Below are 57,671 nucleotides of genomic sequence, written 5' to 3' on the forward strand. Positions count from 1 at the left end.
GGACCTGCCCACTTGAAGAGGGGGTCTCTTTCTTTAGTACGTGTGGTTGAGAATAAGACATGGTTAGGTTCTTCAAGGGTAGCTCGGTAGCCTCTAGCCCAAGGATATACCTTTATTTGACTTCGTTTTATTGGTGAGCCTGTTTTGTTTGATGCTGCAACAAGTAAGTCTACAGCGATACCTTTCAATAAACCTGATGTTTCAAAGTTATAAGGTGGGTATGACTCAGTAATAAACGTTAGTTTATTCAGCTCATTACCATAAGACAATGAGCTTAAGGATAGAGAGAATACTAAAGAAGTAATGGCACTTTTAAAATGGAACATAACGTTATTCTCCGAGGCTGTATTTGTATATACCTTAGATGATTTGTTAGCAAAAACATCAAAATGGCAGGAGTTGCTACCCGTTCCCTCTTATATTCCCTGTTACTGAAGATTCTTTATGAGTAGTGTAGTTTAATTTAAGCTTTTGCTAGAGCAATATAATGATAAAAAGTCAAATTGAATATAAAATCCAGTCGACGAATATATATAAACTTGAGTGCCAATTAATTAAACTGTTAAGTGCGTCTTCTTCAAGGACTTACAAAAACAGTAAGTTATACCCTCAGCAAAGGATATATACCTACGCGTAGAAATTAAAGAGAGCATGTCATTAGGGTAAACGTTGTTGCTTGAGGGCCGGTTAGGTGGTTAGTCACGCACAAATCTTTAGAGAACGTTTTTTATACAGTGTTGAGTGTTGAAATGATAAAAAAAATTATTCTGGTGCTGGCTTTGCTGTTTGTTGGGTTTGGATACGGTATTACTACAATGAAGTATCATTTTTTCCCCTATGTCCTATTAAAAAAGGTACAGCAATGGATTGATGTTGATAACAATGTTTCATCCAATGACAGTCAACATATATACCATAAACGCAGAGTGTCTTTTTTTAAGCACCATGGAGGATCGGCAAGATATATTATGTTGGGTGATTCCATTACAGATGATGCTGAGTGGCAAGAACTTTTTCCAGGTTACTCCATCGTAAACAGAGGAATTGCGGGTGATACTACAGCGGATACCCTGAGCCGACTTTCTTTACTTTCTAATGATGCTGAAGTTGTTTTTATTCTACTGGGTACTAACGATATTATGCAGGGTATAAAGCCGGATAGTATATTGAAAAATTATCATCGTATAATTGATGAACTATTAAATAAGGGGGTTACGCCTATTATCCAATCTACCCTGCTTTTGGGCTCGCAGTTTAAGCATTTGAATGGCCAAGTAGAGATGTTAAATCATTCCTTACAGAAAATTGCGAAGGGAAAAAACATCAAATATATTGACCTTAATAAGGTGTTAGCTACAGGCGGTGTTCTTCAGAATCAATATTCGATAGATGGTATCCATCTAAATGGCGAAGGGTATGCTTTATGGAAAAAACAAATCGCTGAATTTATGCAACTGTAACGTTTTACTTGAAATTTACCCATGACAAGTCATTTTAGGGGGGCGTTTTTTTAATGGATATTTTTGTAGGAACAACAGAGGCAACCCTCCTGCTACAAATGACTGAATAGTAGGTATAATAAATTATTTGTAAATATTGAGGTATTCTCTTGTCTAGCCGTCTTGAAGAACTTGATGTATTTAGAGGATTAGCGGCATTTTTTGTTGTGCTGTTTCATTTGACGACCCGATTTGATGAACTTTATGGGCATTCATTAGCCTTTAGTTTCGAAATTGGCAAATACGGCGTGCAATGGTTTTTTTTGATTAGTGGGTTTGTAATTTTCTTAACATTAAATAGGACTAAAAGTGCCTTAGGATTTATTACTGCACGCTTTTCTCGATTATTTCCAGTCTATTGGCTGGCTGTTATAGTGACCACGACCGTTGTTAATTTAATAGGTTTACCAGGAAAGGATTTCTCGCTGACAACAGCAAGCTTAAATCTAACAATGGTGCCAGCTTTTTTCGAGACGCCTGCCGTTGATGGTGTTTATTGGACACTAGAGTATGAGTTGATATTTTACTGTTTAATGCTTGTTGTGTGGCAAATGAAAGGTTTGCAAAAAATTGAGTTTATCTGTATGGGTTGGTTGATTCTTCAACTAAGTTGGTTGTTGAGTGAATATTATACAGGTTATTTTCCTTGGAAAATAAGACTGATCTTTATGTTGGATTATGCTCATTTGTTTATGGCTGGCATCTTATTTTATCGACTTAAAGCAAGCGCTGAGGGCGATCGTTATAATCTAGTGCGGCATTGCTTAGTTATTCTTTGCTTAGGAATGCAATGCTGGATTGATAATGATCTAGTGTCTTGTGGCGTTGTGCTAGGTTTATTTTTATCATTTTATTTATTTGTTTATAATAAATTAAGCGTAATTTGCTTAAAACCTTTAATGTATTTGGGAACTATTTCTTATTCGCTTTATTTATTTCACCATAATATTGGTTTTACTTTATTGCATAAACTTTACATTCTTGGTATACCTTCTTATGTAGCTGTACCTCTGGTGATGTTGTTTTGTATATTTATTGCGTCATTGGCAACACGTTATGTTGAAAAGCCGGCTTTACGGTTTCTCAGAAGTCAGTTTACCCTACGTAATCATACTACGGCTAAGGCAGTTTAACCCTTTTTCTTAGGCCGTTGTACATTGAAGCTTACCGTTTATTGTATTAGAGTTACACGTCAACCAAGCCTATACTGAAAGTATTGTATAAATTTAAACCAAGGAAGGTTTAACGAAAAATAGGTGTCTAATATAAATATCTACTGAGAAGACACTTATATTCCTAAATGATAATTTTTAGTGGTGTATGTATAATATCCTTCACTGTGGGTATAAATACTTGCAATTATTCCAGGGGCATCAATGGGTTCAGGAATAAAAGATGCTTGGCATGGAGGCTAGGAACTGTCTATATTAAGAGCATTTCACTATACATGCTGTTACGCGAGGGTGGGCGTTATGTATTGTGCGTACAATAATGATTTATGAAGGATATATTATTAAAAAGTAACACAAAACCATTTCCTTTTCATGTTATGCCCTTAGTAAGGGGTATAGAGTATCACTAGGATACCACAATGCATTGGTTAAAAGACTGGCTTAGTTCAAAAGAACAACCTGAGCATGAACGTAATGAACAACAGCATTATAAGGATTTACGAGAACAAAATAATAAAACACTGGTAAATTATTTGTATCATAAGGTAATCATTCCTCAATTATATGATTTTAAAAATAAGCTAGTATTTCGTGCAGAAATAAAAGTGGTTGACATTCGTTGTTATCAACATTGTTGTGAGTTACATATTATCCAGAAACAGGACGAAACAAGACACTTTGTACTTTCTTTTACGACTGATATGGTAGATAACCTAGTTGTTGTAAATGCTATGGAGAATGAATTACCCCTACCTGACTGGAATAACAGGCAACTTTTCATGATGTCTATCCAGTCGAGTGATATTAAGGTATTGCTAACTCAGTTTGCTGATAGTTTAAATTACGAAGATGAGTTTCAAAAAAATGATGGTTAAGCATTAAATATTTCTGACACCTTCTGGTGTTTTATTTTTAATAAAACTGCAATAATTGTCGTATTATTTTACATTTGTAGTGGGAGTGAGATTAATCAGTTTAAATGTGGGTTTTTTAGCCCTTGATGATTCATAACTTAATTACTCAATTTAGATAAAAGGCATTATGTTTGCTTATTCTCCTGTAAGAAAAACTACGTCAAAAAAATAGAGACGTAAGTTATCATTCTTCAGGACTGAAATAATAATGCCACTAGCGTTAAAAAAAGCCCTTACGTATCGTAAAATAGTGATTAACAATCAGTTTTATTCCGTGTATACGGATTTATGTAGTATTGTGAAAATAGGTTTGCTGGTTTTCATCACTTGCTTTACACAAGCACTCATAGCATCAACAAGTTGGCAAAAGATTGTGGATGCTTCACTAGAAACGTCTACAGTATTTGAAACGGCATCACTACCCTTAGCTTATCAACAAACAAGCCTCATCAGCTTGGCGAAAAGAGTCAATTACACATTTTTAATCAATATACCTCAAACAGGACGATATGCTGTTTTTGGTTGGTGGCCACACGCTGATCAGCTCACGCAAGCGGCAACATATCGTATCGTCGATGACCTTCAGGGAGTCACGCTTGTTACTCGTTCCCAACAGCATTTAGCTGGTCAATGGGTCGAGCTTGGAGAGTATTACTGGCGTGCAGGAAAGCATTCTATTGTATTAAGTAATAGTGAGCACAGTGTACTAGCTATAGACGCTGTGCGGGTGGTTTTACTACCTGATAAAAAAACCAGACTTGCATGGCGAACGGATAAATTGCCCCTGGCAAAGACTAATACCCCCTATCAATTTCAATTTATTGTTGATGATTCGTATGGCGAAGTCAGTTATCAACTGTTGTCTCCCCTTCCTCAAGGATTATCTCTGAGCTTTTCCGGTGTATTGTCAGGTACACCTGTGCAATCTGGTCATTGGTCCATCACCATTAGGGTTTTAGATAGTGTGGGTCAACAGTTGGAAAAAACTTGGTCGCTGTATGTTTTTTCCAATACGAATGCTTTTCTCTTACCTTCCACCCTTTTTTCATACCAAGACAAACACTAAATGGCCATGTTGATGATGGACGTAATGATTTTGGCGGCAAAAAAGTTGGTTAAAGGACTAGTTTGTTGTGTAGTCATATTATGCAGTGTTGAAACTGTATTGAGTGATGAGACACCTCCTGATTTATCTGCCCTGTTGGCGGAAATATCAGTTATGCCTGAAGGCAGTTGGCTTCAGGTGAGTCTTAACCGCTTTGATGAGGTATGGGTTCCAGCTGATTTAAGACCACTCTTTGGCCTGTCAAACCCTCAGCCTGATCGTATTATTGCAGCCTGGAGTTCATTTGCCTGGGATAGTCGACGTGGTGATTTAGTACTCTATGGTGGGGGCCATGCTAATTACAGTGGCAACGAAGTATATCGTTGGCGAGGCACAACACAAAAGTGGGAAAGAGCTTCGTTACCCAGTGAAATTATCCAAGATGACTTTGGTAACTGGCGAGCCATTGATGATGTTGATGCGGCACCGAGTTCAGCACATACCTATGATAATACGCTTTACTTGCCCTTTCATGATCGCGTGCTGACGTTTGGTGGGGCGGCTTACAACAATGGTGGAATGTTCATTCGTCAGGTTGATGGTGCAACAACACGCCCTACTGGCCCTTATCTCTGGGATCCAAAAAAAGCTGATAAGGACAAAGTGGGTGGCACGACAGGTTCTCATGTACAGCGCACAGGTCCTCATCCAGAAATTGTGGGTGGGAACATGTGGCAAAACCGTGATATTCATACTCACCTCATGGGCTTGGCACCTCTTCCCAAAAGCCATGTGGAAGGTACTACCGCATTGCGTAGTGGTGAAGGAAAAGATGTGGTGTTGGTGAATGCACGGCCTGGTGGGACTCATGAATATCTGTATCAGTATTCGATTAATGATATTAACGACCCCGCTAAAGATTCCTGGGAGCTTGTAGGTACATATTGGAATGGGGTGAATAATCAGGGGGCTGGTTTATTTGATCCTGTATTAAATCTTTATGTACGAAGTGGTCGGAAGGTTATCGGTTTTTGGAATTTATCCACGCCAGGCTCTGAAAATAAAGATCAGCTATTTTATCCTCAGTCCACAGGCGATGAGTTCAAAGTTACCCGAGATATGGGGATGGATTATGATGCAAATCGCCATCAGTATTTACTGTGGAGTGGTTTTAATGAGGTTTGGGCTATTATTCCACCGACCACAGTCAGTACCGAGGGGTGGCGTGCAATTAAGCAACCCCTATGGATTGGTGATGCGCCTCATTTAGGGCCTGGCACAGGCATTTTAGGGCGTTGGAAATACATTAAACAATTGGATGTTTTTATTGGCTTACAGGACATCAATGGAGGCCAGGTTTGGGTCTATAAGCCCATAGGTTGGGAGTCACCAACACTTACCGAGCGAACATTAGCACCACAGATAGCCCCTGTTGCGGGCACTTATACAAGCCCTCAGACGGTAACACTGACTGCGACTGAATCAGGTTCAATCTTGCTTTATACCATGGATGGTCGTGACCCAGCACAGTATGGTATTCCGTGTGAAGGACCTATTTCATTAACCTCATCAACAACAGTAAAAGCAGTCGCCATCGTTGCTGATAAGCGACCAAGTCGTGTCATGACTGCTGAATACCACTTCAATGTACCACCTGATATCTCATCACTGACGGTTTCATCGAGGCGTATTACGGATGAATCATTTGCTCAGTTAACTGTTATTGCCAGTGACCCTGATAATCAGCCACAGCCTCTTCAATACCAGTGGGATATTATTGTTGGTGAGGGCACTATCGAGCAGGTGTCTACAACCGAGATTCGTTATTACCCTGCTGATACGGATACGACAGCACTACATTTACTTCAGGTTTCTGTGACAGATGGTGAGCAGTCTGCCGTTGAGACGGTTTATCTTACGGTGGCTGATGCGGAAGGTCCTCCATTGTTACTCTATACCGCGTTCACTGAAGGTGATGATGGTCTACCACCACCTGAATGGTTGGTAGTGGATGAGGGTAATATTCAGGCACCGTCATCCTGGGTCAAAATGGGTCAGCAGTTGATTCAACAAAGTAACATTTATGCCAAGCCCATTATTGCCAGTGATTTAGCTAAGTTAGGCACGGTACTGTACTACCCTAACAGCATGTCCTGGCAAGACTATCAGTTAACAACAACGTTTTACTCAGAAGATGATGATGCCATTGGTGTCGTTTTTCGTGTGCAGGATGCAACCCACTATTACCGATTTACCTGGAATAAAGCGTTAGGCTATCGTCGATTAGAACGTCGTGATGGTGAAGTATTTTTTGTTCTTGCGGAAGATACAATGCCCTATGAGAAAAATCAGTTATATCAACTGATGATAAAAGCTCAGGGTGATAGTATCGAGGTGTTTATAGACCAAAATTTGGTGTTTAACATTAACGATAGTGTTTTTTCTCAGGGAGGCTTTGGTTTTTATAGCTGGGCAAATGAAGGCTATCACATTCACTCGTTAGAAGTGTTGGACATCAAGAGCAGTGAAGAACCTGGTGCAGCACCTGCTATTGATAGTTTAACGGCTACACCAACATCTGTTTTTGCTTCTGAACCTGCATTATTACAGGTTGTGGCAAGTGACAGTGATACCCCCGAAACACGTTTGATTTATACGTGGCAAGTGCTGTCTGGTAATGGCGTTTTGTCTACCGCAAATCAGCAAACTACTTATTACACGCCTAATGTTGTTGTTGATACAGAAATCCATACCTTGCAGGTGACTGTCAGTGATGGCTATCAATCGACTACAGCAACATTAAATATTACCGTATTACCTATTAGTACAACGGTTGATCTTGATGAGTCATTTAGTTCAGGGGTAAGTCAAGACTGGTTTATAGCCACAACAGGTACTCTACAAGGGCCTGCAGATTGGGCTGTGATCGATGGCGTATTACGCCAGTCCAGTAATGTGTATGCTCTGCCCTCCTCTGCTACCGCAACTGTTAAGCCTGGTACGATATTATTTTACCAGTCTGGTTATAGCTGGCAGGACTATTTATTAAGCCTCAAAGTCAAGTCTGAAGATGATGATGTCATGGGGGTGTTATTTCGTGTTCAAGATGAACAGCACTATTACCGGTTTAGTTGGTCAAAAGTGTTTGCTTTTCGGCGGCTTGAAAAAATAGTGGATAATGAGGTCACGGTGTTAGCAGAAGATCATGTGCCCTTTAATCTTGGTCAGTGGTACTCACTCAAGATTAATTTACAGGGTAATACCATTGAAGTTTCTATTGATGATAATTTAATACTTTCCGCCAGTGATGATACATACGCTCAGGGTTCAATTGGTTTATATACTTGGGCTAATCAAGGCACATGGTTTGATGATATTAAAATACAGCGCAAAACCTTAATTGATAGGCCTCCAGTAATATCATCAATACAAAATTTACCAGCCTATTTATTATCTGGTAGTACTTTACCGTTATCGATAGTGGCGAGTGATCCAGAAAAAAAACCACTCTCTTGGCGTTGGTTTGTCACTGGACCTGCTACCATGATGGGTGAGTTTACATCAAACCCTATATTATCAACTCAAACTGTTACTGAACCGACAACGTTGACCATAACTGCCATTGTTTCTGATGGTAAATGGTGGAGTAAAGATATACAGCAGATAACGTTAATGCCTTTGAAAGAGCCTACTTTATTAGTACCGGCTAACTATGAGACGCAACATTTAATCAGTAATTGGTGGTCTGTGAGTGAAGGTACCACATTAGCGCCCGCAAAATGGCAATCCAGTGCAGGTATTTTATACGACAACTCAAATATTTATGGTTTACCCATTGATTTTACGGATTTACGTAAAGCCGGTAGCGTTATTTATTATCCTGCGGGAAAACTCTGGGATAACTATGAAATACATCTGCAACTGAGGTCTGGGGATGATGATGCTCTGGGTGTTGTATTTCGAATGCAAGACCCGCAGCACTACTATCGTTTTGAATGGAATAAAGCTGGAAATTATCGGCGGCTGGTTCGTCGAATGGGTGAGGCGTATACACTGCTTGCGGAGACTAATGAACCTTATATTCAAGGACACTGGTATAATGTCATTATTAACGTTAATGGCAACCAAATAGAGATTTTCTTGGATGATCAGCTAGTGTTTCAAGAAGTGGACTCGACTTTCAGCAAAGGAACCATTGGCTTTTATACCTGGGCTAATTATGGTAGCCAGTTTAAGGATGTGACTGTTTATCCTATTCTTGAGTAGTGCTTTTATATTATTGACATTTTTTATACAACTTACAGCGAGTATATTCGTTATTTATCTTATTTATAATCATTATTCTAAAAATAATGATTCATGTGAATTGACATTCTTACTAGAGAGCAACAGTATTGTACGAACGACAGCACTTTGATTATTCTCCTATTTATATTATAGCCGGTTATAGCCTGAAATACGGTTGGAGCGTGGTGAAAAATAATTATTTATAAGGTGATCGTCGTTAAATAAGACGCTAAGTTTTTAATAAAATAAATAAGCAGTCAGTTGTCTTACAGAATAAATGTAAAAGTAATTAGACAAATAATGAGGTTTAAAATGACTGAGCCAGCCCAAATTGGAGACATGACATTTCTGGGTAAACTATCTCCTGCCTATCAGGAAATATTGACCCCTGAGGCAGTCGCCTTCCTTACTGAGTTGGTCAGGGAGTTTCAGCCTCGATTAGAGCAGCTGCTCGCTGAACGGGTAAAGCGTCAAACTGCGTTTGATGAAGGACAGTTACCAGGTTTTTTACCAGAAACCAAAGAAATACGAGAGAGTGACTGGAAGGTATCCCCAATTCCTCAGGATTTGCAGGATCGTCGTATTGAGATAACGGGTCCTGTTGATCGAAAAATGATAATTAATGCGTTAAATGCCAATGTGAAAGTCTTTATGGCAGACTTTGAGGACTCTCAATCTCCGACATGGGAAGGTGTCATTGAAGGACAAATAAATTTGCGTGATGCGAATTTGCGGACAATCGAATACACTCATCCAACATTGGGTAAAAAATATACCCTAAAAGATGATCCGGCTTTATTGATTGCCAGAGTAAGAGGCTTACATTTATTAGAAAAACATGTGCAACATCAGCAGCAAAGTATTCCTGCCAGCCTCTTTGATTTTGCGCTGTATTTTTTCCATAACTGGCAAGTAAGAAAACAGCAAGGAACAGGCGTATACTACTACATCCCCAAGTTGCAAAGTCATCATGAAGCAGCATGGTGGTCAGACGTATTTAAGTATACAGAAAGCCGTTTCCAGCTTCCAGAAGGTACCATTCGAGTCACAGCCTTGATTGAAACTTTACCTGCCGTATTTGAAATGAATGAAATTTTATTTGCGTTACGAGAACACATTGTTGGTCTCAATTGTGGACGTTGGGATTATATTTTCAGTTATATTAAAACGTTGCGTAACCATGCTGATCGGGTTTTACCTGATCGACAAAAAGTGACTATGGACCAACCTTTTTTAAGCGCTTATTCTCGGTTGCTCATTAAAACGTGTCATCGTCGTGGTGCGCTCGCTATGGGTGGAATGGCTGCGTTGATCCCAGCTAAAAATGAGATGGCGAATGCCCGGGTATTACAGAAAGTGCGAGAGGATAAAGATCTTGAAGCGCGTAATGGGCATGATGGTACGTGGATTGCCCACCCAGGTTTAGCCGATACAGCACTGGATGTATTTAACCAGTTTATACCAGAAGATAAACCAAACCAGCTACATGTGCTGCGAGATGATGACCCTGAAATAACTGAAGGTGATTTGCTCGTTCCTTGTCCTGGTGAGTGTTCTGAAAGAGGTATGCGTAATAATATCCGTGTAGCAATCCAATATATTGAAGCCTGGATTAATGGCAACGGGTGTGTGCCAATTTATGGTTTAATGGAGGATGCTGCCACAGCAGAAATTGCGAGAACTTCAATTTGGCAATGGATTCGTCATGGTCGAAAATTGGATTCTGGTAAGACGGTGACCGTGGCCCTGTTTCGGGAGATGCTTCAGGAAGAGTCTTTAGTTGTACGACAAGAGGTGGGTGAAGTCCATTGGGAAACTGGAAAATTCGAACTGGCAATGAAGATTCTTGATGAAATAACGACCTCAGAATCGTTGGTTGATTTTCTGACATTACCTGCTTATAACCACTTAAATTAAGATGCAAAACAGGGGTTCGCTTAAGCGAGCCCCTGTTTGTAATTGTGCTTTCGTTTTAAGTGGTGTTAGTGGATTTATCTTCTTACGTATTATGGACTGGGAACTAATTCTAACTCAGTTTTAGCCACCTCTCCTACCAGTCGCCTTAACCACTGGTGCCCAGGATTATGTTGTAATAATGGACTCCAAGCCATTTTTAACTCAAAGTCTGCAATAGCAAATGGAGGCTTGTGAATGACAAGGTGTGGGTTGTTTTGAGCAAGCAGTGCAGCACGTGTTGGTAATGTAGCAATAAGGTCTGGTTGTTGTGCAAGCAGCATCGCTACTTGATAATGCCGCGTAAAAACACTAATACGACGCTTTTTCTCTAATTTGGCTAATGCTTCATCAACCCACCCCAAGCGTTGTACATCTTGCGGTGTCATACCAACGCCCACGCCCATACCGGTTTTACTTACCCAAATATGTTGGGCTTGCAAGTAAGTGTCCAGATTAAAGTCATCTAAAATAGGATTATTTGCGCTGATTAAACATGAAAAGCTATCTTGCCAGACGGTTGTTTGATGAAAAGACTGAGGCATTTCATCAAAGCGGTTTATGGCCATATCGACACGGCCTTGCTCTACATCTAAAAAACTAACGTCACTTGGCGTTAAAATATCTAAAGTGACATGAGGGGCGAGTTGTCTTAATTGTGTTAATAAAGGAGGAATCAGGGTTGACTCAGCATAGTCACTGGCCATGATTCTGAATACGCGGTCGCTGCTATAGGCATCAAAATCTTTTTGGGGTTGTAGCGCTTTTTCTATGTTAGACAATACATCTCTAACCATAGGTTGTAATGATAGTGCTCTCTCTGTTGCAGTCATTCCCTCACTGGTTCTGACTAAGAGTGGATCATCAAAAAGCTCTCGTAAACGGCGTAAGCCATTACTCATTGCGGGTTGTGTTATCCCCAAGTGGCTGGCGGCTTTGGTGACATTTTTTTCACGTAATAAAACATCTAAATAAACCAATAAATTAAGATCAACCCGTGAAATATTCATTTTGTTGATACCGAGAATAAAAACTATAAATTTCCTAAATCATGGCATAATTTCTAGACTTTGTCGTGCCTTGTTCATAATTCATAATAAATACAGCTAACCACAGGAGCCAACGATGGCTATTTATAACCGCAATGAAGAAATCGCTCGTATTGAAAAGGATTGGGCAGAAAATCCTCGCTGGAAGCATGTCAAACGTACTTATACGGCAAGTGATGTTATTCGTTTACGTGGCTCAATTCATGTTGCCAATACACTGGCAGAACAAGGTGCCACCAAACTTTGGTCATTGATTAATGGTGGTGTGGATAAAGGATATGTTAACTGCTTGGGCGCGTTAACGGGAGGCCAAGCTGTACAACAGGTTAAGGCTGGTATTAAAGCTATTTATTTATCAGGATGGCAAGTTGCTGCGGATAACAATAGCTCTATGAGCATGTACCCTGATCAATCGTTATATCCAGTTAACTCTGTACCTGCAGTGGTTAAGCGGATTAATAATTCATTTCGCCGAGCAGATCAAATTCAATGGCAGCGAAGCGTCAAACCTTCTGATGAGCACTATATTGATTACTTTGCGCCGATAGTGGCTGATGCAGAAGCGGGTTTTGGTGGTGTATTGAATGCCTATGAACTAATGATTGCAATGATCGAAGCTGGAGCAGCAGGTGTACACTTTGAAGATCAACTTGCATCAGTGAAAAAATGTGGTCATATGGGCGGCAAAGTACTCGTACCGACCCAAGAGGCTGTTCAAAAATTAATTTCTGCTCGTTTAGCGGCAGACGTAATGGGTACTAGCACGATTGTGTTGGCACGAACAGATGCCAATGCGGCTGATTTAATAACCTCGAATATTGATGAATACGATGCGCCCTTTATTACGGGTGAACGTACGACCGAAGGATTTTATCAAACACGTGCAGGAATTGAACAGGCAATCGCCCGTGGTTTAGCCTATGCGCCTTATGCTGATTTATTATGGTGTGAAACGGCAAAACCTGATTTAGATGAAGCAAGAAAGTTTGCTGAAGCTATTCGTCATAAATATCCAGACCAACTTCTTGCATACAACTGCTCTCCTAGTTTTAACTGGAAGAAAAATCTTGATGATGCCACTATTGCCAAGTTTCAGCGTGAATTGAGTGCGATGGGCTATAAATTTCAATTCATCACCTTAGCGGGTATTCATGCTATGTGGAATAGTATGTTTGATTTAGCCTATGACTATGCTCGTAATGACATGTCTGCGTACGTTAAGTTACAGGAAAAAGAGTTTAAAGATGCAGAGCGTGGTTATACATTTGTGGCACACCAACAAGAAGTAGGGACAGGCTATTTTGATGATGTGACTAATGTGATTCAAGGAGGTTCATCTTCTGTTACTGCATTAAAAGGCTCGACAGAAGAAGATCAGTTTTAATTGCTCAGGATTAAAAATGTAGTAGCGATTGTAGTAATTACTTTATCTGCAATGTATGATATTTATTAAGCATAGTTCGTGTTACCATTATTCATATATTTTAAGGATCACACCCGTGGTCCTTTTTTTATTTGTCAGATGTTTTGGGGAATAAATATAATGAATATTTTTCATTATTAAAGTTAATTACTACTTTATTAAACGCACACTTGTTTTGGGGTATACACGGCGAATAAAGACTGTTAACGTTGCACGCCGGACTTAAAAGTCTAGTATTTTATGAGTTAATATTGCTCTAAGACAAGTTTCATTTTTTTTAGTCATCTAAGATTAACCCACATTAATGTTTTTAGGTTAAAAATGCACTTATCCAAAGTACAAAGAGTGTGTTCTAAATCATCTATTTTTTATAGTTTATAATATCGGCAGACGGATCCTGTCGTATAAGTAGACTTCCAAACTGGAGGGATTTTAATGAACGTTAAGCAATATATGGTCTCAGCCGTAGTAGTGTCTGCCCTCACCTTTACCCAAGGTACATTGCTTTATGCTGGCAATACAACAGAAGCGACTCCTCCTCCTGCTAATAGCATATCCACTGTTGAGTCCGCACAAACAACTAACCGGTTAATCATGCGTTTTAACAAAGCGCACATATCACTTCCTGTAAAAGAGGTTTTAGCACAACTTAGCAATAGAATTTCAATACAGATGACTTATGTTCGTACCATGGGAACAGGGGATATTGTTTTTAAACTGCCCTCTTTTCAAAATACACAACAGATTCAACAGTTAGTTGATCAACTGCAACAGCAGCCAGAAGTTGAATATGTAGAACCTGACTGGATGATGCAACCTAAAGTACCTATGTCAATCACACCGACTGACCCACTTTTTAATCAACAATGGAGTTTATTATCTGATCAGTATTTTGGTAGTATCAATGTGCAACAAGCATGGCAACAGAATCAAGGACAAGGCGTAGTCGTTGCTGTTTTAGACAGTGGCTATCTTCCTCATCAAGATTTAAAAGAAAATCTATTATCAGGATATGACATGGTCAGTGATCCTGTTATGGCTAATGATGGTGATGGTCGTGACAATAATCCACTTGATCCGGGGGATGCGCATTTAGCGGGTGAGTGTAGTCAATTTGGTACTCAGCCCATAGCGCAAGACACTTTAAGTAGTTGGCATGGAACACAAATTGCTGGAGTCATTGCTGCCGCTGCGAATAATATTGGGATCAGTGGTATTGCGCATCAAGCAAAAATTCTACCTGTTCGAACTGTTGGTAAATGTGGAGGGTATACTTCAGATTTAGTCGATGGCATTCGGTGGGCTGCGGGACTTACTGTCGCTAATGTGCCTTTGAATGAGCACCCTGCTCAAATTATCACCATCTCCAGTAGCGAGCCTGGGAAATGTAAAGCCTCACTTCAGCAGGCAATTGATAAAGCCAATCAGAAAGGCATTACCATCATTGTTGCTGCAGGTAATAATGGTGATCAAGCTAATCACTATAGTCCAGGAAACTGCCAAAATGTCATTGCAGTGACTGCCAGTGATTTTGATGGCAAGCTCACAGACTACAGTAACCGTGGTGAAGGGGTAACTGTTGCCGCGCCTGGTGGTGTCAAAGAACCCTTACATGCGGGTATTTTATCTACCTCAAATACAGGGTATCGAAACGCCGCTAGTGATAGTTACCAATATGCGGCTGGAACTGGACTTGCGGCAGCTCATGTTGCGGGGGTTGCGGCTATTCTTTATAGCTTACAACCTACTATTACCCCAATAGAAATTAAGCAATTAATTACCAGTACTGCCCAAAAACAACCAAAGTGTAGTGAGTGTGGACATGGTGTTATTGATGCAGGTGCAGCCGTCAATAAAGCTATGAAATATAAATACCGTTTTTTTTCTTATTGATATATTTTGATACAGTTATTGATGGCTTTTAAATCTTTAATGCAATCTTTAAAATAATGTAAGTTTTTTTATTAATATATCGAATAACTTTGCTGCGCCTTTGTTTATAGTTAAAACAAAGGTGCACTATATTTGTGGTTAATACGTATTCAACCGTTTGTCTGTTCTCAATGAGAATGTACTGCAGATCATAAAAAACCTGTTCTGTAGTACTAATTTGAGTTGTAATAAAATAAAAGGTTGAATCATGAAAAAAACTGCTTTGGTTATCGCGATTTCTTCAGTCGTTTCCACACCGCTTTTTGCACAAGATAGTATTAATCCATTCGCAGATGAAAAAACGGGTTTTTATCTAGGGTTAGGTGTTGGTGCGGCTAGTTATGATGATGTTTACTCAGTTGAAGAGGAAGCTGCTGAAAGCATAGGTTTTTCTGGAACTAAAACTAAACGTGATGGTGTAGCAAAGGTATTTGGTGGCTATCGCATTAATAAGTTCTTTGCACTTGAAGCGAATTATACTAAGTTTGCTGATACTGATTTTGAAGCTAGTGGTGTTGGCTTTAATCGCTATATAACTAGGGATATTGAGAATGAAATTAGTGGCTATGGGGTAAAAGCAGTTGGTATTTATCCAGTTACTAAAGATATTGAACTAAATGCTAGTGCTGGACTGATGAAATGGAAGATTGAAGAAGAACGTAGTAGTTCTGTTAGCGGCGTTAATGTTTATAAGTCAAGTGAAACTGTAAAAGGCACTAGTAAAGTCTTTGGTTTGGGTGCAAGTTATAACCTGACTAATAATGTGGCTTTCGGTCTCGATTGGGAACGTATTAACGATTTAGGTGATAAGGATAAGTTACGTTTTGGCGAAACTGATGTAGATACCTTTACACTGTCTGCTAAGTATACTTTCTAAACTGCTTCAATTTTATATATGCTTTGCTGCCAAAGGATGGTGGCAGTAATTGTTCTGCAATACCTACTCTTTTTACCACTTGTGCCATCTATAAAAAAAGCACCATATGCTGTGCGTTATAAGATCTTTGTCCCAGGCGGAGTGCATCTTGCTCAAAAGCAAACGTTTCAAAGCCATATTTTTGATAGAGTTTAATGGCTGAGATGTTTTCGGAAATAACAACAAGCTGCAACTGGGTTAAATCTTTAAACTGTTTTGCCTCATCTATGATTTTTTCAAGTAGGTGCTTACCGAGACCATTTTTTTGAAAGGATTTATCAACATAAAATCCCCAAATCATACCTTTATGCGACCGTTTTAAACGGTCTTGCCGGCTAACACCTGCAGTACCTACTAGCTGGTTTTTATTAAATACGCCAACAACAAAAGATTGATTACTTTGAGTAATTTTATCTGCAAAATAGTTAAGGGGTTGAGTTTGTTCAAAGTCAAAGCTTTGAGCAAATGATTCAGGACATGACAGCAAAGCATTAAGTCGAATTTTTTTATACTGCTCAGCATCACTACTATTCAAGACCCTAATATCCATATTACTTTTCCATTTCAAGCATTTATCTTTGACTGTGATAAATTACAACATTTGTTGTGTTTACAAAAGGTTGCATGGGCGAATAAAGGCTGGCTATTGTCACCGAACCGTTTGCCGCAAGGATGCGGCAGCCAAGCGTCCATGGATGGATTCACAGCGTGTTCGATGACAATTGGCCAGGCTGTTATACCCTTTCCTATAAAAGCCCTTCATTTTAGGTTAAAGTTTTTCAGTATGGGTATATAGCATAAAAAAAGCCGAAGTCTAAGACTTCGGCTTTTTCTGGAGAATACCCTATTAATCAAGGGTAACTATTTAAAGTGCTTTCAGGATGGCTTCAACACTCTCTTTCGCATCCCCAAACAGCATACGTGTATTCTGCTTGAAGAAAAGAGGGTTCTGCACACCCGCATAACCTGTTGCCATTGAACGTTTAAATACAATGACTTGGTGAGCATTCCAAACTTCTAACACTGGCATACCTGCGATGGGACTTGCAGGGTCTTCGGCTGCTGACGGGTTAACTGTATCGTTTGCGCCTATGACCAATACGGTATCTGTTTCTGGAAAGTCTTCATTAATTTCATCCATTTCCAAAACGATGTCGTAAGGCACTTTAGCTTCGGCTAACAGGACGTTCATATGACCAGGTAAGCGCCCTGCAACAGGGTGAATACCAAACCGGACATTAACGCCTCGTTCACGCAGCTTTTGGGTGATTTCGTATACGGGGTATTGTGCTTGCGCAACAGCCATACCATAGCCAGGGGTGATAATGACAGACGTAGAGTCTTTGAGCATTTCAGCCACTTCTTCAGCAGATGTTGCAACATACTCACCCTGCTCTTCACCTTCGCCCAATACAGTACCGCTTTCAGTACCAAAGCCACCCGCAATCACACTGATAAATGAGCGGTTCATCCCTTTACACATAATATATGACAGGATGGCACCTGAGGAGCCGACCAGTGCACCTGTAACAATCAGCAGATCATTGGCGAGCATAAAGCCTGCTGCTGCTGCAGCCCACCCTGAATAAGAGTTCAGCATGGATACAACGACAGGCATATCTGCACCACCAATAGAGGCGACTAAATGCCAGCCAAAAGCCAAGGCAATAATTGTCATAAGTACTAGGGGGAAGGTAGCGCTATCATTGTTGATGAAGTTAAGCATCAGTAAGAAGGATACAACGACTGCAGCAAGATTAAGCTTATGCTTATGCGGTAATGACAAAGGACGTCCACTCATTATTCCGCGTAACTTAGCAAACGCAACGATTGATCCGGTAAAGGTAATCGCCCCGATAAAAACACCGATGAAAATTTCACTCAGGTGAATCGTCAGCATGGCCCCTGCCATTGGTGGGTGGTCCATATAACTACTGAATCCAACCAGAACAGCAGCCAAACCAACAAAGCTGTGCAGCATGGCGACCAACTCTGGCATTTCAGTCATTTGTACTTTTTTGGCCAAGTTCAAGCCAATCACCGCACCAATGACCATGGTGACGATAATTGTACCCATGCCAGATACTTCAGGGTTACCAATGGTGGCCAGTAAGGCAATGGCCATACCGACCATACCATAGATATTTCCTTGCTTTGCTGTTTCCTGTTTGCTCAGGCCCGCTAAGCTAAAGATAAATAAGATGGCAGCGACTATATAGGCTGCACTAATAAAACCTTGTGACATGATTGGGCCCCTTACTTACGAAACATTTTCAGCATGCGTTGCGTGACAAAAAAGCCACCTGCGATGTTTATTGTGGCGATTAAAACGGCAATGGCAGAGAAAAACCAAACCAGCCCATTATCGCTGGAGACTTGTAGGAGTGCTCCAACCACAATAATGCCACTGATCGCATTGGTTACGCTCATAAGTGGGGTGTGTAACGCATGTGTTACATTCCAAATCACGTGATAGCCAACAATACACGCCAACACAAACACAGTGAAATGGGATAAAAAGGCAGCAGGTGCTGCACTGGCTATCCAGCCAAATGCCAAAGCAGCAATGGTAAATGCAATATGTTTCCGCTTTGAGGACTTGGGTTTTGGCTCTTTTTCTACAGGCGTAACAGGCGCTTGTACCTTAGCTTGAGGCTGAGCACTGACTTTGACAGCAGGTGGTGGCCAAGAGATATTGCCTTCTTTTACCACAGTAACCGAGCGAATAACCTGGTCATCAAAGTTAATCGAAATATTGCCATCTTGATGAGGACAAAGCAGCTTTGTCAGGTTTACCAGGTTGGTACTGTAGAGCTGTGAAGACTGATTAGGTAAACGGCCTGGCAGGTCTGTATAGCCAATAATGCGTACATCATTGTCTGTAGTGACCAGTTGATCTGCCTGGGTTAACTCACAGTTACCACCCGTTGCAGCAGCCAGGTCAACAACCACACTGCCTGGCTTCATTAATTTAACCATGTCAGTGGTGATTAGTTTTGGGGCCGGTCTACCAGGAATTAGTGCAGTGGTGATGATAATATCCACTTCTGCAGCTTGCTGGCTAAAGAGTTCCATTTCCGCCTTAATAAAGGCTTCACTCATTTCTTTTGCGTAGCCATCCGTTGAAGAGCCATCTTCCTCAACATGAAGCTCAAGAAACTCGCCGCCCATACTTTCAACTTGCTCTTTTACCTCTGGGCGCGTATCAAATGCGCGAACAATGGCACCTAGGCTGCTTGCGGTACCAATGGCTGCAAGCCCAGCAACACCCGCACCAATCACTAACACTTTAGCGGCGGGTACTTTACCTGCTGCAGTAATCTGCCCAGTAAAAAAACGACCAAATTGGTGAGATGCTTCGACAACGGCACGATAACCTGCAATATTAGCCATTGAACTAAGGGCATCGAGGGCTTGCGCTCTAGAAATCCGAGGCACAGCATCCATCGCTAATACGTTAATGCCCTTCGCAGATAATTTTTCCAGTAGTGCTTCATTTTGTGCCGGCCAGATAAAGCTGACCAGGGTTTGTCCTGCTTTAAAATAACTAATTTCATCTTCAGGGGTTTCTTGAGGCGCATTGACTTTAAAAATAATGTCAGCTTGCCAAGCTTCTTTTTGGCTGACAATACTGGCACCTGCGTCTTTATAAGCGTTGTCCGTAAAGCTGGCTAATTTGCCTGCACCTTCAGCCACACAGACTGAAAAGCCAAGTTTAATTAACTGCTGAACGGTTTTGGGGGTAGCGGCTACCCGTGTTTCGTTGGCAAATATTTCTTTAGGAATTCCGATAAGCATGGTCTATTCAATTATCTCATTAACCGGTTAATTTACCTCTGTCCGCCAACGCATTGCGATAGCGACACGCATTAGGTCAAAAAATCAACCACTATCAACGGCTGATGTGACTGTCGTTCGATACGTACGGCATGTTAGCCTATGGCATTATTTGTCTTAGGTATACATACACTGCTTATTATACCTGTCTTGCTTTGTTATTACTCAACACTAAAAAATAATGCTAAGTCATTTACATTCCTGGTAAGGAATGGCATTTAGGCGACACAGATTGTCAGTTTACAGCATGGTAGACTTGAATAGTAAAATAACGGCTCATGTCGTTAGTATGACAATGATGCCAAAAAACAAAATTTATGACTATTATAAACTGCCAGCTGGTTACACCTATTTACAAATCTAATTGCCGCTGTTGTGGTAGTGTGCCGAATAACCTTGTTGAAACATAGTGTTTATTCTGACTCCTACTGATATAGCATGAAATGCTTGGTAGATTTTGATGTAAGTCATCGTTGGTGGCAGTTAAAGGCTATTTCGGCATATAGAAATAGCCATAGTAACGTTGTTTTAAGTGATTTTGGCAATGACGAGTGTAAGTCAGATAACGCACATCTGAATATCAAACCTCCTCTGACTTTCCCTGTAATTTCTTACATAGTTTATCTGTACTTAAGCCTGTTCTGTTATTCCTTAAACAGCGCATACTTAGCGGCTGAACAAGGAAGATTCATCAGGATGAGAGTTGATGATTAAAATCATAAGACATAAGCAAGGTAAGGACTTATTTCATCCACTATGTTTAGTGGTATTGTGTAGTTTATTATTCTGCTGGGGAGGTCAAGGCTGGGCTAAATCCTGGCAATTAGTTTCTGTCTATTTGGGGGATGCTCGTCACCAAAACCTGCTTACTGAATTTGTCCATGGGGTTGAGTCGTTACCCAATGCTAACCTCAAAGTGGATATTTATAACAAATGCAGCTTGATTCCCAATAAAAATTTATTAACCAGTGTTGTGAAAAATGATATTCAACTGGCTGAGCTATTAATGGCTGAGTTGGAGCATGAGGATGCACTGTTTGGTTTAGATAATATTCCTTTTATCGCAACCGATTTATCAGAAGCGCAGCAGCTATGGGAAATTTCGAGAGAGCAAGTACAGCAGCGACTAGATAACCTTGGTCTGCATTTACTGCTGGTCGCTCCCTGGCCTCCACAAGGTATTTTTACGGTTCAACCCTTAGCCTCTCTTGTTGATCTACGCGGCGGCAAGTTAAGAACATACTCAACAGAAACCGCATTATTGGCGCGTTACTTAGGCGCTGAAGCTATTCATGTGCCTCATGAACACTTACGTGAGTCCTGGTTGACTGGACAGCTAGATGCAATGATCACATCACCTGTAACAGCGGTAACGCAACAGGCCTGGCAATACATAAAATACTATTATGATATTCAGGCATGGATACCCAAAAATATGTTAGTGATTAATCGTTCAACGTGGCAGAGTTTAAGTATTCAGGAACGTCAGACATTAACTAAGTTGGCCAGTAAACTAGAAGCACAAGCTTGGCGAAACACACGACAGCATATGCAGCAAGCATTGCTCACCATGCAAAAACATGGCATTCAGGTGGTATCACCCAACCCCAAGCTGGTTGCTCAATTGAGGCATATTGGTCATTTGATGACAGCCCGCTGGGCAAGGAATGCTGGGCAGGTGGGACGAGAAATACTAGGCTCCTATCGGAAATACCATAAGCACTAGCAGTCAGTCATTTATTAATATCTAGTCATCATTATGCAGGGCTAGCACCACTTGGAAAGTCGATAAGCACCTTTTTACTGCCTCTTTGCAGTGCATGTTGAAATGCTCGTTGAAACTGTTGAAATGGGTAACGAGCCTCAATGAGTAGCTCGGTATCCAAGCTATGGTTTTCCATAAATTGAAGTGCTTCGTTCATTTGGCCACAGCGGGAGCCAATAAGCTTAATTTCATTCACCACAAGTTGGGATAAGTTTACTTCGCTTAATTGGTGACTTGTTGTTTTCAGCACAATTGTACCTCGAGGTGCAACAAGCGCGAGTGCCATATCTAGCCCATTTGGTCGACCAGTTGCTTCCACAATAACAGAAAAGTGCTGCTGATATTGCTGAAGTAGCTGGCTGGTGTTTTTGAATTCAAGTAGTTCTGTTGTTATTCCATGGCGTGCGGCAATGGCCAGTTTATTGGGATGTTTGCCAATCAGTACCAGGTTTGGAAATTTTTCCTTAAGGGCAAGACTAATGAGTAGGCCAAGTTTGCCGTCGCCCAGTACAGCAATCGTTGTATTATCAGGTACAGGTAATTGAGTTTGAATGGCTAAAGCTGCCGCCAGTGGTTCTGTGAATACGGCAACATGATCAGGGATATTGTCTGGAACCAAGCAAAGATTTGCTAATGGAGCAGTAAACATCTCTGCAAAAACCCCATCTTTATGCTTGATGCCTAGAACTTGTCGATGGTGGCAGTGGTGAGGGTCATTTTGCTGACAAGCGGGGCAATCTCCGCAACCAATATTGATATCAACTACAACACGTTTTCCTACATAGTCTGGCTTTGCTGGGCAACCAATCACTTCTGCCACACATTCGTGGCCAGGAATACCTTGAAAGTTATAGTACCCATTGAATAGTTCGATGTCCGTTTGGCAAATACCAGCCACCAGTGGGCGTAATAATGCTTCATTTGGGGCGGGTTCAGGGTCTGAGGGAGAAACCAGCATAATTTGTTGATCATTAAATAAGACCGCCTTCATTCACGACACCCTCATAGTTGGCTTCAGTGGTTGATACTGAGCTGTTTTCTTCATAGCTTAACGATTATAGATGAAATTTTAGAAAGTAAGTGGTTCCAAGAAATTGAAAAATGCAAGTTGTTCTGATGAATAACACCATTCGGGAAGGACTCGTGAAATTTTTAGTATCAAGATAATTTATCACCATTTTATTGCACATCCGTGTTTAGCCTTTAGGTATTTATATTACATTATATGTCATAAAACTGTCAGTTAATTATGCGACAAGTTGAGTATACTTTGCTACTCATTGACTAAATAACAAAAGCATAACTACTTTCATCGCAACATGTATGTTTTTTGACAGTAAATTATAGCGTTTTCCTTTTAGTGTATAATCATGACATATTCCGTTCGCTATAATCTTGAAGGTTTAAAGGAGAAGGTCGTTGACTGTACAGCTAAGTGCGTTACAAGGTGACATCACTCAGCTTGCTGTTGATGCAATTGTTAATGCTGCCAACAGCAGCTTATTAGGGGGTGGTGGTGTTGATGGGGCCATCCATCGAGCCGCAGGACCTGAATTGGTTGCAGCATGCAGATTGCTTAATGGTTGTAAAGCTGGACAGGCTAAGATAACACCTGGTTTTCACCTGCCTGCCCACTATGTTATTCATACGGTGGGTCCCGTATGGAATGGTGGTCAGTTAAATGAACAGGAATTACTCGCCAGTTGCTACAGAGAAAGTTTACAGCGTGCTTGTGAGCATGACCTTAAATCAATTGCTTTTCCAGCAATAAGTACAGGAATCTATGGTTTTCCAAAACAGCCTGCAGCCGAAATTGCAGTGCAAACGGTACAGCAGTACTTTGAAGAAAAACCTTATTCATTAGAAAAAGTGATTTTTTGTTGCTTTAGTGGCGAGGACTTGGCTATTTATCAAGCGCTGTTGTGATATACCTTTCACGATAAAGTGCTCAGTGAGCAGTGTCGCCCACTGATTTAAATAAAGCTATGATAATACTACTACTGCTGTATTGTTGGTTTATGAGTTAGTAAGCGATAAAGGTTCAGGTGAGATAATTACACCGTTCTCATCCGCATACAAATAATTACCTGATTGTAGATTGACTCCAGCCAGGCTTATTTCAAGTTGCTTTTGCCCTTCCCCTCGCCTAATGGATTTTCGAGGGTGTGCCGTTAAACCCATAATGCCAATAGATAATGTTTTTAAGATGGTAACGTCGCGAACACAGCCATAGATCACAATCCCTGCCCACTGATTTTCAACGGCTCGAGTTGCTATTTGATCACCCAATAAGGCACAGCGTAACGAACCGCCGCCATCCACCACTAACACTTTGCCTTCACCTGGCTCTGCTAGGATTGATTTGACAACGCTGTTATCTTCGAAGCATTTAGCGGTGACTACCTCTCCACAGAAATGAGTTTGACCACCAAAATGCTTAAAAACAGGAGACATCACTTGAAGTAATGCGTCGTATTGATCACACAAGTCCGGTGTTGAAAAAAACACGATAATTTCCTTTTAAAACACAAGTCGTACTGAGCTCTTGAAAAAAGGTGATTTTCTTTAGAGCCGATATTTACTTTTGCTAACCTCTTCCCTGGAGACTTGGTTGCCACTTCCTTGTGGCAAACAGTTCGTTGAGCGTTATCCCACCTTTTTCAGCCAATGTTCCACATCGATAATCATGCATTGCATTGGCACAATCTTTATTCATCACAAACTATTTTTATATGCAATTGCCCTGGGTGTTATTAAGCTGGTGTTGCTACTTTCTCGGCTAGATAAAACCATGTGTTCAGCACCGAGTCTGGATTGAGCGAAATAGTTTCAATTTGCTGATCCATAAGCCATTTGGCTAAATCCGGGTGGTCTGAAGGACCTTGCCCACAAATGCCAATATATTTATTTTGACGGCGACAAGCTTCGATAGCCAACTGCAGTAAATGTTTAACTGCAGGGTTACGCTCATCAAATAAATGCGCAATCAAGCCTGAGTCTCGATCCAGCCCTAAGGTCAGCTGGGTCATGTCATTAGAGCCAATAGAAAAGCCATCAAAGTACTGTAAGAAATCATCAGCCTGTAGAGCATTACTGGGTAACTCACACATCATAATAACTTTTAATTGATGCTCTCCTCTACGTAATCCATTCGCAGCCAGTAATTCGGTGACACGTCGGGCTTCACCCACTGTCCGCACAAAGGGCACCATGACCGCTACGTTGGTTAATCCCCGCTGTTCTCGAACGCGTTTTAAGGCCGCACATTCGAGTTCAAAACAGTCGCGGAAACTGTCGGCGATATAGCGTGAAGCGCCACGAAAACCTAACATAGGATTTTCTTCTTTGGGTTCAAACAACTCCCCACCAATTAAATTTGCATATTCATTGGATTTAAAGTCGGATAAACGCACAATGACAGGTTTTGGATAAAAAGCCGCGGCAATTGTGGCAATACCTTCTGTTAATTTTTCAATGTAAAAACCAACTGGGCTATCATAGCCAGCAATACGTTCGTGAATGGCTTCGCGGATATCACCTGGGAGGTCTTGCATATTTAACAGGGCTTTGGGGTGAATCCCTATCATACGATTTATAATAAATTCAAGCCGTGCAAGACCGACCCCTGTATTAGGAATTGCCTGAAAATCAAATGCACGGTCAGGATTACCTACGTTCATCATTAATTTAAACGGCAGTTGTGGCATGGCATCAACGGTACTTTTTTGCACTTCATAAGCTAATTTACCTTGGTAAACGAAGCCTGTATCCCCTTCTGCACAGGAAACAGTAACATCTTGCCCAGATTTCAAAAGCTCTGTGGCATTTCCACAGCCAACCACTGCAGGGATGCCGAGTTCTCTAGCAATAATAGCGGCATGACAGGTCCGCCCTCCCCGGTCGGTGATAATCGCTGCTGCCCTTTTCATGATGGGTTCCCAGTCAGGGTCTGTCATGTCGGCAACGAGTACATCGCCAGGTTTTACTTCATGCATTTGATCAAGGCTTGTAATAACGCTGACGGAACCTGAACCAATACGCTGGCCAATACTACGGCCTTCCATTAGTACATGACCTTGTTCTTGTAAAAGATAACGTTCAATAACAGCCGCTTCAGATTGACTTTTGACCGTTTCTGGACGGGCTTGAACAATAAACAGCTCTCCAGTAATACCATCTTTTGCCCATTCAATATCCATAGGACACCCATAGTGGGCCTCAATAATGAGCGCTTGCTGTGCTAGCTCTAAAACATCCTCATCGGTTATGCAAAACTGGTGACGACGCGGGGCGTCGACGGGTTGTGTAATGAGTGAGTCATGGACAGCACCACTACCGTTGTACACCATTTCAATGGCTTTTTGACCTAAATTGCGACGCAAAATAGCATGATGCCCAGAACGAAGGGTTGGTTTGTGAATATAAAATTCATCAGGGTTGACCGCTCCTTGGACAATGGTTTCGCCCAGCCCATAGCTGGCAGTTAAGAAAATTACATCGCGAAAACCAGACTCGGTATCTAATGTAAACATAACACCTGAAGCATCGGTTTCACTATGCACCATTTGTTGTATGCCAACGGACAACGCAACTTGGCTATGATCAAACCCTTTATGCACACGATAAGCGATAGCACGGTCATTGTAGAGTGATGCAAAAACCTCTTTTACAGCAAGTAGGATATTACTGGTGCCCCGAATATTTAAAAAGGTTTCTTGCTGGCCTGCAAATGAGGCATCGGGTAAGTCTTCGGCTGTTGCTGAAGAGCGGACTGCAACAGATAAATCTTCGTGATTTTGTTGAAGTGTGGTAATTGCTTCTTCCAGAGTGGCCTGAAACTCTGTAGGAAAAGGCATATCTATTATCCACTGCCTGATGCTTCGTCCTGCTTTTGCCAGTGCTTGAACATCATCCACATCAAGTTGATTAAGTTCAGCTTTGATACGCTGGTCCAGCCCTTGCTGGCTTAGGAATTCCCGATAAGCATCTGCTGTGGTTGCAAAACCATCAGGAACTTTTACCCCAGCATCGCTTAAAGCGGAGATCATCTCACCAAGAGAGGCATTTTTGCCACCTACCAGTGGTATATCATTGACACCCAGTTGGGTAAAGGGAATAACGTATTTATTCACTCAGTCAGTCTCCAGTGTCGATACCTTATGGTTTATTTGTTAATGAAACGCTAGGGTTATTTTAGGATATTGATGTGTACTGTTCGTTTTAGATACGCATTAAACACGAGAGGTATATCCTCCACGTTAAAATATTTTTCGAACAATACCTATACATGGCTGTTTTCTGAGTTATTGGCATAGCCTGCTTGTTTTATCGCTTTCGTCATATAATTGCCATAAAAGAAATCAGGTTTTTTATCTATAAAACCAATAACTCACCCACATTGACTAAACACTATCATGAAAGTGAGTGTTTTTAAAACAAAGAAAAGTACTGAAATTGTTAGTGAAAAATGTTTATTTTCGAATTGAGACTTAACGGCATAATAACGTTTAATAATGCAGGAGTTAGTAAACTACGCTCTATAAGTCCCCACTATTAAAAGAAGAAAATTCATGATTCTGCTTGTTCTACAAAAAAAAATTATTGCAAAATATTAGTGAACAATTTTACTTAAGGGCTCTAAGGTGACGCAGATTGATTTCGTCAAAATAATATAAGGCATGACTTGTCATTTTTAAGGATCGTCACGTATACTCGTTGCGACTCATCCCCTCTTCATGCCTTGCTTGCTCTACCAGGTTATGGAGTCAAGTAAGATGACGGGAATTAGCATTGACAAACAAGCTAAAACATAGCTTATATAAAAAAGTTGGGAGAACTCCAACATGGTAAAACGCTGTGTGTTTTTTATTTCAGACGGTACTGGAATAACGGCAGAAACCTTGGGTCATAGTTTGTTGACTCAATTTAATCGAGATCAGTTTAGCTATAAAACATTCCCTTATATTGATACCGTTGAAAAAGCTCAGCAGACCGTTAAGCAAATAAAACAGTATGCCTATCAGGCAGAACAGCGCCCCTTAATTTTTTCAACCATTGTCAATGAAGCAGTAACACAAGAATTAAGCTCGTTAGATGCATTTACCATTGATTGTTTTTCAGCATTTTTAACGCCTCTTGAACAAGAACTACAGCAGCCTTCTAATCATAGTATTGGACAAAATCGTGTTATTGCTGCTGATCCCCGTTATCATCAACGTATTACAGCCGTTCATTTTGCCTTGGATTTCGATGATGGTGCAAAAACGTATGCTTATGATCAAGCGGATGTGATTTTGATTGGCGTATCACGTTGTGGAAAAACGCCTACCTGTTTATACCTTGCGCTTCAGTATGGAATAAATGCCGCTAACTACCCATTAACAGAAGAAGATTTGGATAATCAACGACTACCTGGAATATTACTGAGTCATAAGGATCGTGTATTTGGATTGACCATTGATGCCGAGAGACTAGCAGCTATCCGTCACGAACGTCGACCGGAAAGCCGTTATGCTTCCATTAAACAATGTCGACAAGAGGTCAATGAAGTAGAAGCGTTAATGCAAGAGGCTCATGTGCCTTTTATTAATACTACACGGTTTTCCATAGAAGAAATTGCTACTCGTGTGCTCTCAATGACGGGTATTCAACGACAGTTTTAAATCAAGTTTGCTCATTTTGAAACCCTGCTTTCTTGAACTGACTTATAATTTGGGGTGGTTCACCATTCTTATTTAAGATGCCAGGGATGGTCTTCTGCTGCGGGAGGAATACATTAATTCATGCACGGCATTGGCACAGTCAATACTTTTCTCAAATTATTTTTATATGCAATTGACCTGTTTAAAATACTGCTCGAGCATTCACCTCTCTGTGCCAAATGACAGCAAGGAGTTCAGGAAGAAAATACACGATGATTTTTATAGTTGAATTGCATCCAAAATCAGATATATCCCTACTATTACCATGCATAATGCAAGACCATAGTTTATAAACTTGATGTAATCAGTGTTTTTTAACAACTTTACAATGAATAATCCTGTCCATATCCATGTAATGTGAGTAAAAATATTTAACATCGTCAGCATAACAATCATGATCATTATACCCAATTCACCAAATACTTGAGTTGATTGTTCAGTAAACGAAGTAAACATCAACATCACCAACAGCCATCCTTTAGAATTAAGTAACTGTAATAATGCTCCATCTGTAAAACTAAAATGTTTAGGTTGTTTTGATGAATTAGTATTAATAGGTTTAATAAGATTAATAGCCAACCAAAAAATATATAGAGCCCCCACTATTCGTAAATATAATAAAGCTGATGGGTGAAATGTTAATGTGGAACTAAAATAAAAACCAATAATAATAGTTTTTGATAAATAAATAATATTTACACCTAATAGCAAAGGCAAGGATTTTCTAATACCAAAACTTGCTCCATTTGCAGCGAATACAATATTAGTTGGTCCCGGGCTAAATACTAATGGGAACATTACTGCCAACCAACTTACTATAAAAACCATTTACTTACCCATTACTTAGAAGTGATATGACGTATGTTTTAAGTTTATGATATTTTATAAGTTTAAAAATCGTCTACAAAGGTTATCTATCAGGTTTTCCAGAAGGGTTTATTTCCTTCAGTTAATGCTGTTTTTTTGGAAATACCTACATCCTTTAATTCGTGGGTCGTTAGCTGAAGCAGTTGCTTTCTTGTTTTTGATCGAATGTGCCAATATTTTATATGATGAGTGAGATAGTAAATATATTTGGAAACAATCATGTCATTCCCTCAGGTTCAACAAATGCATAAAGTTTTAATTTCATCTCTAGAACAAGTTCAATAGTAATTTTTTTAAGAAAACCATTACAGATTCAAAAATTAATAAACAAACCATTACAGTTAATAGTAAAACGCGTCTGTATAGGTAAAATATTGACTAATCTGTACTGGTAACTACATGTGTACTGGAAATGTGTTATGAAGCTATACGAAAAGGTTGCAGAGGCGCTAGGTCAGCGCATTACACAGGGCTATTATCCTGATGGCTCCAAGCTTCCCTCTATAAGAAACCTCTGTAAAGATCATGGTATTAGTATTTCAACGGCTCAAGAAGCCTATCGGTTACTTGAAGAGCAAGGCATAGTTGAAGCAAGGTCTAAATCAGGTTTTTATGTTTGCCAGTCTAATAGCACACCCAGGTTGCCAGAAGTGAGTCGGCCAACCCAGCGCCCAGTTGATGTCTCCTTGTGGCATCAAGTATTGGATTTACTAACCAGTCATATTCGTCATGGACCTCACTGGGTTCCGCTGAGTAGAGCAATGCCTGACTGTCATGTAGCTACCTTAAAGCCCCTGCTAAAAAACATGGCTATTATGACTCGGGACTCCGAAAATCTTGGTCTGGGGTATGACCAGATAACTGGCCTGGAAGAGTTAAGAGTTCAAATAACACGACAAATGATTTACTCTGGCTGTCAGCTGCACCCTGATGATATTATTATCACCAATAGCTGCCAAGAAGCTCTTTCTATCAGTATTCGAGCTACAACTAAACCTGGTGATATCGTTGCGGTGGATTCGCCTAGCTTTTATGGTACTTTGCAGACTCTTCGATCATTACAGTTAAAAGCCTTAGAAATCCCAACTCACCCTGAAACAGGGATTAGTATTGAAGCTTTGGAGTTAGCGCTAGAACAGTGGCCTATTAAAGTCATCCAGGTCACACCAAGCGGTAATAATCCTCTTGGCTACACCATGCCAGATAATAAAAAAGAGCAACTTTATAAACTTGCTCAGCGGTTTGATATAGCAATTATTGAGGATGATATTTTTGGTGATCTTGCTTATAGCTTGCCTCGATCCCGAACTGTGAAGTCGTTTGATCAGGATGGACGAGTACTGTTATGTAGCTCATTTTCCAAAACGATTGCACCAGGGTTTAGGTTAGGTTGGGCTGCACCAGGTCGTTACTGTGATCTCGTGACCCATATGAAGTATGTTTCCAGCGCTTGTACCGCGACACTTCCTCAATTAGCTTTAGCAAACTTTATTGCTCAAGGTGGTTATGAACGACACTTACGTAAAGTACGTCTACAGTATAAAAAGTCACGTGATGTTATGCTGGGTTGGTTAAGTCATTACCTGCCTGAAAATATAAGAGTCAGTTATCCTCAGGGGGGCTTCTTGTTATGGGTTGAGCTACCAGAAAGAGTGGATTCGGTAGAACTTAACAAACGACTAGAATTGCAAGGTATACAAGTGGCTCCAGGAATATTGTTTTCTGCTACGGGGAAATATAGGAACTGCATTCGTATTAATTACAGTGATGAACCTTCAGCCCCGTTAGAAAGTGCAGTTAAAAAGGTTGGTGATGAAATTTTTAAAATGATAGATGAACAACAACATCAATTTTAAGCTAACACAGAGAGTATCAGGGCAATCGCCTATAACTTTACCTTTATAAAAGCCATTTTTTTCTAAAGCACCTTTGTCCAACGTCTGCATAACGCCCTTCGAACACGCCGTGAATCCTTCCTTGGAGGCTTGTTTGCCGCCTCCTTGCGGCAAACAATTCGATGTGCATTATCCAGCCTTTGTCTACCACTGGCGTACATCGAAATACCACAGGTGTTCATTTAATCATGATTGAGGTATAGCAAATTGTGAGTTTGCAAGTGCTTGAATTGGTTTGTGAAACAGGTGCTGGGAGCACCGTTAACAGTAGAGATCAGGGATGGTCTTCTGCTGCGGGAGGAACACATTAATTATACTCATCATGAATTATTCTTAAATGCAATTGCCCTGCAGGGAGTATCTATTGTATTGCGTACTAATAATTTTACTAAATTTAACTGGAACTAGAGATCTACTTTTGTTGTATAGTTAAAATTTTCTTGATGTTATTCTTCTTTCTTGTATTACTCAAAAACAGTCAAAGTCGTTAGGACTGTGATTAACGATTTACATTGCCAAAGTATTGGATCAACAGGTAGTATTTTATATATAATTATTTTTCTGGCTATCAATCAATATAATATTTCTTATAAGCAAAACACTACTGTAAATTTCAATGGATGCTAATATAATGATCAGTTAAAAGTCTTTTATGAGTATAAAGTAGCCTAACGAGGACATTTCAATATTTAGATAAAAGGTAATCACTGACAAGTGTCATTCAAGTGCCTTTTAAAAGATGGATCTAAAAAAGTTATCTTTACAAAATATAAAATTGTTTTAGTATGCCAGTTATTGATGCTTCTTTTATATAAAATGATTCGTTATCATGGATGCAGTAAAGAAACAACCTTCTTATCTTGTGATCGCAAATGTAATCAAAGATAAAATTGCTAAAAAAGAAATTAAGCCTGGGCAAAAACTACCTTCATTAAGGACGGTGGCTAAGAACTATTCTGTTAGCTTAAATACAGTAAAATCAGCTTATGAGCACTTAGTGTCATTAGGATTAATTATTGGTGTTGAGCGATCGGGTTACATAGTTGATGCAATGCAACCTCCTTTTTTTGCATGGTTTGAGAAAGCCTCCATTTCCCAGAAAAACGATAGAATCAGTGCAGAGAAAGCATGGGCATGGTATAGAAGTTATGTGTATGAGGCTGAACAAGATACTCTAGCAGTAATTTGGCCCCACCCAAGTCTTATGCCCAATAAAGCCTTGGCAAATATTCATAGTGGCTTGCTTAAGTCCTATGGAGAAAAGATGTCTACCTATTCACATCCGAGTGGCCTAAAAGGACTTCGTGAAGCAATAAGCAATCATTTAGCTACACGACACTTTTATTGTAATGCTGAAAATATCCAGATTACCTATGGTTGTATGCATGCTATTGAGCTTGCATTGCTATCAGTTGCAAAGGCTGGAGATGAAATTATAGTACTTACTCCTTGTTTCCCAGGCTATATAGCTGTTTTTAATAATCTTGGTTTTAAACCTGTTGAAATACCACTCATTAGTCAAAAAATAAACTTAGAGGCATTTGAGAAAACGTTCAAGAAGACTGAAGTTAAAGCAGCAATATTGTCTTCAGTTGTCCATAATCCGACAGGATTATCCTTTAGTGAGGAGGAAAAAAAAGCAATTGCAAAACTTGCAGCTAAATATGAAAAGCCAGTTATTGAAGATGATATATTTGGTGATCTTCATTTTTCTGAAGCGACTGTAAAACCTATTGCATCCTATCCTAATGATGATTATGTTATATATTGTAGCTCATTTTCTAAGACTCTTGCTCCAGGTGAACGTATTGGGTGGTGTATTGGTGGGATGTGGCATAAAAAAATAGCAGACAGGTTTGCATCGAGTCTATTTACAGTTAATTCAAGATCTCAATATATTCTTGCACATTACCTCAGTTCTAGTGCTTGGCCAAGACATCTGCGAAAGCTTAGGGCTGTATTATTTAAGAGAAGTAACCTCATAAGAAAACTAATTCTGGAGTACTTTCCTCAAGGAACTCAAGTTTGTTTACCTTCAGGAGGTTACGTATTATGGATTGAATTACCTGAGTCTAATGGAGGGAGCAAGCTTTGGAAAGAAGCGATGAAACATGGAATTTATGTCTTGCCTGGGCTAACTTGCTCTGCCACTCCCTCGTACAAGAATGCTATTAGAGTAAGCTTATCCTATGATGAATCTAAAGAAGCCCATATAAAAACACATATAAAGAAACTAGCGCATTTAGCGACTCAATCAAATTAAGTACTCCCCTTTTTTTATTTAGTTTAAATAATTAATTCATTTATTACTACCTTTGTAATTGTTTTTTTTGATTAAAGGTATGGTGTTATACAGTAAAGCTAACGTTTGACTCAAAAATTAATTTGTTCTGTATCCATAGTATGGACACCATCTGTATCTTTTAATCCGAAGACTACTCATTAAACTTTAGTAGTACTAATAATGTTTTTTAGATGTACGAAAGAACTAAATAGGTGGTTAACTATGTTAAAAAAAACGGCTGCTTTTATAATACTGATCAGTGGCGCAATAAATGCGTATGCGGATCAAGGTGTTTTAGGTAGCGATATGGTCCTTTGTAGTAATGCAGATAGAACGCTTCAAATAAATGGTGATTACGAAATAATGCTTGCAAAAGAGTATTATACAGGCGCTTCCTATTCACGAATAGGTGTGGACATTAGACAAGCTGAGTTAAAGATAGAAGAGCTAGAACATTTTACGCTTACTGATAAATCAGTTCTCAAAAAAGTGAAAGTATCTTTTAAAAATGGTGCTCATTTTCCGCAGGATATACTTGGTGTATCAGATGATAAACTCAGTATTGAGTCATATGTGGTTTGTAAAAAAGGCTATATAAGAGCAACTAGATTTAGTCAGTTTGAAAGTTTTTCCTCACTTGAGGAGGACGGGGCTGCTTTATGGTTTACAGATAGTCTAACTGATTAATTTTATAAAGTAACTAGGCAATACATATTGCCTAGTTTTTAAATTTTCTAGGAATGATTTTTTTGATATTTCATAATTTTCCCTATTAATAGTCTATTGATGGGGGATATATTAGTTTTAAGCTTATCACTACAAGCAATAAGAGTTGGTTTTATTAACAATTTGTATGCTGCCTGCTATTTCTGTTGATGGAGGTGGTGATATTATTAAATCTATATTTAGTTAGGTCTGCAGAAGCTATGCAGCAGGATATAGATACGATAATGAATCATTATTCAAAGATTTAAAAATCCCAGTAGATACTAGAATATTCACTAACCCGGATGCAGTTTACAATGTACTAATAAACCTTCCTGAAACTCATTCAGCAGGAGTAGGCTTTACATGGGAAAGAACTACTCCTTAACTCAATGAAGATGGCGGTAGCGCTATGCATACCACTTTCTCTGAGAAGCATATGGTGGTCGCTACAGATAGCTATTGACTTTGTTGGTTAGTGGATATTTACATCAGCCAGTTTAGTACAATGGTGGTTTAGCTTCTTATAGAGGCATACATAGGCTTAAAGCGACCTTTTCCCCAAAGTGTTGCGTCTAAAAAATAAAAATATGAGAACCAGTTGTCAATAAAATATTGATATTGTATACATAAAATATTAGTTGATTATTATAAGAGCCTAATTTATAACCTAATCTTAATCCAGTGTTAGAAAGGTAGCTTTGTATGAGAAGAGAAGTTGCTTGTAAATCAAGTCTACAAGATCGGATTAAGGAAAGCTTGAAAGTTTGTGCAGGAATAATTATTTTTGTTTTACTTCTTAATTGGTTTAATTCTTCCCTACCCTCCTTTTTTCGTTGTAATGAGCTACCAGTAATGTTAACAGCATTGCCAATAATGTGTCCTTTAATTATTCTTTTTTATGCTTTGGGCATTATTCAAGGTGGAGTTCATCCCTTTCCTAAGCAGGAAAAAAAAGAAAATAGAGCTATATTATTCATAATAATTTTCTCTATTGTGATAGCTTTTCTCATAGATTGCTTATGAGTAAAACGTAGTCTTATTATTCTTTGTCAGGTTTATTTTAGTCAGTTCAAGCGTAACATGATACCCTCAGGCATTAGTAGCAAGAACCATTTGACATGGATTTAGCGACCTGCTGATAAAGATGCACGAAAACGTCCTTTCATTTTCATTCCATCTCGGATATTCAGGCTTAATAAAGTGAGATTAATAGCGCCAGATAGTAGCTCAATTCCCTGCACAATATAGAAAAAGACATCATATGCTTCCATCGCAGCCAAGTGGTTTAGCACGAGTGCACATGGAATAAGCACCAAAATACCATTCGCCCCAATAAAGCGCATCTTTTTTTGTTTTTGTTGTATTAATCGTCCTTTTCGAGACTTGCTTAATGAAAAGCCTGAGCCTCCTGTTAGTGCCATAGCAGGAACAAGTATTAACAACCCAGGCCATACAATCAGGTTTTTTACCTTCGCAATGATTTCAAAGGAACCAAATAGCTCAGCCAAAACAGTTGATGAAAAAAATGTAGCTATACACAGGAAGGACACTATACCGGCATAACGGTGGATCAAATGTGTCATAGTTTTCCTCTCGAACATAACATTGGTAATATGTTGTCATTATGACATAGGGTGATCGTGCTTGACAATATGTTGTCGATTTTTTTAGGTGGGAGCTTTAGATGACAAAAACAAAGAAAGGACCTGTATTTACTGAGATTGCACTGGAAATATTTAAATTGGGAGGGCTTCTTGTGAATGAGGGTGATCTAATGGGGAGTCCATATGGAATTACCAGTGCTAGATGGAAAATCATGGGGGCAATTGTACGAGCAGGTAAACCATTGACTGTCCCGCAAATTGCTAAAACAATGGGACTCACTCGACAGGCTGTACAGAGACTGGTGGATGTGATGTATGCTGATGGGGTTTTAGCATTTCAAACTAACCCAGAACATAAGCGTGCAAAGTTAATCAAGCTTTCAGAAGTAGGGGAAGAAATCTATGGCAAGTTAGATAAAAAGCAGGTTGACTGGGCACAAACATGTTCGATCCACTTAACCAAGCAAGAACTTGATACAACGTTATCTGTGCTCAAAAAAATGGCCGATATGTTTGATCATTAGTCAGAAAAAATGAATGAGTAAATGAGTCGTTCAGCATCTAATGGGCATAGCGGCTAAATGATTCATTTAGGACCAGTACTGATGATATAGAGATATATTGTGTATACCTGATGCTCTCAATGTTTCTATTGTTATCAAGGCTATCCACATTGTCGCAACCGTTGTTTTGAAGGACATGGCACTGTGCCATAGGAGCAAAAAACACAACAGTCGCCAGGTTTGGGACGCATCATAAATTTGCAGGATTCGCAGGGTAGAAACCATTGACAGGCATTGGTTGGCATAAACCCGGCTTGTTTGTGACCACATTTAGGGCAAGTGATAATCGATTCTCGAGTGACAGGTGGCTCAACCATCATGAGTAGGAACCTCTTACGACATATTACTACTACAGCTTTTGGGGACTTTACTCTTCTTTTAGTCTAGTAATTATTTATGAGGGTGTAACTGTTTTATTGAAATAAATCATCTACCCGCCAGCCTCAAACAACACAGGCTGGCTTGTGACTAGTCACTAAATCATAAATAAATCCATAAATGTATTCACGGGGGTGCGTTCTAACTGCTGTTGATCATTACATAACATATAGATTTTATTAGCACTCATTTTCGGGAAACGAGTGGCTAAATTAGCCTGGAATTTTTCTTCTAACAGAGGAATCCCCTCTTTTCGACGACGTTGATGACCAATAGGATACTCAACAGTAATTTGCTCAGTTGCTGAGCCATCCGTAAAAAATACTTGTACTGCATTGGCAATTGAACGTTTATCGGCTTCCAGGTACTCTCGGCTAAAACGTTGGTCTTCGATGACAGCCATTTTTTGTCGTAGTTGATCAATCTCAGGGTGTGCATTATGGAATGCATCTTCATAGTGCTCAGCGCGTAAACTGCCGCATAGTAATGGGACAGCTATCATGTACTGGAGGCAGTGATCTCGATCTGCTGGATTATTTAATGGTCCCATTTTACTAATGATACGAATCGCCGATTCGTGGGTATGAATGACAATTTTTTCAATTTCATTTATTCGAGATTTAACCTGAGGATGCAGTTTAAGGGCAGCTTCGACGGCGGTTTGTGCATGAAATTCAGCTGGGAATGATATTTTAAACAGCACATTTTCCATAACATAACTATGAAGTGGTTGAGCCAATTTCAGTGATTCTCCTTTGAATAGCACATCCTGAAAGCCCCACTTAGGTGCTGAAAGTACGCTAGGATAGCCCATCTCCCCTTTTAGAACGATATCTGCCAGTCGAACTGCTCGAGATGTTGCATCCCCTGCTGCCCAGGATTTTCGAGAACCTGCGTTTGGTGCATGACGGTAAGTACGCAATGATTGGCCATCAAGCCAGGCGTGAGACAGAGCATCAATGACTTGTTCGCGTGTACCTCCCAGCATATGCGTTATCACCGCTGTCGAGGCGACTTTGACTAAGACAACATGGTCCAGCCCAACCCGATTAAAACTATGATTTAACGCGAGCACGCCTTGAATTTCGTGGGCTTTAATCATTGCTGTGAGCACATCATGCATCGTTAGCGGCGTTTGTCCCTGGCTGATACGTTGTTGGGAAATATAATCGGCAACGGCCAGAATACCGCCAAGGTTATCTGAAGGGTGTCCCCATTCTGCCGCCAGCCAGGTATCATTAAAGTCTAACCAGCGAATAATGCAGCCAATATCCCAGGCTGCTTTTACTGGGTCTAGTCTTAATTGGGTTCCTGGTACACGAGCGCCATGGGGGACAAAAGTACCCTCCACAATCGGACCCAGTAATTTGGTACATTCAGGAAAACGCAATGCTAATAATCCGCAGCCCAGCGTATCCATAAGGCAGTGTCGGGCTGTGGTATAGGCTGCTGCAGAATTTATAGCGGTGTCACACACATACTCTGCAATTTCAACCAATAAGGCATCGGGTGCTGTACGTTCGTTAATATCAACATTAGAACTCATAATAATACTCTTAATTTAGTCGAATAAGTAAAATACCCATCACAAGGGATATATAGCTTAAAAAATTAGCGTTGCTCTATAGGTAACCAGGGTCGATTTTCTGGCCCGGTATAGTCGGCTGAAGGTCGAATAATGCGGTTATTTGAGCGTTGTTCCATAACATGGGCAGCCCATCCTGTTAGTCGAGAGCAGACAAAAATGGGGGTAAATAAGGGGGTTGGAATGTTCATAAAATGATAGGTTGATGCATGGAAAAAATCAGCATTGCAGAATAAGTGTTTTTCCCGCCACATCACTTCTTCACATCGAGCCGAGACAGGATACAGTACATGATCATTGTGCTCATCGGCTAAACGCTTTGACCATGCTTTGATAATGGCATTGCGAGGATCTGATTCACGATAGACTGCATGACCAAACCCCATTATTTTTTCTTTATTTGCCAATTTTTCGAGAATGCCCTTTTCTGCTTCTTCTGGGGTGCGCCATTGACTGATCATAGCCATCGCAGCTTCATTTGCACCACCATGTAAAGGACCTTTTAAAGTACCAATAGCAGTCGTGATACAGGCATAAATATCCGATAAGGTAGAAGCACACACTCGGGCTGCAAAAGTAGAGGCATTAAATTCATGTTCCGCATAAACAATTAATGAGGCATTCATTGCATCGCCGTGTAACGCTTTAGGTACACGACCATGGAGTAAATGTAGAAAATAACTACCCGTTTCCTTGTCATCCAATTCAATATCGATTTTTACCCCTTCTTTATGATAACGATACCAGTAACAAATAATGGCAGGGAACAAGGCAAGCATGCGGTCGATATGTAATTGTTGCTCGGAAAAATCATGCTCAGGGGTGATGGTGCCTAACATAGAGCAAGCTGTGCGCATTACATCCATAGGGTGCGTGCTGGCAGGCATTAATTCCAGTGTTTTTCGCAAAGCATCAGGCATTTTTCGCAGTGTTACCAGCTGCGTAAGGTAACTGTCCAACTGCTGGCGATTGGGTAACTCGCCATGAAATAATAAATAGGCTACTTCTTCGAAGCGTGCATGTTCAGCTAAATCGGCAATATCATAACCACAGTAGGTTAAGCCTGCGCCACTTTGTCCTACAGTACATAATGCCGTTTCACCGGCTGAGCGCCCACGAAGTCCTGCTGAATCTTTTTTATTATCAGTCATTATTATTCTCCTAATTGATAAGGTTATCCTTTATATACCCTTCATAGGTTATTTTTTTAAAAAGCTGGAATATTTATCCATTCCCTGGTGAGGTATTTGCGTCGTAAATCATGGTTAAATGGTTTTTGAGAAGTCCTTTCGTCCTTGTCTTTATTTATTTGACAGTTAAAAGTGTTTTTATGTTTATGACCCTTTTATGTTGATATATTTTTTGTTTTTCGCAATTTATTTAATAATGATGCGTTTTAATCGCTATTTGTTTCTTTTGAAAACAAACGATCTAAAGTTTGTTCATAATGATGATAATTAAGTGTTTGGTAGAGTGCTTCACGGGTTTGCATATCAACGGTTAAGTCGCGTTGATGCCCTTTTTCTTTTAATTGCTGGTATACATTGAGTGCCGCTTTACTCATGGCGCGAAAAGCACTCAGTGGATATAACACTATTTGAACACCTACGGAAGCTAATTCACCACAACTAAATAATGGTGTTTTACCAAACTCCGTAATGTTGGCTAACACAGGCACATTAATGGCTTGGGTAAAACGCTGATAATCATCAAGTGTTGCCATCGCTTCAGGAAAAATCATATCAGCGCCTGCTTCAACACATAAACAGGCTCGCTCAATGGCTGATTCCATCCCTTCTACGGCTAATGCATCAGTGCGCGCCATGATGACAAATGCTTCATTGACGCGCGCATCAACAGCGGCTTTTATGCGGTCCACCATCTCTTCAGGTGAGACAATTGCTTTATTGGGACGATGTCCACAGCGTTTTTGTTGAACCTGGTCTTCAATATGTACAGCGGCTACACCTGCTTGTTCCATCCCTTTAATTGTTCGAGCAATGGTTAAGGCGCCACCAAACCCTGTATCAATATCAACGAGTAGGGGCAACTGACTGGCTGATGTGATACGACGTGCGTCTTCTAATACCTCGGAGAGTGAAGTCATACCTAAGTCTGGGAGGCCAAAAGAGGCATTAGCAACGCCTGCACCTGATAAATAAATAGCCTGATGTCCTGCTTGCTCCGCGAGCATGGCACAGTAAGCATTGATGGTACCTACAATTTGTAAGGGTGTGTGTGTTGCTACCTGCTGACGAAAGCGAGCGCCAGGTGATTGTTGGGAGGTTGTATTCATCCTTTCTCTCCAAGTTGCCTATATAGCTTTCGTGAAACTTTTTATGCTTGTTATGTTTTTAACGATGCTAGTGAAATGTGCTTTTTACAATTAACTCGATCAGAATAATTAAGTGGTTAAGATATGTTTCAAACGCTTTCGGGCTCGGGCAATATGTTTACGCATGAGGATTTCCGCCAATTCACCGTCTCCTTCAATGATGGCTTCTGCAATGTGTAAATGTTCTTTGAAGGCGAGTTGTGGTTGTTGGTAACCACTGTCGCGAAACTGCCGGCGATAAAGCTGTAACAAGGGATATAATTCATCACCTAATTGGCGGAGTAAGAGCGCATTTTGACTACTACGAATCAGCAAGTAGTGAAAGTCCAAATCTCCTGACTGAGGGTAGTATTTTTGATGTCCACCGTCTTCTAAATAGCGTCGATGGGTGTCCAGTAACCTCCTTAATTCATCCTTAGCTCGTTCAGTCATGTGTTGTGCTGCCAGACGGCAGGCAAGTCCTTCTAATACTTCCCGAATTTGGTAAAGCTCGGTGAGTTGTTGATCTGAAAGACTGACCACACGTGCGCCAACATGGGCTTCTCGCAGGATTAAATGTAACCCTTCCAAACGTTGCAGTGCTTCGCGAAGTGGCCCCCTGCTACACCCATGGCGTGCAGCTAATTCCGCTTCGTTAATTTTGCTACCTGGAATTAACTGACCAGAAAGAATGGCTTGCAGTAATTCATTAAAAATTCTGGCTGAAGCTGTTTGCTTGCTATTTTCAAACAACTGGTCTGCAGGCTTATGAATACCATCCATACATTGTCAACAATCTTATTATTTAAAAGCAAGTTAACGTGGGAAACTGATTCAGTCAAGCCAATATTGTTGACAATCTACTGTATTGAATGTTCTAGCATGGCATTCATAGTGAACGTTTTTGGGGTGTATGACGCCATCTTGGCTCTGAAAGTCGCCTTTTTGGGGTGGACCTGTATCTTTCTTTGCCGCTTAATGGCGCTGGTACATGTCTTGTGAATCTGGCATTATCGCTGGCCTTTTCATGAGCAATTTTGGTGATAGTGAACATACGGTTCAGTGTAAAAATTAAGGTGGGATAATGTATTACTTGTCAGCGATTACCCTATTGTGGGCTTTTTCATTTAGTTTGATTGGGGTATATCTTGCCGGGCAAGTTGACGCTTATTTTTCTGTTCTGTTAAGGATAACATTGGCCTTTTTGCTATTTATACCATTATTACGCAGGCAGTGGTTGCGGTTGGATTATATTTTGCCGTTGATGCTGATTGGTGCCATACAGCTAGGTTTTATGTATATTTTTTACTATCAGTCCTTTTTATTACTGACGGTACCTGAAGTCTTATTATTTACCACATTAACACCTATCTATGTTGCCTTATTGTATGACATTTGGACATTAACCTTTCGGACACGTTATTTATTAGCCGCTATATTAGCTGTGTTAGGTGCTGTGGTTATTCGTTACGATAACATTACGCAAGATTATGTATGGGGTTTTTTGTTGGTCCAAGGTGCTAATGTGTGTTTTGCCCTTGGTCAGGTCAGTTATAAAGTATTTATCCAGCGTCGTGGTCAACATTTGCCTCAACATGCTGTCTTTGGCTGCTTTTATGCCGGAGCCTTAGTGGTTGCATTGATTGCCTGGTGGTTCTTAGGCACTGATCGTTACCCGACAACTTCTGTGCAATGGGGAGTATTGTTGTGGTTGGGATTAGGCGCTTCTGGCTTAGGGTTCTTTTGCTGGAATAAAGGGGCTACTAAAGTGGATGTTGGCACCTTGGCGGTTATGAATAATGCCCTCATACCTGCAGGCTTGGTCGTTAATCTGGTCATTTGGAACCATGATGCTGATGTGATTCGATTACTGCTAGGAGGAGGCATTATTCTAGTTTCGTTATTGCTGAATCATTACTGGGAAAGAAAAACACGTTTACTGTCGTGTTCATTGAGTCATTAATTAGCTTATTATTTTGTTCTCAATTTCTACCTTAACAAAAGCGATTTTCTTCTAAAGCACCTTTTTCAAAAACCTGCATAACGCACTTCAAACACGCCGTGAATCCTTCCGTGGAGGCTTGCTTACGGCATCCTTGTGGCAAACAGTTTGACGTGCGTTATCCAGCCTTTGCTTACCCGTGATGTACATTGATATACGACAGCTGTTTATTTAGTTGTGGTTGGGGATTGGTTTGCAGTGGTTGAATTTGTTTGTGAAACAGGTGCTGGAAGCATCGTGGGCAGAGGCAATTACCCTGAGCCATGGAGCCTCTGCCACTAAATTTTTGATAACAAAGGAGTAAGAACTCGTTTTCCCCAGTATCGTAGTTTCCCCCGCCAAGGAATTCGTCGGCTTAACCCCTCTTCTATCGTATATCGACAAGGGTTACATGTACCACAAGGCTGTTGGTTGGTTAATGGTTCATGGCAAAACCAGGTCATTTCTAAAATATCTGAAAAACCACTCGATTCAGCTTGTTGGGCCATTTCCAATTTGGTGAGCTCAAATAAGGGAAAGCGAAAATAATGAAAGAGTTGATATTCTGGCGTATTTTTGAGTTGAGGATTGACTACCCAGTAAGGGCCATGTTCATCAGCCTGTTTAACGACATAGGGCAGCAAAACATCGTGAGCCTTGTCATCTTTGTGTATTGAGAGTTCAAGGTCATGTAAATTAAGCTGGTGAGCAAACTTAGCCAGCCACTCATATTGAGGACCAATGTATTGGCTTTTTAAAATGTCATCATAACTCTCAATTAAAGTATCAACCGATTCCACGTCATTAGCGGCTCGAAATACAGTGGGTGATAATCGTTTAGCGCTATCAGGCCACTTGTGCTGTATGGCTCGCTTTATTCGGGTCATTGTTGATAGCTCAATGCCTGTTGATGTACGGTCAGTATTGAGAATGTAGTATGGCACGACAGGTGCCGCTTTGTTGATGAGTAGATCTAATAACCGAAATGTGGAATCCCAGCCACCTGTCCAGAGCACATGATAGATAGCCATAATGAATGAGTCCTTTTTAGGTAAACGCTGTTGCTTTTATAAAGCATTGTAAATGACTGGCTCTAAGAGCGGTGACAATTTTTATTAATTCTGTGTGGTAAAAAAAAGACAGTTTAGTTTTTTTGACTAACTCACGAATTATCCTGTGAAACTTCTTACCTTTAATTCTTTGCCTTTTATACGTGCCAGGATTTTTTGCACGTTTGATAGATTTTTACCCATGAATTTAATTACACAACACATTGTGTTTGATGCTGCTTGCGAAAACTTCGTGATCACTTTTGCGAATTTTTGTTTTTTGATAGGTGTATTTTGTAACTGTGTTATGTGTCGCGTTTTATTTTATGTTATTTCGTTAATTTAGGTAAAAACGACTGCAAAAAGCAGCATATTTTGTGTGTTTTTAACCGTTTTGATGCAGCTTGTCACATTTAATTACAAAACAAATTAACACACTGTTATACGACAAATTTTTAGCAAGTATTACCTTTGGCAGTTTTTGCCTGGTAAAGCATTTTGCATAATTAATGGGTAAAGAAGGTTTACACTATGAAGTTTAAGCAGCAGATCTTGACAGGTCTGGCTGTGGCGTCACTCGCCTCAGCTCAGGCAATGGCTGCAACCACGCTGGATGTACTGGTTGTTTATCCTACAGGTAATGTAGGCACTAAGGATATTAAATCCCTTGCCACAACGTTTGTTGAGTATGCTAACCAAGCATATATAAATAGCGGTGCAAATGTTCAGTTACGGCTTGTGGGTGTGAAGCCGCTTAGTCGTAGTTATGGTGCTGTTAGTGAGTATGCATTAAATAACATTACACGAGACAGTGAAGCTGCTCGGCTAAGACAACAATATGGTGCAGACTTTGTTAGTTATGTAGCACCACGTAATGGTGGACTTTGTGGTATTGCTTGGGTGCCTCAAGGTCGGAATGGACAATTTAATCGTGGAGCTGGAAACCAAGCTTATAGTGTCGTAGCTTCTAACTGTGGCCTGAGTGTATTTGCCCATGAGTTAGGTCATAACATGAGCTTGGGGCATGGCTTGAAACAACAAAGCAATGGTGGTATCTGGAACTGGGCACGAGGCTATGGTGTGAATGGTTCATTTACCACAGTCATGGCCTATCCTCATGTTTATAATGCCAGAGGTCTGCAGTATTTCTCCAACCCCCGCATTCGTAAATGTAATAATCAGGTATGCGGAATTGATAAAAGCCGGTCAGATGGTGCGGATTCTGTTACTAACTTAAATGCTGTTGCAGCACAAATGGCTGAATGGATGCCCACCAAGGTCAGTAATCCAAACCCTAACCCCAATCCTAACCCCAATCCGACAGATCCAACGGACCCAACAGATCCCGGTTGGCCTGACCCTGATGGGCCTAAGCCAGATCCTAATGGTCCCGGTTGGCCTGACCCTGATTCTCCTAATCCAGATCCAACCGATCCTACAGACCCAACCGATCCTACAGACCCAACCGATCCTACAGACCCAACCGATCCTACAGACCCAACCGATCCTACAGACCCAACCGATCCAGGCTGGCCTGATCCTGATAAGCCAGATAACCCAGACCAACCTAAACCAGGTACGTGTGATAAGCCTCAGCTTAAAAAGAGCTTAGTGAAATCACCTGACTTTAATAGTCTTGATGGGTGGAGCACATTTAAAAATAATTCAGTTAACCTTGCACAAAAACAGATTGAAGTAAATTGTGGTACAGATAACCTGTTACACGTTAAGGGTCGATCTGCTTACTATGATGGTGCTATCCAAGATATTACTGAAAGCTTAAAGTCAGCGGGTGATATCACGGCAACTGAGTTTGAATTGAGTTTGAATATGCAGTTAGCTGCAAAATCTCAAGTGCGTGATAATGCCAGTGTTGTACTACAAATTGAGAATGATCTAGGCATTCAGTATCAAACACTTGCCCATAAGTCCATTACCTCAAATGAAGCGACTAAAATTACCACTAAATTTAAGGTCGAAACATTTGGTAAGGTCAAAAAGGTTAAATTACTGATCTTTGGACCAAAAGAGGGTGTGGATTTCTACGCAGATGAAGTCTTGCTGACTAAGGCTGGTGAACAGCCAGGACAGGATGATAAGCAAGTGATTAATCATAGTTTTGAAAATGATAATCAAGGTTGGAAGCCTTACTTCGGTTTGAAAAAAGCAACCCGTACCACGGCATCGGCTAACGCGGGTAATTATAGCTTGTCACTCACTGGACGTGATAAGTGGTATGCAGGTATTTACTTGAATGTCCGAGGCTCACTGGAAAGTGGTAAAACCTATAAGTACAGTTTTGATACACGCCTGGCAGATAGCGTCAAAGAAGAACAGTATGTTGATATGCAACTGTTTTACGAGGATGACGATGGCGCTCACTGGACGCGTGTTAAGTATGAAACCATACCTGCAAATAAACAGTGGATGAGCATTAGTGGTGACTTTTCTTACCAAGCAAAAGGTAAGGTTAAGCGTGCCTTCTTATTTGTCTTCGGGCCTAAATCAGGTAATGATTTCTTAGTAGACAATATCCAGTTTAAGCGACAGTAACAGTGTAAAATAAAACAAAGTGTCTAATCATTAAGGCGGGAATTATTCCCGCCTTTTTTGTATATTGCTATCGTAGTTGATCACTCAAGTAACGCAGCGCCTATCGCTCCCGCCCAGTCTCCAAAAACGGGTGGAAGCAATGGGGTGACAGGTGGTTTTAATGTGTAATTTGCCCAATGTTGAGGAACAGCTTGATAGAGTTCCTGTATGGTTGACATTCCACCACCCAACACAATACAGGTTGGGTCAAAAGTATGAATGATGGTCGCTAGACCATGGGCAAGATAATGGGTATAACGACCAAATACATCACATGCTGTTTTTTCTTGGTTACGATACCGAGTAATAATCGCTGGAGCATCAAGTTGTTCTCCAGTGTGTTGAAAATACAGCTGTGAAAAGCCAGATCCTGATAAATAAGTATCTATACAACCCCGTTGACCGCACTGACATGTAAGTTGTTGTTCAATCGGAATTAATGATAAGTCTGGCAGCGGGTTATGCCCCCACTCCCCTGCTAAGTTTTGAGCGCCAGACCATAATGTGCGATTTGGTAACACCCAGGCACCACCTACACCTGTGCCTAACACCGCAGTAAACATGACCTCATTTTTACCCAGTTGATGACCATGAGCTTGAGCAAGTGCAAAACAATTTGCATCATTTTCGATAGAGAATGGTTGTGGTATGTACTTTTTAAATAACGTTTCAATAGGCTGTTGATTAATCGCCCCCATATTACTGGCATTAAGCACACCTTGCTCATTTACAACCCCCGGAATGCCTATACCTATATGGGTTAAAGTACCTGTCTTGGTTATCGCTTGTTGAATAAGTTGATTAATACATAACAGAAAGTCATTTAGGTTCTGTTTGGGGGTGGGGGTGGATATTTGCCAAAGGATATCCAGCTCTGGTGAAATGACGGTAGCCGCTATTTTCGTACCACCAATATCAAGACCTAGGCGCAAACATCACCTCCTAACCACGTTGATGGTTTTTACACTGCTAACTTTGTGCTTTGTAGCTTGCTGGTTATAGTGGCTAAGGGCTATTTAAGTGGATAGCCCTTAGGTTGTGCTAACTTAGCAATTTACTGGTTTTACATGATATTTCATACAACGAGTGCTAGAAATCTGCATTACGGCGGGTTCTTGGGAAAGGAATAACATCCCGTACATTAGCTACACCCGTTATATACGATACCAGACGTTCTAAGCCAAGGCCGAATCCAGCATGAGGTACAGTGCCATAGCGACGTAAATCGCGATACCAACTATAGTCCTCTTTATCCAGCTCCATTTCTTCTAAACGATGATCCAGTACATTTAGACGCTCTTCCCGTTGCGATCCACCAATGATTTCACCAATGCCAGGAGCCAGAATATCCATGGCCGCGACAGTTTTTTGGTCATCATTAAGGCGCATATAAAAGGCTTTGATTTCTTTGGGGTAATTGACTACGGCAACAGGCCTACCAATGTGTTCTTCACTGATATAGCGTTCATGTTCAGTTTGTAAATCAATACCCCAGCTTACAGGATGCTCAAATTGCTTGCCTGACTTTTGTAAAATATCAATGGCATCTGTGTAATCCACGCGGGCAAAGTCATGATTGATGATATGTTCAAGTCGGCTAATGGCTGTTTTTTCAACCCGTTGAGCAAAGAAGGCCATATCATCAGCACATTCTGTTAATACACAACGGAAAACGTACTTCAGAAGATCTTCAGCTAAATCTATCAAGTCATTGATATCTGCAAATGCGATTTCTGGCTCTATCATCCAGAACTCAGCAAGGTGCCGACTGGTGTTTGAATTTTCCGCACGAAACGTGGGGCCAAAGGTATACACTTTTGACATCGCTAGACAATAAGCTTCTAAGTTTAATTGCCCTGATACAGTCAAAAAGCTTTCTTTACCAAAGAAGTCTTGAGAGTAGTCAATGGCACCAGATTCGGTTCGAGGCAAGTTGGCTAAGTCCAGAGAGCTGACGCGAAACATCTCCCCTGCTCCCTCGCAGTCGCTGGCGGTGATGATAGGCGTATGAATCCAACAATACCCATTCTCATTAAAGAAACGGTGAACAGCTTGCGATATGCAATTTCGAACACGAGTCACAGCACCAATTAAGTTAGTACGGGGACGCAGGTGAGCAACCTCGCGTAAAAACTCTACTGTGTGACGCTTGGGCTGCATAGGATAGGTATCAGGATTATCAACCCAGCCGATAATTTCAAGTTTAGAAATTTGAATTTCATAGGCTTGACCTTTCCCTTGGGAAGCAACCAAAGTTCCTGTTGCGGAAATTGAGCAGCCACTGGTGATTTTAGTTATTTCTTGCTCAAAATTAGGCAACTCTTGAGGTACAACTAACTGAATAGGGTCAAAGCAAGAGCCATCATGTAATGCAATAAAAGCAATACCCGCTTTTGACTCACGTTTTGTTCTGACCCATCCTTGAACACTGACTTCACTACCTTCAGGGCTCAAGCCTGCTAATAGCGATTTGACGGAACTGAATGTCATAAATAAGCGGCTCCTTAGCGGTTAAGTTATAACCTGTGGTGTATCGATGACTAATATCATTCACATCACGAGGCTATCAATTAAATATGTGCTTTGAATATACGTTATAGAAAAAGGCTATAAGTTTACTCTAGATTGAGCAAAAACGGGCATTTTAGCGAATAAGAATTAAATCGTCGCGACTTGTTTTAGCGAAGTGGCTGTCATTGGTCTTTAATTAGACAGTAACATTATGTGGGTTGCGGGGGTATGCTGTGCGCATCAATATGCCAGTTACTGAGAAAGAATTCAGCTACGATGAGAAAGCTAATCTGCTGTCTGTTACTGATTTGAATGGAGATATTACCTACGTAAACCAAGACTTTATCAAGGTTAGTGGCTTTAGCCAGGAAGAGTTAATAGGCCAGCACCATAATATTATTCGTCATCCAATGATGCCAGAAGAAGCCTTTGGAGATATGTGGCAGCATCTTAAGTCAGGGAAGTCTTGGATGGGAATTGTCAAAAATCGCTGTAAAAATGGCGATCACTACTGGGTTGATGCCTTTGCATCTCCGATGAAAAGGCAAGGTGAAACGCAAGAGTATCAGTCAGTCAGAGTCAAAGCGCGACCAGAATATATCACACGTGCTGAAGCACTCTACAAAGCGTTAAAGAATAAACAGTCACTTCGGTTAATGCCCTTTTTCACCTTATCTCAAAAAATACTGACTGGACTATTAATTGTTCCTCTTTTAGTGATGGCTGGGCTATGGCTGCAAGGGCTATTTGATGCGACGGCTGTTCTGTTATTTTCAGGTATAGCTATTTTGATGTGTGGTTATGCCTGGTGGTTAATTAATCCTTTGCTTCAAGCAGCTGAAAATGCAAGATCATTTTATTCTGACCCTCTTGCACGCTTTATTTATACCGGACGTAAGGATGAAGCGGGAGATATTTTATTAGCGTTTAAAGCCTACCGTAATGAGTTAACTGCAACGATTGGCCGAATTAGTGATAGTGCACAAGGGATTGATAGTGAGCTTAATAGCTTACGTAAACGGATTCAAAATAATATGCAGGAAACTGACTCACTGTTTTCGCAAATCGATCAAGTTGTAACTGCCGTTACGGAAATGTCGTCTTCTATTCAGGAAGTTGCGGGCAATGCGCAAAGCTCGTCTGAGCGGGTGGAAACGGTGAACGATGAAGCGCAGACGAGTAAATCTACGATCAATAATGCATGTGAGCAAATGCGTCGCTTACAGGTTGAAATTCAGGAAACCAATGAGTTTATTGATCAATTACAAGCGAACAGTGAAAACATTAATGCCATTGTTGATGTAATACGTAATGTGGCCGAGCAAACCAATTTACTGGCATTAAATGCAGCTATTGAAGCTGCTCGTGCAGGTGAGCAAGGCAGAGGGTTTGCGGTAGTCGCAGATGAAGTTAGAACATTGGCAAATCGTACTTATGAATCAACGGATGAGATCACCACGATTGTTAACCAATTACGAGATATGTCCTCTAAAGCCGCTGAGCTGATGAAAAAGTCTCAGCAAAGTGTTGGTGACAGTCTCGGTGAAGTTGAACAAGCCACTGAATCTATGGATCGCATTGCGCAGTCAATTGATGCGGTCAATGATATGAACCTGCAAACAGCCACTGCCGTAGAAGAACAAAGCTCGGTATCTGAGTCTATTAGTGAAAACGTTACGGGGGTAAGAGACCTTACACAGCTCTTACAAGAAAGTGTTGAGGAAAATGATTCCAGCTGTACTCACTTGCAAGCGTTAAGTGTGAAACTGAGTGGCATGGTGAGTCAGTTTTGGGAGCAGCGACTGACAAGAATCTCTCAGCGAAGAGGCTAATTAGGTGATGTTAAATTAAAGAGGCTGGCTATCTGTAAAATAAGCAAATTAATGATATGACTGTTGTTCAAAAAATAGTAACTGGTTTTATCGCGGTTCTTTTTTTATTGCTGGCAAGTGCTGGTATGAGCCTACTTGAGTTAATGACGCTTAATAAACGACTTGAGTTTAGCACTCAACAAACACTCCCTACCCTTGTTAATCATAGTGAATTAACCAATTATTTACTGCAAGCAAATAAAGCGCTGATGTTTTATACCAGCATGCAGGAAACGTCACCTCTGGCAACCATAAGAAGCGACTTTGATAGTGCTATGAAAAATTATGAGCACCATTATCAGCCGTTAATTGTGTTAGTTGAAGCTCAACCTTCCCTCAAATCAACACTTTCCAGTATTCATCAAGAAAATAAGCGCTTGACCGCATTAAGTGTTGAGCAGATGCAACGTCATCAAGCGATTTTAAACCTTAAGAAAAGCCTGGAGCAAAAAAAGCAAACATTTGCTGATGATCTTGGTTTTATGCAGGATGACTTGGTTTCGATTGAAGAGATGGCTGAGTCTAACGAGCTTAAGTGGGCAGCCCAATTTATAGCACAGCAATCTGCTGCAGTCTTGGCGAATATTGAACAATTATTATTAAAAGATAAGTCCAAAACCGTTCTGGAAATACGAAAAACCAATCAGAATATCATTGATAACTTAACAGCGCGCCTTAAGGTTGTTGAACAGCAGGATGCGGAAGCTCACAGCACGATAACACCCTATATTACGGTTTTAAAACAGGCGAATAATGCTGATGGGGGAATCGTTAATAATTGGTTATCACTATTAACGTTACAGGATAAAAGTTATCAGTCAGTCAATACCATTACGCAACAATTGAATCAACGTTTAGCAGATCTTAAACAGGTCACAGAACACTTACAGCAGCAGGCTGCGGAGTCAGAACAGCAGGCTAAAGCCAATGCTCAGCGTGCTATTTATACAGTTGTGGGGATTGCTGTAGCCTCAACAATTATTGCTTTATTGGTCACTCTGAGTGTCAGCAATAGCATCAAGCAGCCGTTAAAAGTCATGATGCTGTCTCTTGATACGATTGCTCAAGGGGATTTAACCACAACAATTGCCATTAAGCGCCGCGATGAATTTGGGCAAATCGCCTCATCGGTTAATCACCTTACAGAAAATTTACGGCATTTGGTAAGCAATATTATGAATATGGCAACACAAATTGGCCAGGAGTCAGATAAGGCAACCCAGACGTGTGACAACACCAAACAGTGTATTGGCCAGCAAAGCCTGCAGTCTTCTTCTGTGGCAACGGCTGTAGTTGAAATGGAATCCGCAGTACATGAAGTGGCTAAAAGTGCTGAAACAACGTTAACTGAAGTGATTGCTGCCGATCAGTTGGCGAAGGATTCCCGAGTCGCTATGGACGAAAATATTCGACACGTTGAGCAACTCAATCAAGAAATTAATCGGGCTGCAGATGTTATCAAAGCGTTAAGAACCGAAAGTGACAATATCGGAAAAATTCTGGATGTGATTCGTGATATTGCTGAGCAAACAAATTTATTAGCACTGAATGCGGCCATTGAGGCCGCCAGAGCGGGTGAACAAGGGAGAGGCTTTGCTGTGGTTGCTGATGAGGTCAGGCATTTAGCCATGCGGACTCAGGAGGCAACCAACGAAATTCATAACATGATTTCGGTCTTACAGGAACAAGCTCAACAGGCTGTGACAATTATGAACAGTAGTCAGCAACAAACCATGCAAAGCGCTGAGCAGGTGCGGGATTTTGCTGGTGTGATTAATAACATGCAAAAAACACTGACTCAAATACATGATATGTCAGCACAAATTGCGGCGGCTGCAGAGCAGCAAAGTAATGTGGCTAAAGAAATCAGTGAAAATGTCGTTGAAATATCACAAATGGCTGATGTGGCCGTTGAAGATGCAAATAAAACGTCAGAAACCAGTAAAAATTTAGCGGCATTGGCGCACCAGCAAGAGTCTCTCGTCAGTCGGTTTAAAGTTCAATAGTGCTGAAACTAATTACATAAAGTTGTCATTGGCTTCAGAGCAATACAACTTAGGTTGTACGTCAGTTATCAAGCAGAGATTGCAAAGCGTAAAAACATCTATTAGAGATGGTAATGAAAGCATTAATAACAGCTTGGATTTGTATATTGTATTGCTCAATGAGTTTGGCCGCCCCTTTTAAACCGGCGGTTATTTATGACACTGCAGGTAAATTTGATAAATCGTTTAATGAAGCTGTTTATAAAGGTGGTGTTCGGCCACTTATGGAGAAGCACAGTATTAAGGTTCGCGAGGTTTCGCCAAAGTCAGAGACACAAATTGAAAGTGGGCTAGTCAAGTTAGCGAAACGGGGTTATCAACCCATTGTTGCTGTTGGGTTTTCGATGAAACCCCATGTTGAAAAAGTGGCTAAGGATTTTCCAGATATACAATTTACCATCATCGATGCCAAGATTGATTTACCCAATGTGCAATCCATTTTGTTTAAAGAGCAAGAAGGTTCTTTTCTGGTAGGCGCCCTTGCTGCATTGACAACAAAAACCAATAAGATTGGGTTTGTTGGGGGGATGGATATTCCCATGATTCATAAGTTTGCGTGTGGCTATCAGCAGGGGGGCCAAACAGATCAAGCCTGACATTACGGTGTTACAAACAATGACGGGCAGTACACCAATGGCATTCAATGATCCCGCTAAAGGTGCGAGTCTGGCTAAAACTCAAATTAAGGATGGTGTGGATGTTATCTTTGCGGCTGCAGGCAGTACGGGTATTGGTGTCTATGCTGCTGCTAAGCAAGGTGGAATATATGCTATTGGGGTGGACTCAAACCAAAACCATTTGCAGCCAGGCACAATGTTAACGTCGATGTTGAAGAATGTAGGGGTGGCAACGTTACAGACATGGTTGGAGGCTCAACAAGGTCAGTGGCAACCAGGGGTCAAACTGAAAGGTTTAAAAGAGGATGGTGTAGGCTGGGCTCTGGATGAACATAACCGGTCTCTGGTGAGTGAAGAGATGGAGGCTGAAATTAATGCACTTAAAGACAAAATTATTAGCGGCGAAATTAAGGTTCATGACTATACTGATAATAATGAGTGTCCTTAAGATGTAAGTATGTTTTGAATACTTATGGATGTAACTTGCTGCTTCATTGTCATTTCTCCAAGGAAAATTTACAGCCCGTTAGGGCTGTTTTTTTTATGTATACTCTTCCCAATGTGGACTACCTTGTTTCCAGCACCTAAAAAAAGTCTATGATAGGTGATTTTGTAGAGATTTATGAATGATTCCGAGCTGCGTTTGTATATTTAGGTAGTGCTTGATATTTAAGTCGTACTGGGGGCTGTAGATGTTGACTCTTCGGTATATTTGTTTAAAGTACTTTGTAGTTGTTTTAAGGTAACAGGTTTACTGATAAAACCACTCATGCCAGAAGAAAAACACTTCTCCTGCTCTTCTTGAATAGTATTTGCGGTTAACGCAATAATCGGTGTGTGATGATTGAGGTTTGCTGAGTCACCTCTTATTCTTGCGGTTGCGGTAAAGCCATCCATAACAGGCATTTGACAGTCCATTAAAATGATATCAAATAAATCCACCTGACTGTATGCAAGGGCCACTTTACCATGTTCAGCAATGGTGACGTGACAGCCAAGTTTTTCGAGCATAGTGCGCGCTACTTTCTGATTAACTAAATTATCCTCTACGAGCAAGACATGTAAATTTAATGATGGTGTTTTTGATGGGACACTGTGTGCGGAGCGACGGCTAAGGGCGTAGCGCGTAATCAGTTCTTGTTGAGGGCTGGCGTGTAGACAGGCGAGTAACATCTGTTTAAGCACTTTTTTACGATAAGGGCGAACTAAATATCCCGTAAAACCAGCCTCAAGACATTTGTTTTTATCTTCTGCCTGGGGTTCAGCTGTAGACATTATCAGTTTACAGCTAGCGATATGGCTGTTGCTTTTGATGGCTTTTGCTAATGAAAAACCATCCATTTCAGGCATCACTTTATCAATAATTGCAAGGTTAATGGGACGCTTTTCATTACTTGCGGTGATCAATGTTGCCAATGTTAACTCTGGATCTTCATGACTAATCACTTGTAATCCCCAACTACGCAGTTGATCAGCTGTGACTCTTAAGTTAAATGAGTGATCATCGACAACCAGTACTCGTTGACAAGCCAGTTGTTTTTCTTCGGCAAGGGGGAGTATGGGTTGCTCTTTACTAACGTGTAAAACCAAGCTGAAATAGAAACGGCTACCTTTGCCTACTTCACTATCAACACAGAGTGTTCCCCCCATTAGTTTGACCAATTGACGACTAATCGCTAAACCTAACCCTGTACCACCATACAGTCGGGTTGTCGAACTATCTGCTTGGGTAAACTGCTCAAAAATCTTTTGTTGACGCTCTTTGCTAATGCCTATGCCTGTATCCTCGACAGTAAAACTTAATTCGCACTGTTCTTGGATGCGGTGTAAACAACGAATATCAAGCCCGACGTATCCTTGATGGGTAAATTTAACAGCATTATTCATTAAGTTGGTGAGGACTTGCCGAATACGTCCTGCATCACCTAATAAAGAAGGAGGAACTTGATCATCGACATAACTGTAGAGAGCAATGGCTTTCTCTTGGGCTTTTATATTCAATAAGTCTGTTAGATCTTCCACTAAATCTAATAGGTTAAAATCAACATCATCTATATCAAGCTTGCCGGCCTCGATTTTAGAAAAATCTAAAATATCATTAATAATGCTGAGTAGTGCATGGGAGGAGGTATAAATAATATTGGTGTACTCAAGTTGTTCATGATCTAACTTGGTATTTTTTAAGAGTGATGACATACCAATAACCCCATTGAGCGGAGTTCTAATTTCATGGCTCATATTGGCTACAAACTCGCTTTTCTTACGGTTAGCCTTTTCTGCAGACATTTTAGCCAGTTGCATTTGTTTATAAGCATGTTGTGTTTTTTGTTGCATATGGTTGTAACTGTTTATCACATAGGCAAGCTCATCTTGGTAGTGTGTTTTTCGTTTAAGTGTAAGTGGTTTGAATTTTTTATTGCTGAGGTCGCTAGTTCGCATTGATTCTGCAAGATCTTTTAAGTGACTGGTAATTAGCCAATAGACAATGAAAAAGATAAACGTTGAAACAATAAATGTTTTTACGCTTTGTGATGCGAGAACGATTAAGACTTTATCTCTGAGTCGTTGAAGTACCTGAGAAAGACTGGCTATGAGCTCTAATTCACCGAGTTTAATTGGTTCGCCGTTATAATCCTGCTCAATTGTCCAATTACGAGTAATGGTATAACTAGATGAAGGGGTGCCTTGGGATAATGTTACCTCTCCATTTCTAATAATCGCAATATATTCAATGTCATCTAACGAGTATATTGCCGCTAACTGAACTGCTAACTGCTCTTCATCTTCAACCCATAAACTGGCAGTGATAATAGGGAGATAACTAGACTCTACTTGTTTTATACGGTCATCGATGGCTGACACATCATTGTAATAGTCAACATAAAGTTGAAGTACTGTTATGCCCAGAGTCAGAAAAGAGCTTGCTAATAAGATCCAAAAAATTAAACGCTTGGCAATGCTATCTTTGAAAGGTTGTTTTGCAGGTACGTCCATGCAGTGTAAACCATAATTGATTTAATAGTTAATTCAATAGTAGGAAATGAATAATACCTATACAAGAAGAACTCCATATTAGTATAGGGCCAGAATGATTTGTTTATTTATTCATTTTAGTTTGTCTATAAGATAAGGCATGTACTATACATAGGTTATAAAGCTGTGCTCCTACTATATAATACATGCTTCTTGGGAGTGACAATTTAGGGAAAGAATTATTTCTCATAGTGGATGGAAATATGTCTAAATTACTTCTTGTGATAAAGCGTGTTTGGCTCTGGGGCATTTTACTTGCCATGGTTTCTCATGCAAATGCTAAGGAAATCAATTACGTTGTTATTGCGGATCAAGCCCGCCCATTCCAGATAGAAAACAATGGGCATGACCATAGTGGTATTATCACAGAGATTGTTCAAAACATTTTTTCAGGGGATGAGTGGCAGCTTAAAATACATACTTTTCCTTATAAGAGAATGATAAGCATGCTGGAAAGTGGTCGAATTAAGCATTGGATCACCTATGGATCACCAGAATGGAAAAGTGTGCGAGTACAGTCAGAAAATTTATCTAAATATCCTTTGGTGACAGTTAAGCATAGCTTACTAAGCTATCAGCAACCAGGTTTTAAATTTACCAAAATAGAAGACCTGTATGGTAAAACAGTCATAGCGTTATTAGGGTTTCTTTATCCTGGACTTGATCCTTACGTTGAAAATAAGAAAGTAAATGTAATGTGGGTAAAAGGCTACGAACCAGCATTTCGTGTACTTAAAAGGCTAAAAGACGACGCTTTTATTCTTGAAATGGCTTTCCGCTTAAAGTATAACCTTAAAAAGAATAAGGAACCATTTGATCAGTTTCAATTTCACGATTTCTCATTAATCATACCTGACTATCAAGTATATTTTGCATATTCTTCAGACATGGATCGAGAAACAGTTTCTTTTATGAATAAACGCTTGAAGGCCATGCATGATTCTAAAGCAATAGAGGCCATTGTTGCTCATTATGACTAAGTATCTGACGGGCTTTTTAATATTTTAAGGAAAGAAGTCCATTTGTTTATAGTGTGGTATTGCTTGATTGAGAATAAGTTACACACAGAACAAGGATAATCACCCAGGGCAATCGCATATAACTTTACCTTTATAAAAGCCATTTTTTTTTCTAAAGCACCGTCTGCATAACGCCCTTCGAACACCCCGTGAATCCTTCCTTGGAGGCTTGATTGCCGCATCCTTGCGGCAATCAGTTCGGATGTGCATTATCCAGCCTTTTTCTACCACAGGTGTTCATTTAATAATAATTGAGGTATAG

General features: G+C 40.4%; 44 protein-coding genes and 1 pseudogene. 24 read left to right on the forward strand and 21 right to left on the reverse strand.

The annotated features are described in order from the left end of the window. Positions 1–326 (reverse strand): annotated as a pseudogene (locus KCG35_RS06475) (amino acid ABC transporter substrate-binding protein); the annotation flags it as partial. A 423-nt stretch (positions 327–749) separates the two neighbouring features. On the opposite strand from KCG35_RS06475, the gene KCG35_RS06480 reads away from it, so the two are divergent. The 6 genes from KCG35_RS06480 to aceB all read left to right on the forward strand — a co-directional run bounded on the left by KCG35_RS06480 (position 750) and on the right by aceB (position 10,834). Then, positions 750–1,460, forward strand: a complete 711-nt coding sequence (locus tag KCG35_RS06480; RefSeq protein ID WP_215818865.1) for a GDSL-type esterase/lipase family protein — start codon at positions 750–752, stop codon at positions 1,458–1,460. 149 nt (positions 1,461–1,609) lie between these two features. Then, positions 1,610–2,632: an acyltransferase family protein gene (locus KCG35_RS06485; RefSeq protein WP_215818866.1), complete on the forward strand. Its 1,023-nt coding sequence runs from the start codon at positions 1,610–1,612 to the stop codon at positions 2,630–2,632. Positions 2,633–3,090: 458 nt separating this feature from the next. Continuing rightward, positions 3,091–3,546 carry a hypothetical protein gene (locus KCG35_RS06490; protein WP_215818867.1) on the forward strand — a complete coding sequence of 152 codons (456 nt, stop codon included), beginning with the start codon at positions 3,091–3,093 and terminating at the stop codon, positions 3,544–3,546. A 247-nt stretch (positions 3,547–3,793) separates the two neighbouring features. Continuing rightward, positions 3,794–4,651, forward strand: coding sequence for a golvesin C-terminal-like domain-containing protein (locus KCG35_RS06495; protein WP_215818868.1), 858 nt, complete (start codon positions 3,794–3,796; stop codon positions 4,649–4,651). A gap of 12 nt (positions 4,652–4,663) precedes the next feature. Beyond that, the gene (locus KCG35_RS06500; protein WP_215818869.1) at positions 4,664–8,896 is read left to right on the forward strand and encodes a 3-keto-alpha-glucoside-1,2-lyase-like domain-containing protein; all 4,233 of its coding nucleotides are present in this window, start codon (positions 4,664–4,666) and stop codon (positions 8,894–8,896) included. Positions 8,897–9,229: 333 nt separating this feature from the next. Further along, entirely contained in the window at positions 9,230–10,834 is a 1,605-nt protein-coding gene (gene aceB / locus KCG35_RS06505) for a malate synthase A (protein ID WP_215818870.1), read from the forward strand. Between the two features lie 89 nt (positions 10,835–10,923). On the opposite strand, the gene KCG35_RS06510 is transcribed toward aceB, so the two are convergent. Continuing rightward, entirely contained in the window at positions 10,924–11,880 is a 957-nt protein-coding gene (locus tag KCG35_RS06510; protein WP_215818871.1) for a LysR family transcriptional regulator, read from the reverse strand. A 115-nt stretch (positions 11,881–11,995) separates the two neighbouring features. Here KCG35_RS06510 and aceA point away from each other — a divergent pair, with 115 nt between their 5' ends. The 3 genes from aceA (at position 11,996) to KCG35_RS06525 (ending at position 16,151) form a co-directional block, all read left to right on the forward strand. Next, a complete protein-coding gene (gene aceA, locus KCG35_RS06515; RefSeq protein ID WP_215818872.1) occupies positions 11,996–13,303 on the forward strand; it encodes an isocitrate lyase in 1,308 nt (435 codons plus the stop codon). 474 nt (positions 13,304–13,777) lie between these two features. After that, complete coding sequence (locus KCG35_RS06520) at positions 13,778–15,235, forward strand: S8 family peptidase (RefSeq protein WP_215818873.1); 1,458 nt, start codon at positions 13,778–13,780, stop codon at positions 15,233–15,235. Between the two features lie 247 nt (positions 15,236–15,482). Further along, the gene (locus tag KCG35_RS06525) at positions 15,483–16,151 is read left to right on the forward strand and encodes an outer membrane beta-barrel protein (protein ID WP_215818874.1); all 669 of its coding nucleotides are present in this window, start codon (positions 15,483–15,485) and stop codon (positions 16,149–16,151) included. Positions 16,152–16,239: 88 nt separating this feature from the next. On the opposite strand, the gene KCG35_RS06530 is transcribed toward KCG35_RS06525, so the two are convergent. The 3 genes from KCG35_RS06530 to KCG35_RS06540 form a co-directional block, all read right to left on the reverse strand. Continuing rightward, on the reverse strand, positions 16,240–16,740 hold the full coding sequence (locus tag KCG35_RS06530) for a GNAT family N-acetyltransferase (protein WP_215818875.1): 501 nt from the start codon (positions 16,738–16,740) through the stop codon (positions 16,240–16,242). Positions 16,741–17,055: 315 nt separating this feature from the next. Continuing rightward, entirely contained in the window at positions 17,056–18,435 is a 1,380-nt protein-coding gene (gene pntB, locus KCG35_RS06535) for a Re/Si-specific NAD(P)(+) transhydrogenase subunit beta (protein WP_215818876.1), read from the reverse strand. An 11-nt stretch (positions 18,436–18,446) separates the two neighbouring features. Further along, positions 18,447–19,988, reverse strand: coding sequence for a Re/Si-specific NAD(P)(+) transhydrogenase subunit alpha (locus KCG35_RS06540; RefSeq protein ID WP_215818877.1), 1,542 nt, complete (start codon positions 19,986–19,988; stop codon positions 18,447–18,449). A gap of 745 nt (positions 19,989–20,733) precedes the next feature. Here KCG35_RS06540 and dctP point away from each other — a divergent pair. Next, positions 20,734–21,753 carry a TRAP transporter substrate-binding protein DctP gene (gene dctP / locus KCG35_RS06545; protein ID WP_215818878.1) on the forward strand — a complete coding sequence of 340 codons (1,020 nt, stop codon included), beginning with the start codon at positions 20,734–20,736 and terminating at the stop codon, positions 21,751–21,753. Positions 21,754–21,784: 31 nt separating this feature from the next. Here dctP and KCG35_RS06550 read toward each other — a convergent pair whose 3' ends face one another. Further along, positions 21,785–22,783, reverse strand: a complete 999-nt coding sequence (locus KCG35_RS06550; protein WP_215818879.1) for an MDR/zinc-dependent alcohol dehydrogenase-like family protein — start codon at positions 22,781–22,783, stop codon at positions 21,785–21,787. A 428-nt stretch (positions 22,784–23,211) separates the two neighbouring features. Here KCG35_RS06550 and KCG35_RS06555 point away from each other — a divergent pair, with 428 nt between their 5' ends. Beyond that, positions 23,212–23,718 (forward strand): O-acetyl-ADP-ribose deacetylase, encoded by a 507-nt coding sequence (locus tag KCG35_RS06555; protein WP_215818880.1) that lies wholly within the window; start codon positions 23,212–23,214, stop codon positions 23,716–23,718. A gap of 90 nt (positions 23,719–23,808) precedes the next feature. On the opposite strand, the gene rraA is transcribed toward KCG35_RS06555, so the two are convergent. The 3 genes from rraA to ppsA all read right to left on the reverse strand — a co-directional run bounded on the left by rraA (position 23,809) and on the right by ppsA (position 26,924). Beyond that, positions 23,809–24,300 (reverse strand): ribonuclease E activity regulator RraA, encoded by a 492-nt coding sequence (rraA, locus tag KCG35_RS06560; RefSeq protein WP_215818881.1) that lies wholly within the window; start codon positions 24,298–24,300, stop codon positions 23,809–23,811. 79 nt (positions 24,301–24,379) lie between these two features. After that, positions 24,380–24,508 carry a hypothetical protein gene (locus KCG35_RS26655; protein WP_255561873.1) on the reverse strand — a complete coding sequence of 43 codons (129 nt, stop codon included), beginning with the start codon at positions 24,506–24,508 and terminating at the stop codon, positions 24,380–24,382. Between the two features lie 37 nt (positions 24,509–24,545). After that, the gene (gene ppsA / locus KCG35_RS06565) at positions 24,546–26,924 is read right to left on the reverse strand and encodes a phosphoenolpyruvate synthase (protein ID WP_215818882.1); all 2,379 of its coding nucleotides are present in this window, start codon (positions 26,922–26,924) and stop codon (positions 24,546–24,548) included. Between the two features lie 711 nt (positions 26,925–27,635). On the opposite strand from ppsA, the gene ppsR reads away from it, so the two are divergent. Continuing rightward, positions 27,636–28,454 (forward strand): posphoenolpyruvate synthetase regulatory kinase/phosphorylase PpsR, encoded by an 819-nt coding sequence (ppsR, locus tag KCG35_RS06570; protein ID WP_215818883.1) that lies wholly within the window; start codon positions 27,636–27,638, stop codon positions 28,452–28,454. Between the two features lie 258 nt (positions 28,455–28,712). On the opposite strand, the gene KCG35_RS06575 is transcribed toward ppsR, so the two are convergent. After that, complete coding sequence (locus tag KCG35_RS06575) at positions 28,713–29,321, reverse strand: LysE family translocator (RefSeq protein ID WP_215818884.1); 609 nt, start codon at positions 29,319–29,321, stop codon at positions 28,713–28,715. An 89-nt stretch (positions 29,322–29,410) separates the two neighbouring features. Then, entirely contained in the window at positions 29,411–29,581 is a 171-nt protein-coding gene (locus KCG35_RS06580; protein WP_215818885.1) for a DUF1127 domain-containing protein, read from the reverse strand. 198 nt (positions 29,582–29,779) lie between these two features. On the opposite strand from KCG35_RS06580, the gene KCG35_RS06585 reads away from it, so the two are divergent. The 4 genes from KCG35_RS06585 to KCG35_RS06600 all read left to right on the forward strand — a co-directional run bounded on the left by KCG35_RS06585 (position 29,780) and on the right by KCG35_RS06600 (position 35,270). Further along, complete coding sequence (locus KCG35_RS06585; RefSeq protein ID WP_215818886.1) at positions 29,780–31,216, forward strand: aminotransferase-like domain-containing protein; 1,437 nt, start codon at positions 29,780–29,782, stop codon at positions 31,214–31,216. 868 nt (positions 31,217–32,084) lie between these two features. Beyond that, a complete protein-coding gene (locus tag KCG35_RS06590; RefSeq protein WP_215818887.1) occupies positions 32,085–33,518 on the forward strand; it encodes an aminotransferase-like domain-containing protein in 1,434 nt (477 codons plus the stop codon). 243 nt (positions 33,519–33,761) lie between these two features. After that, the gene (locus KCG35_RS06595) at positions 33,762–34,226 is read left to right on the forward strand and encodes a hypothetical protein (RefSeq protein WP_215818888.1); all 465 of its coding nucleotides are present in this window, start codon (positions 33,762–33,764) and stop codon (positions 34,224–34,226) included. A 723-nt stretch (positions 34,227–34,949) separates the two neighbouring features. Further along, the gene (locus tag KCG35_RS06600) at positions 34,950–35,270 is read left to right on the forward strand and encodes a hypothetical protein (protein WP_215818889.1); all 321 of its coding nucleotides are present in this window, start codon (positions 34,950–34,952) and stop codon (positions 35,268–35,270) included. Between the two features lie 101 nt (positions 35,271–35,371). Here the strand turns inward: KCG35_RS06600 and KCG35_RS06605 are convergent, their stop codons facing one another. Beyond that, positions 35,372–35,830: a hypothetical protein gene (locus KCG35_RS06605; protein ID WP_215818890.1), complete on the reverse strand. Its 459-nt coding sequence runs from the start codon at positions 35,828–35,830 to the stop codon at positions 35,372–35,374. 101 nt (positions 35,831–35,931) lie between these two features. On the opposite strand from KCG35_RS06605, the gene KCG35_RS06610 reads away from it, so the two are divergent. Continuing rightward, positions 35,932–36,375, forward strand: coding sequence for a MarR family winged helix-turn-helix transcriptional regulator (locus tag KCG35_RS06610; protein ID WP_215818891.1), 444 nt, complete (start codon positions 35,932–35,934; stop codon positions 36,373–36,375). Positions 36,376–36,515: 140 nt separating this feature from the next. On the opposite strand, the gene KCG35_RS26825 is transcribed toward KCG35_RS06610, so the two are convergent. From KCG35_RS26825 to KCG35_RS06630, 5 genes are all read right to left on the reverse strand, one after another. Beyond that, positions 36,516–36,734, reverse strand: a complete 219-nt coding sequence (locus KCG35_RS26825) for a GDCCVxC domain-containing (seleno)protein (protein ID WP_444972205.1) — start codon at positions 36,732–36,734, stop codon at positions 36,516–36,518. 155 nt (positions 36,735–36,889) lie between these two features. Beyond that, complete coding sequence (locus KCG35_RS06615; RefSeq protein WP_215818892.1) at positions 36,890–38,338, reverse strand: bifunctional 2-methylcitrate dehydratase/aconitate hydratase; 1,449 nt, start codon at positions 38,336–38,338, stop codon at positions 36,890–36,892. 65 nt (positions 38,339–38,403) lie between these two features. Beyond that, positions 38,404–39,528 carry a bifunctional 2-methylcitrate synthase/citrate synthase gene (gene prpC, locus KCG35_RS06620; RefSeq protein WP_215818893.1) on the reverse strand — a complete coding sequence of 375 codons (1,125 nt, stop codon included), beginning with the start codon at positions 39,526–39,528 and terminating at the stop codon, positions 38,404–38,406. Between the two features lie 245 nt (positions 39,529–39,773). After that, positions 39,774–40,673: a methylisocitrate lyase gene (gene prpB, locus KCG35_RS06625; protein ID WP_215818894.1), complete on the reverse strand. Its 900-nt coding sequence runs from the start codon at positions 40,671–40,673 to the stop codon at positions 39,774–39,776. A gap of 108 nt (positions 40,674–40,781) precedes the next feature. After that, positions 40,782–41,474, reverse strand: coding sequence for a GntR family transcriptional regulator (locus tag KCG35_RS06630; RefSeq protein ID WP_215818895.1), 693 nt, complete (start codon positions 41,472–41,474; stop codon positions 40,782–40,784). Between the two features lie 301 nt (positions 41,475–41,775). Between KCG35_RS06630 and KCG35_RS06635 the strand changes: the two genes are divergently transcribed. Further along, on the forward strand, positions 41,776–42,654 hold the full coding sequence (locus KCG35_RS06635) for a carboxylate/amino acid/amine transporter (protein WP_215818896.1): 879 nt from the start codon (positions 41,776–41,778) through the stop codon (positions 42,652–42,654). A 317-nt stretch (positions 42,655–42,971) separates the two neighbouring features. On the opposite strand, the gene KCG35_RS06640 is transcribed toward KCG35_RS06635, so the two are convergent. Continuing rightward, a complete protein-coding gene (locus KCG35_RS06640) occupies positions 42,972–43,703 on the reverse strand; it encodes a 7-cyano-7-deazaguanine synthase (protein WP_215818897.1) in 732 nt (243 codons plus the stop codon). A gap of 549 nt (positions 43,704–44,252) precedes the next feature. Between KCG35_RS06640 and KCG35_RS26830 the strand changes: the two genes are divergently transcribed. Then, positions 44,253–46,274, forward strand: a complete 2,022-nt coding sequence (locus KCG35_RS26830; protein ID WP_215818898.1) for a carbohydrate binding domain-containing protein — start codon at positions 44,253–44,255, stop codon at positions 46,272–46,274. An 80-nt stretch (positions 46,275–46,354) separates the two neighbouring features. On the opposite strand, the gene KCG35_RS06650 is transcribed toward KCG35_RS26830, so the two are convergent. Together KCG35_RS06650 and asnS are read right to left on the reverse strand one after the other, a co-directional pair. Continuing rightward, the gene (locus KCG35_RS06650; protein ID WP_215818899.1) at positions 46,355–47,245 is read right to left on the reverse strand and encodes an ROK family protein; all 891 of its coding nucleotides are present in this window, start codon (positions 47,243–47,245) and stop codon (positions 46,355–46,357) included. Between the two features lie 157 nt (positions 47,246–47,402). Then, on the reverse strand, positions 47,403–48,803 hold the full coding sequence (gene asnS, locus KCG35_RS06655; RefSeq protein ID WP_215818900.1) for an asparagine--tRNA ligase: 1,401 nt from the start codon (positions 48,801–48,803) through the stop codon (positions 47,403–47,405). 254 nt (positions 48,804–49,057) lie between these two features. Between asnS and KCG35_RS06660 the strand changes: the two genes are divergently transcribed. The 4 genes from KCG35_RS06660 to KCG35_RS26905 all read left to right on the forward strand — a co-directional run bounded on the left by KCG35_RS06660 (position 49,058) and on the right by KCG35_RS26905 (position 53,805). Further along, positions 49,058–50,656, forward strand: a complete 1,599-nt coding sequence (locus tag KCG35_RS06660; RefSeq protein WP_215818901.1) for a methyl-accepting chemotaxis protein — start codon at positions 49,058–49,060, stop codon at positions 50,654–50,656. A 56-nt stretch (positions 50,657–50,712) separates the two neighbouring features. Continuing rightward, positions 50,713–52,701 carry a methyl-accepting chemotaxis protein gene (locus KCG35_RS06665; RefSeq protein WP_215818902.1) on the forward strand — a complete coding sequence of 663 codons (1,989 nt, stop codon included), beginning with the start codon at positions 50,713–50,715 and terminating at the stop codon, positions 52,699–52,701. Positions 52,702–52,814: 113 nt separating this feature from the next. Continuing rightward, positions 52,815–53,336, forward strand: coding sequence for a BMP family ABC transporter substrate-binding protein (locus KCG35_RS26900; protein WP_309227312.1), 522 nt, complete (start codon positions 52,815–52,817; stop codon positions 53,334–53,336). A gap of 19 nt (positions 53,337–53,355) precedes the next feature. Beyond that, a complete protein-coding gene (locus KCG35_RS26905; protein ID WP_309227313.1) occupies positions 53,356–53,805 on the forward strand; it encodes a BMP family lipoprotein in 450 nt (149 codons plus the stop codon). A gap of 221 nt (positions 53,806–54,026) precedes the next feature. Here KCG35_RS26905 and KCG35_RS06675 read toward each other — a convergent pair whose 3' ends face one another. After that, positions 54,027–56,351, reverse strand: a complete 2,325-nt coding sequence (locus KCG35_RS06675; RefSeq protein WP_215818903.1) for a response regulator — start codon at positions 56,349–56,351, stop codon at positions 54,027–54,029. A gap of 242 nt (positions 56,352–56,593) precedes the next feature. Here KCG35_RS06675 and KCG35_RS06680 point away from each other — a divergent pair, with 242 nt between their 5' ends. Beyond that, a complete protein-coding gene (locus KCG35_RS06680; protein ID WP_215818904.1) occupies positions 56,594–57,370 on the forward strand; it encodes a substrate-binding periplasmic protein in 777 nt (258 codons plus the stop codon). The last annotated feature ends 301 nt before the right edge of the window (positions 57,371–57,671 follow it).

Origin of the sequence: Zooshikella harenae (assembly GCF_018837975.1) — a bacterium.
Classification (GTDB): domain Bacteria; phylum Pseudomonadota; class Gammaproteobacteria; order Pseudomonadales; family Zooshikellaceae; genus Zooshikella; species Zooshikella harenae.

Coding starts and splice junctions, on each gene's coding strand:
- KCG35_RS06480 (WP_215818865.1), top strand. CDS start 750: ATGATAAAAAAAATTATTCTGGTGCTGGCTTTGCTGTTTGTTGGGTTT.
- KCG35_RS06490 (WP_215818867.1), top strand. CDS start 3,091: ATGCATTGGTTAAAAGACTGGCTTAGTTCAAAAGAACAACCTGAGCAT.
- KCG35_RS06495 (WP_215818868.1), top strand. CDS start 3,794: ATGCCACTAGCGTTAAAAAAAGCCCTTACGTATCGTAAAATAGTGATT.
- KCG35_RS06500 (WP_215818869.1), top strand. CDS start 4,664: ATGATGGACGTAATGATTTTGGCGGCAAAAAAGTTGGTTAAAGGACTA.
- aceB (WP_215818870.1), top strand. CDS start 9,230: ATGACTGAGCCAGCCCAAATTGGAGACATGACATTTCTGGGTAAACTA.
- KCG35_RS06510 (WP_215818871.1), bottom strand. CDS start 11,880: ATGAATATTTCACGGGTTGATCTTAATTTATTGGTTTATTTAGATGTT.
- aceA (WP_215818872.1), top strand. CDS start 11,996: ATGGCTATTTATAACCGCAATGAAGAAATCGCTCGTATTGAAAAGGAT.
- KCG35_RS06520 (WP_215818873.1), top strand. CDS start 13,778: ATGAACGTTAAGCAATATATGGTCTCAGCCGTAGTAGTGTCTGCCCTC.
- KCG35_RS06525 (WP_215818874.1), top strand. CDS start 15,483: ATGAAAAAAACTGCTTTGGTTATCGCGATTTCTTCAGTCGTTTCCACA.
- KCG35_RS06530 (WP_215818875.1), bottom strand. CDS start 16,740: ATGGATATTAGGGTCTTGAATAGTAGTGATGCTGAGCAGTATAAAAAA.
- pntB (WP_215818876.1), bottom strand. CDS start 18,435: ATGTCACAAGGTTTTATTAGTGCAGCCTATATAGTCGCTGCCATCTTA.
- KCG35_RS06540 (WP_215818877.1), bottom strand. CDS start 19,988: ATGCTTATCGGAATTCCTAAAGAAATATTTGCCAACGAAACACGGGTA.
- dctP (WP_215818878.1), top strand. CDS start 20,734: ATGATTAAAATCATAAGACATAAGCAAGGTAAGGACTTATTTCATCCA.
- KCG35_RS06550 (WP_215818879.1), bottom strand. CDS start 22,783: ATGAAGGCGGTCTTATTTAATGATCAACAAATTATGCTGGTTTCTCCC.
- KCG35_RS26655 (WP_255561873.1), bottom strand. CDS start 24,508: ATGAATAAAGATTGTGCCAATGCAATGCATGATTATCGATGTGGAACA.
- ppsR (WP_215818883.1), top strand. CDS start 27,636: ATGGTAAAACGCTGTGTGTTTTTTATTTCAGACGGTACTGGAATAACG.
- KCG35_RS06575 (WP_215818884.1), bottom strand. CDS start 29,321: ATGGTTTTTATAGTAAGTTGGTTGGCAGTAATGTTCCCATTAGTATTT.
- KCG35_RS06580 (WP_215818885.1), bottom strand. CDS start 29,581: ATGATTGTTTCCAAATATATTTACTATCTCACTCATCATATAAAATAT.
- KCG35_RS06585 (WP_215818886.1), top strand. CDS start 29,780: ATGAAGCTATACGAAAAGGTTGCAGAGGCGCTAGGTCAGCGCATTACA.
- KCG35_RS06590 (WP_215818887.1), top strand. CDS start 32,085: ATGGATGCAGTAAAGAAACAACCTTCTTATCTTGTGATCGCAAATGTA.
- KCG35_RS06595 (WP_215818888.1), top strand. CDS start 33,762: ATGTTAAAAAAAACGGCTGCTTTTATAATACTGATCAGTGGCGCAATA.
- KCG35_RS06600 (WP_215818889.1), top strand. CDS start 34,950: ATGAGAAGAGAAGTTGCTTGTAAATCAAGTCTACAAGATCGGATTAAG.
- KCG35_RS06605 (WP_215818890.1), bottom strand. CDS start 35,830: ATGACACATTTGATCCACCGTTATGCCGGTATAGTGTCCTTCCTGTGT.
- KCG35_RS06610 (WP_215818891.1), top strand. CDS start 35,932: ATGACAAAAACAAAGAAAGGACCTGTATTTACTGAGATTGCACTGGAA.
- KCG35_RS26825 (WP_444972205.1), bottom strand. CDS start 36,734: ATGATGGTTGAGCCACCTGTCACTCGAGAATCGATTATCACTTGCCCT.
- KCG35_RS06615 (WP_215818892.1), bottom strand. CDS start 38,338: ATGAGTTCTAATGTTGATATTAACGAACGTACAGCACCCGATGCCTTA.
- prpC (WP_215818893.1), bottom strand. CDS start 39,528: ATGACTGATAATAAAAAAGATTCAGCAGGACTTCGTGGGCGCTCAGCC.
- prpB (WP_215818894.1), bottom strand. CDS start 40,673: ATGAATACAACCTCCCAACAATCACCTGGCGCTCGCTTTCGTCAGCAG.
- KCG35_RS06630 (WP_215818895.1), bottom strand. CDS start 41,474: ATGGATGGTATTCATAAGCCTGCAGACCAGTTGTTTGAAAATAGCAAG.
- KCG35_RS06635 (WP_215818896.1), top strand. CDS start 41,776: ATGTATTACTTGTCAGCGATTACCCTATTGTGGGCTTTTTCATTTAGT.
- KCG35_RS06640 (WP_215818897.1), bottom strand. CDS start 43,703: ATGGCTATCTATCATGTGCTCTGGACAGGTGGCTGGGATTCCACATTT.
- KCG35_RS26830 (WP_215818898.1), top strand. CDS start 44,253: ATGAAGTTTAAGCAGCAGATCTTGACAGGTCTGGCTGTGGCGTCACTC.
- asnS (WP_215818900.1), bottom strand. CDS start 48,803: ATGACATTCAGTTCCGTCAAATCGCTATTAGCAGGCTTGAGCCCTGAA.
- KCG35_RS06665 (WP_215818902.1), top strand. CDS start 50,713: ATGACTGTTGTTCAAAAAATAGTAACTGGTTTTATCGCGGTTCTTTTT.
- KCG35_RS26900 (WP_309227312.1), top strand. CDS start 52,815: ATGAAAGCATTAATAACAGCTTGGATTTGTATATTGTATTGCTCAATG.
- KCG35_RS26905 (WP_309227313.1), top strand. CDS start 53,356: ATGACGGGCAGTACACCAATGGCATTCAATGATCCCGCTAAAGGTGCG.
- KCG35_RS06675 (WP_215818903.1), bottom strand. CDS start 56,351: ATGGACGTACCTGCAAAACAACCTTTCAAAGATAGCATTGCCAAGCGT.
- KCG35_RS06680 (WP_215818904.1), top strand. CDS start 56,594: ATGTCTAAATTACTTCTTGTGATAAAGCGTGTTTGGCTCTGGGGCATT.